The sequence below is a fragment of the Actinoplanes sp. NPDC049548 genome (genome assembly GCF_040676695.1).
Taxonomy (GTDB): domain Bacteria; phylum Actinomycetota; class Actinomycetes; order Mycobacteriales; family Micromonosporaceae; genus Actinoplanes.
Genome location: NZ_JBFAPM010000005.1, coordinates 229190 through 284371, shown reverse-complemented (window position 1 = coordinate 284371; position 55182 = coordinate 229190). Strand labels below are relative to the sequence as shown.

General features: G+C 70.1%; 66 protein-coding genes and 1 riboswitch (2 of these 67 only partly in view). Of the genes, 59 read left to right on the top strand and 7 right to left on the bottom strand.

Annotated elements, in window-relative coordinates:
* The 42 genes from AB0J80_RS13235 to truA form a co-directional block, all read left to right on the top strand.
* A protein-coding gene (locus AB0J80_RS13235) for a DNA-directed RNA polymerase subunit beta (RefSeq protein ID WP_364704307.1) crosses the window boundary here: on the top strand, positions 1 to 1057 show its end. It extends 2384 nt beyond the left edge of the window; 1057 of the gene's 3441 nt are visible here — the last part of the coding sequence; its start codon lies beyond the left edge, outside the window; its stop codon occupies positions 1055 to 1057.
* Between the two features lie 134 nt (positions 1058 to 1191).
* Positions 1192 to 5079 carry a DNA-directed RNA polymerase subunit beta' gene (locus tag AB0J80_RS13230; RefSeq protein ID WP_364704305.1) on the top strand — a complete coding sequence of 1296 codons (3888 nt, stop codon included), beginning with the start codon at positions 1192 to 1194 and terminating at the stop codon, positions 5077 to 5079.
* Between the two features lie 114 nt (positions 5080 to 5193).
* Positions 5194 to 5508: a hypothetical protein gene (locus AB0J80_RS13225; RefSeq protein ID WP_364704489.1), complete on the top strand. Its 315-nt coding sequence runs from the start codon at positions 5194 to 5196 to the stop codon at positions 5506 to 5508.
* 83 nt (positions 5509 to 5591) lie between these two features.
* Positions 5592 to 6065 (top strand): DUF4190 domain-containing protein, encoded by a 474-nt coding sequence (locus AB0J80_RS13220; RefSeq protein ID WP_364704303.1) that lies wholly within the window; start codon positions 5592 to 5594, stop codon positions 6063 to 6065.
* A gap of 397 nt (positions 6066 to 6462) precedes the next feature.
* A complete protein-coding gene (rpsL, locus tag AB0J80_RS13215; protein ID WP_014440718.1) occupies positions 6463 to 6837 on the top strand; it encodes a 30S ribosomal protein S12 in 375 nt (124 codons plus the stop codon).
* A gap of 1 nt (position 6838) precedes the next feature.
* Entirely contained in the window at positions 6839 to 7309 is a 471-nt protein-coding gene (gene rpsG / locus AB0J80_RS13210) for a 30S ribosomal protein S7 (RefSeq protein ID WP_133873229.1), read from the top strand.
* Positions 7310 to 7418: 109 nt separating this feature from the next.
* Positions 7419 to 9515 (top strand): elongation factor G, encoded by a 2097-nt coding sequence (fusA, locus tag AB0J80_RS13205; protein WP_364704301.1) that lies wholly within the window; start codon positions 7419 to 7421, stop codon positions 9513 to 9515.
* A 119-nt stretch (positions 9516 to 9634) separates the two neighbouring features.
* Positions 9635 to 10828, top strand: coding sequence for an elongation factor Tu (tuf, locus tag AB0J80_RS13200; protein WP_364704300.1), 1194 nt, complete (start codon positions 9635 to 9637; stop codon positions 10826 to 10828).
* Positions 10829 to 11190: 362 nt separating this feature from the next.
* On the top strand, positions 11191 to 11499 hold the full coding sequence (gene rpsJ, locus AB0J80_RS13195; protein ID WP_007073037.1) for a 30S ribosomal protein S10: 309 nt from the start codon (positions 11191 to 11193) through the stop codon (positions 11497 to 11499).
* A 10-nt stretch (positions 11500 to 11509) separates the two neighbouring features.
* Entirely contained in the window at positions 11510 to 12163 is a 654-nt protein-coding gene (rplC, locus tag AB0J80_RS13190) for a 50S ribosomal protein L3 (protein ID WP_364704298.1), read from the top strand.
* Positions 12160 to 12810 (top strand): 50S ribosomal protein L4, encoded by a 651-nt coding sequence (gene rplD, locus AB0J80_RS13185; RefSeq protein ID WP_364704297.1) that lies wholly within the window; start codon positions 12160 to 12162, stop codon positions 12808 to 12810. The genes rplC and rplD overlap by 4 nt, the downstream gene beginning before the upstream one ends.
* The gene (gene rplW / locus AB0J80_RS13180; RefSeq protein WP_106130640.1) at positions 12807 to 13109 is read left to right on the top strand and encodes a 50S ribosomal protein L23; all 303 of its coding nucleotides are present in this window, start codon (positions 12807 to 12809) and stop codon (positions 13107 to 13109) included. The genes rplD and rplW overlap by 4 nt, the downstream gene beginning before the upstream one ends.
* Positions 13110 to 13123: 14 nt before the next feature.
* Positions 13124 to 13963 (top strand): 50S ribosomal protein L2, encoded by an 840-nt coding sequence (gene rplB, locus AB0J80_RS13175; protein ID WP_364704294.1) that lies wholly within the window; start codon positions 13124 to 13126, stop codon positions 13961 to 13963.
* A gap of 13 nt (positions 13964 to 13976) precedes the next feature.
* Positions 13977 to 14258 carry a 30S ribosomal protein S19 gene (gene rpsS / locus AB0J80_RS13170; RefSeq protein WP_020513590.1) on the top strand — a complete coding sequence of 94 codons (282 nt, stop codon included), beginning with the start codon at positions 13977 to 13979 and terminating at the stop codon, positions 14256 to 14258.
* A 34-nt stretch (positions 14259 to 14292) separates the two neighbouring features.
* Entirely contained in the window at positions 14293 to 14772 is a 480-nt protein-coding gene (rplV, locus tag AB0J80_RS13165; RefSeq protein ID WP_364704292.1) for a 50S ribosomal protein L22, read from the top strand.
* The gene (gene rpsC, locus AB0J80_RS13160) at positions 14772 to 15632 is read left to right on the top strand and encodes a 30S ribosomal protein S3 (RefSeq protein WP_364704290.1); all 861 of its coding nucleotides are present in this window, start codon (positions 14772 to 14774) and stop codon (positions 15630 to 15632) included. The genes rplV and rpsC overlap by 1 nt, the downstream gene beginning before the upstream one ends.
* Positions 15633 to 15635: 3 nt before the next feature.
* Positions 15636 to 16061, top strand: a complete 426-nt coding sequence (gene rplP / locus AB0J80_RS13155) for a 50S ribosomal protein L16 (RefSeq protein WP_015618999.1) — start codon at positions 15636 to 15638, stop codon at positions 16059 to 16061.
* Positions 16061 to 16294, top strand: coding sequence for a 50S ribosomal protein L29 (gene rpmC, locus AB0J80_RS13150; protein ID WP_106130636.1), 234 nt, complete (start codon positions 16061 to 16063; stop codon positions 16292 to 16294). Before rplP ends, rpmC begins: the two co-directional genes overlap by 1 nt.
* Positions 16291 to 16566 (top strand): 30S ribosomal protein S17, encoded by a 276-nt coding sequence (rpsQ, locus tag AB0J80_RS13145; RefSeq protein ID WP_071803326.1) that lies wholly within the window; start codon positions 16291 to 16293, stop codon positions 16564 to 16566. The genes rpmC and rpsQ overlap by 4 nt, the downstream gene beginning before the upstream one ends.
* Positions 16567 to 16660: 94 nt before the next feature.
* Positions 16661 to 17029: a 50S ribosomal protein L14 gene (gene rplN / locus AB0J80_RS13140; protein ID WP_015619002.1), complete on the top strand. Its 369-nt coding sequence runs from the start codon at positions 16661 to 16663 to the stop codon at positions 17027 to 17029.
* Positions 17026 to 17346 carry a 50S ribosomal protein L24 gene (rplX, locus tag AB0J80_RS13135; RefSeq protein WP_364704487.1) on the top strand — a complete coding sequence of 107 codons (321 nt, stop codon included), beginning with the start codon at positions 17026 to 17028 and terminating at the stop codon, positions 17344 to 17346. Before rplN ends, rplX begins: the two co-directional genes overlap by 4 nt.
* Complete coding sequence (gene rplE, locus AB0J80_RS13130; protein WP_364704288.1) at positions 17346 to 17915, top strand: 50S ribosomal protein L5; 570 nt, start codon at positions 17346 to 17348, stop codon at positions 17913 to 17915. The genes rplX and rplE overlap by 1 nt, the downstream gene beginning before the upstream one ends.
* Before the next feature lie 2 nt (positions 17916 to 17917).
* A complete protein-coding gene (locus AB0J80_RS13125; RefSeq protein WP_106130632.1) occupies positions 17918 to 18103 on the top strand; it encodes a type Z 30S ribosomal protein S14 in 186 nt (61 codons plus the stop codon).
* Positions 18104 to 18182: 79 nt separating this feature from the next.
* On the top strand, positions 18183 to 18590 hold the full coding sequence (gene rpsH / locus AB0J80_RS13120) for a 30S ribosomal protein S8 (RefSeq protein WP_071803329.1): 408 nt from the start codon (positions 18183 to 18185) through the stop codon (positions 18588 to 18590).
* Positions 18591 to 18603: 13 nt separating this feature from the next.
* Complete coding sequence (rplF, locus tag AB0J80_RS13115) at positions 18604 to 19146, top strand: 50S ribosomal protein L6 (RefSeq protein ID WP_364704286.1); 543 nt, start codon at positions 18604 to 18606, stop codon at positions 19144 to 19146.
* 8 nt (positions 19147 to 19154) lie between these two features.
* Positions 19155 to 19538: a 50S ribosomal protein L18 gene (rplR, locus tag AB0J80_RS13110; protein WP_364704485.1), complete on the top strand. Its 384-nt coding sequence runs from the start codon at positions 19155 to 19157 to the stop codon at positions 19536 to 19538.
* 12 nt (positions 19539 to 19550) lie between these two features.
* On the top strand, positions 19551 to 20171 hold the full coding sequence (gene rpsE, locus AB0J80_RS13105; RefSeq protein ID WP_015619009.1) for a 30S ribosomal protein S5: 621 nt from the start codon (positions 19551 to 19553) through the stop codon (positions 20169 to 20171).
* Positions 20171 to 20353, top strand: coding sequence for a 50S ribosomal protein L30 (gene rpmD / locus AB0J80_RS13100; RefSeq protein ID WP_071803333.1), 183 nt, complete (start codon positions 20171 to 20173; stop codon positions 20351 to 20353). The genes rpsE and rpmD overlap by 1 nt, the downstream gene beginning before the upstream one ends.
* Positions 20353 to 20796, top strand: coding sequence for a 50S ribosomal protein L15 (rplO, locus tag AB0J80_RS13095; RefSeq protein WP_364704284.1), 444 nt, complete (start codon positions 20353 to 20355; stop codon positions 20794 to 20796). The genes rpmD and rplO overlap by 1 nt, the downstream gene beginning before the upstream one ends.
* 277 nt (positions 20797 to 21073) lie before the next feature.
* Positions 21074 to 22420, top strand: coding sequence for a preprotein translocase subunit SecY (gene secY, locus AB0J80_RS13090; RefSeq protein ID WP_364704281.1), 1347 nt, complete (start codon positions 21074 to 21076; stop codon positions 22418 to 22420).
* Between the two features lie 74 nt (positions 22421 to 22494).
* Positions 22495 to 23148 carry an adenylate kinase gene (locus tag AB0J80_RS13085; protein WP_071803336.1) on the top strand — a complete coding sequence of 218 codons (654 nt, stop codon included), beginning with the start codon at positions 22495 to 22497 and terminating at the stop codon, positions 23146 to 23148.
* Between the two features lies 1 nt (position 23149).
* Positions 23150 to 24004: a type I methionyl aminopeptidase gene (gene map, locus AB0J80_RS13080; protein WP_364704278.1), complete on the top strand. Its 855-nt coding sequence runs from the start codon at positions 23150 to 23152 to the stop codon at positions 24002 to 24004.
* Positions 24005 to 24114: 110 nt separating this feature from the next.
* Positions 24115 to 24549, top strand: a complete 435-nt coding sequence (locus tag AB0J80_RS13075) for a DUF1707 domain-containing protein (RefSeq protein ID WP_364704275.1) — start codon at positions 24115 to 24117, stop codon at positions 24547 to 24549.
* A 190-nt stretch (positions 24550 to 24739) separates the two neighbouring features.
* Complete coding sequence (locus AB0J80_RS13070; RefSeq protein ID WP_364704273.1) at positions 24740 to 25315, top strand: DUF1707 domain-containing protein; 576 nt, start codon at positions 24740 to 24742, stop codon at positions 25313 to 25315.
* Positions 25316 to 25554: 239 nt separating this feature from the next.
* Positions 25555 to 25776 (top strand): translation initiation factor IF-1, encoded by a 222-nt coding sequence (gene infA, locus AB0J80_RS13065; protein ID WP_007073013.1) that lies wholly within the window; start codon positions 25555 to 25557, stop codon positions 25774 to 25776.
* Positions 25777 to 25825: 49 nt separating this feature from the next.
* Entirely contained in the window at positions 25826 to 25942 is a 117-nt protein-coding gene (rpmJ, locus tag AB0J80_RS13060; RefSeq protein WP_015619018.1) for a 50S ribosomal protein L36, read from the top strand.
* A 174-nt stretch (positions 25943 to 26116) separates the two neighbouring features.
* Positions 26117 to 26497: a 30S ribosomal protein S13 gene (rpsM, locus tag AB0J80_RS13055; protein WP_071803339.1), complete on the top strand. Its 381-nt coding sequence runs from the start codon at positions 26117 to 26119 to the stop codon at positions 26495 to 26497.
* 17 nt (positions 26498 to 26514) lie between these two features.
* A complete protein-coding gene (rpsK, locus tag AB0J80_RS13050) occupies positions 26515 to 26922 on the top strand; it encodes a 30S ribosomal protein S11 (RefSeq protein ID WP_015619020.1) in 408 nt (135 codons plus the stop codon).
* Positions 26923 to 26938: 16 nt separating this feature from the next.
* Positions 26939 to 27565 (top strand): 30S ribosomal protein S4, encoded by a 627-nt coding sequence (rpsD, locus tag AB0J80_RS13045; protein WP_071803341.1) that lies wholly within the window; start codon positions 26939 to 26941, stop codon positions 27563 to 27565.
* A gap of 93 nt (positions 27566 to 27658) precedes the next feature.
* Positions 27659 to 28681 (top strand): DNA-directed RNA polymerase subunit alpha, encoded by a 1023-nt coding sequence (locus AB0J80_RS13040; RefSeq protein WP_071803342.1) that lies wholly within the window; start codon positions 27659 to 27661, stop codon positions 28679 to 28681.
* A gap of 32 nt (positions 28682 to 28713) precedes the next feature.
* Entirely contained in the window at positions 28714 to 29304 is a 591-nt protein-coding gene (gene rplQ / locus AB0J80_RS13035) for a 50S ribosomal protein L17 (protein WP_364704267.1), read from the top strand.
* Positions 29305 to 29379: 75 nt separating this feature from the next.
* Positions 29380 to 30186, top strand: a complete 807-nt coding sequence (gene truA / locus AB0J80_RS13030; protein ID WP_364704265.1) for a tRNA pseudouridine(38-40) synthase TruA — start codon at positions 29380 to 29382, stop codon at positions 30184 to 30186.
* A gap of 3 nt (positions 30187 to 30189) precedes the next feature.
* Here the strand turns inward: truA and AB0J80_RS13025 are convergent, their stop codons facing one another.
* Positions 30190 to 31125 carry a hypothetical protein gene (locus AB0J80_RS13025; RefSeq protein ID WP_364704262.1) on the bottom strand — a complete coding sequence of 312 codons (936 nt, stop codon included), beginning with the start codon at positions 31123 to 31125 and terminating at the stop codon, positions 30190 to 30192.
* Positions 31126 to 31220: 95 nt separating this feature from the next.
* Here AB0J80_RS13025 and AB0J80_RS13020 point away from each other — a divergent pair, with 95 nt between their 5' ends.
* From AB0J80_RS13020 to AB0J80_RS12970, 11 genes are all read left to right on the top strand, one after another.
* Positions 31221 to 31844, top strand: coding sequence for a methyltransferase (locus tag AB0J80_RS13020; RefSeq protein WP_364704260.1), 624 nt, complete (start codon positions 31221 to 31223; stop codon positions 31842 to 31844).
* 31 nt (positions 31845 to 31875) lie between these two features.
* Positions 31876 to 33531: an ATP-binding cassette domain-containing protein gene (locus tag AB0J80_RS13015; RefSeq protein ID WP_364704257.1), complete on the top strand. Its 1656-nt coding sequence runs from the start codon at positions 31876 to 31878 to the stop codon at positions 33529 to 33531.
* Positions 33532 to 33576: 45 nt separating this feature from the next.
* A riboswitch (TPP riboswitch) is annotated at positions 33577 to 33688 on the top strand.
* Positions 33682 to 34326: a thiamine phosphate synthase gene (thiE, locus tag AB0J80_RS13010; RefSeq protein WP_364704255.1), complete on the top strand. Its 645-nt coding sequence runs from the start codon at positions 33682 to 33684 to the stop codon at positions 34324 to 34326. (Overlaps the previous riboswitch by 7 nt.)
* Positions 34323 to 35351, top strand: a complete 1029-nt coding sequence (gene thiO / locus AB0J80_RS13005) for a glycine oxidase ThiO (RefSeq protein ID WP_364704252.1) — start codon at positions 34323 to 34325, stop codon at positions 35349 to 35351. The genes thiE and thiO overlap by 4 nt, the downstream gene beginning before the upstream one ends.
* Positions 35348 to 35548 carry a sulfur carrier protein ThiS gene (thiS, locus tag AB0J80_RS13000; RefSeq protein WP_364704249.1) on the top strand — a complete coding sequence of 67 codons (201 nt, stop codon included), beginning with the start codon at positions 35348 to 35350 and terminating at the stop codon, positions 35546 to 35548. Before thiO ends, thiS begins: the two co-directional genes overlap by 4 nt.
* 1 nt (position 35549) lies before the next feature.
* Complete coding sequence (locus AB0J80_RS12995; protein ID WP_364704247.1) at positions 35550 to 36299, top strand: thiazole synthase; 750 nt, start codon at positions 35550 to 35552, stop codon at positions 36297 to 36299.
* Positions 36293 to 36847, top strand: coding sequence for a thiamine phosphate synthase (locus tag AB0J80_RS12990; RefSeq protein WP_364704245.1), 555 nt, complete (start codon positions 36293 to 36295; stop codon positions 36845 to 36847). Before AB0J80_RS12995 ends, AB0J80_RS12990 begins: the two co-directional genes overlap by 7 nt.
* Positions 36844 to 37602 (top strand): bifunctional hydroxymethylpyrimidine kinase/phosphomethylpyrimidine kinase, encoded by a 759-nt coding sequence (gene thiD, locus AB0J80_RS12985; RefSeq protein WP_364704243.1) that lies wholly within the window; start codon positions 36844 to 36846, stop codon positions 37600 to 37602. Before AB0J80_RS12990 ends, thiD begins: the two co-directional genes overlap by 4 nt.
* A gap of 74 nt (positions 37603 to 37676) precedes the next feature.
* A complete protein-coding gene (thiC, locus tag AB0J80_RS12980) occupies positions 37677 to 39278 on the top strand; it encodes a phosphomethylpyrimidine synthase ThiC (protein ID WP_364704240.1) in 1602 nt (533 codons plus the stop codon).
* Between the two features lie 172 nt (positions 39279 to 39450).
* On the top strand, positions 39451 to 41367 hold the full coding sequence (locus AB0J80_RS12975) for a cellulase family glycosylhydrolase (RefSeq protein ID WP_364704483.1): 1917 nt from the start codon (positions 39451 to 39453) through the stop codon (positions 41365 to 41367).
* Positions 41368 to 41394: 27 nt separating this feature from the next.
* Positions 41395 to 41853, top strand: coding sequence for a DUF4259 domain-containing protein (locus AB0J80_RS12970; protein ID WP_364704238.1), 459 nt, complete (start codon positions 41395 to 41397; stop codon positions 41851 to 41853).
* Between the two features lie 4 nt (positions 41854 to 41857).
* Here the strand turns inward: AB0J80_RS12970 and AB0J80_RS12965 are convergent, their stop codons facing one another.
* The 4 genes from AB0J80_RS12965 to AB0J80_RS12950 form a co-directional block, all read right to left on the bottom strand.
* On the bottom strand, positions 41858 to 43600 hold the full coding sequence (locus AB0J80_RS12965) for a hypothetical protein (RefSeq protein ID WP_364704235.1): 1743 nt from the start codon (positions 43598 to 43600) through the stop codon (positions 41858 to 41860).
* A gap of 75 nt (positions 43601 to 43675) precedes the next feature.
* Positions 43676 to 43978 carry a cupin gene (locus tag AB0J80_RS12960; protein WP_364704232.1) on the bottom strand — a complete coding sequence of 101 codons (303 nt, stop codon included), beginning with the start codon at positions 43976 to 43978 and terminating at the stop codon, positions 43676 to 43678.
* Positions 43975 to 44916, bottom strand: coding sequence for an LLM class F420-dependent oxidoreductase (locus AB0J80_RS12955; RefSeq protein WP_364704230.1), 942 nt, complete (start codon positions 44914 to 44916; stop codon positions 43975 to 43977). The genes AB0J80_RS12960 and AB0J80_RS12955 overlap by 4 nt, the downstream gene beginning before the upstream one ends.
* An 8-nt stretch (positions 44917 to 44924) precedes the next feature.
* Positions 44925 to 45674: an ABC transporter ATP-binding protein gene (locus AB0J80_RS12950; RefSeq protein WP_364704227.1), complete on the bottom strand. Its 750-nt coding sequence runs from the start codon at positions 45672 to 45674 to the stop codon at positions 44925 to 44927.
* A gap of 218 nt (positions 45675 to 45892) precedes the next feature.
* Here AB0J80_RS12950 and AB0J80_RS12945 point away from each other — a divergent pair, with 218 nt between their 5' ends.
* Both AB0J80_RS12945 and AB0J80_RS12940 read left to right on the top strand, forming a co-directional pair.
* Positions 45893 to 46936, top strand: a complete 1044-nt coding sequence (locus tag AB0J80_RS12945) for an ABC transporter substrate-binding protein (RefSeq protein WP_364704224.1) — start codon at positions 45893 to 45895, stop codon at positions 46934 to 46936.
* 59 nt (positions 46937 to 46995) lie between these two features.
* A complete protein-coding gene (locus AB0J80_RS12940; RefSeq protein WP_364704221.1) occupies positions 46996 to 47820 on the top strand; it encodes an ABC transporter permease in 825 nt (274 codons plus the stop codon).
* Between the two features lie 41 nt (positions 47821 to 47861).
* Here the strand turns inward: AB0J80_RS12940 and AB0J80_RS12935 are convergent, their stop codons facing one another.
* A complete protein-coding gene (locus tag AB0J80_RS12935; protein WP_364704218.1) occupies positions 47862 to 48971 on the bottom strand; it encodes an ABC transporter substrate-binding protein in 1110 nt (369 codons plus the stop codon).
* 653 nt (positions 48972 to 49624) lie between these two features.
* Between AB0J80_RS12935 and AB0J80_RS12930 the strand changes: the two genes are divergently transcribed.
* Genes AB0J80_RS12930 through AB0J80_RS12915 form a run of 4 tightly spaced genes read left to right on the top strand, consistent with a single transcriptional unit; the run spans position 49625 to position 54056 of the window.
* Positions 49625 to 52633: a nitrate- and nitrite sensing domain-containing protein gene (locus tag AB0J80_RS12930; RefSeq protein ID WP_364704481.1), complete on the top strand. Its 3009-nt coding sequence runs from the start codon at positions 49625 to 49627 to the stop codon at positions 52631 to 52633.
* Complete coding sequence (locus tag AB0J80_RS12925; RefSeq protein WP_364704216.1) at positions 52630 to 53043, top strand: roadblock/LC7 domain-containing protein; 414 nt, start codon at positions 52630 to 52632, stop codon at positions 53041 to 53043. The genes AB0J80_RS12930 and AB0J80_RS12925 overlap by 4 nt, the downstream gene beginning before the upstream one ends.
* Positions 53044 to 53092: 49 nt before the next feature.
* Positions 53093 to 53455, top strand: coding sequence for a DUF742 domain-containing protein (locus tag AB0J80_RS12920; RefSeq protein WP_364704213.1), 363 nt, complete (start codon positions 53093 to 53095; stop codon positions 53453 to 53455).
* Entirely contained in the window at positions 53436 to 54056 is a 621-nt protein-coding gene (locus AB0J80_RS12915; RefSeq protein ID WP_364704210.1) for an ATP/GTP-binding protein, read from the top strand. The genes AB0J80_RS12920 and AB0J80_RS12915 overlap by 20 nt, the downstream gene beginning before the upstream one ends.
* A gap of 2 nt (positions 54057 to 54058) precedes the next feature.
* Here the strand turns inward: AB0J80_RS12915 and AB0J80_RS12910 are convergent, their stop codons facing one another.
* Positions 54059 to 55182, bottom strand: the 3' portion of a protein-coding gene (locus tag AB0J80_RS12910) for a uroporphyrinogen-III synthase (protein WP_364704207.1). Its footprint extends 13 nt past the window's final position; the window shows 1124 of its 1137 coding nt (coding positions 14-1137); its start codon lies off the right edge, out of view; its stop codon occupies positions 54059 to 54061.

Genomic DNA, 55182 nt, shown 5'->3' with positions numbered 1-55182 from the left:
GAAGGCGCGCGAGGTCCGCGACACCTCGCTGAAGGTGCCGCACGGCGAGACCGGCACGGTCATCGGCGTCCGCACCTTCTCGCGCGAGGACGGCGACGAGCTGCCCCCGGGCGTGAACGAGCTGGTCCGGGTGTACGTCGCCCAGAAGCGCAAGATCCAGGACGGCGACAAGCTCGCCGGCCGGCACGGCAACAAGGGCGTCATCTCGAAGATCCTGCCGGTCGAGGACATGCCGTTCCTGGAGGACGGCACCCCGGTCGACATCGTGCTGAACCCGCTCGGTGTGCCCTCGCGCATGAACATCGGCCAGGTCCTGGAGACCCACCTCGGGTGGATCGCCAAGACCGGCTGGGAGGTCGAGGGCGAGGACGCCGACTGGAAGCGGCAGCTGCGGGCCATCGAGGCGCACGAGTCCCCCGCGGACTCGAACGTCGCGACCCCGGTCTTCGACGGCGCGCAGGAGGAGGAGATCAAGGGCCTCCTCGAGTCGACGCTCGTCAACCGCGACGGCAAGCGACTGGTCAACGGTGACGGCAAGGCGCAGCTCTTCGACGGTCGCTCCGGCGAGCCGCTGCCCGACCCGATCTCCGTCGGCTACGTGTACATCCTCAAGCTGAACCACCTGGTCGACGACAAGATCCACGCTCGCTCGACCGGCCCGTACTCGATGATCACGCAGCAGCCGCTGGGTGGTAAGGCGCAGTTCGGTGGCCAGCGGTTCGGCGAGATGGAGTGCTGGGCGATGCAGGCCTACGGCGCGGCGTACGCGCTGCAGGAGCTGCTCACCATCAAGTCCGACGACGTCCTGGGCCGCGTGAAGGTCTACGAGGCCATCGTCAAGGGCGAGAACATCCCGGAGCCGGGAATCCCCGAGTCGTTCAAGGTGCTGCTCAAGGAGCTGCAGTCGCTGTGCCTCAACGTCGAGGTGCTGTCCAGCGACGGCGTGGCCCTGGAGATGCGCGAGACCGACGACGAGGTCTTCCGGGCCGCGGAAGAACTCGGCATCGACCTGTCCCGGCGCCCGAACGAGGGCGTTAGCAGCGTCGAAGAGATCTGACGGATGGTGTCCCCGGTGGCCCATCAACGGTTTTCGATCGCAGTACGGCGAAGCCGTTTGATGACACAGCTACCGGGGACACCCCCGCCGGCCTGGAAACCATCCGAGCAAGCGAAACACGAGGGATAGACCAAGTGCTCGACGTCAACTTCTTCGACGAGTTGCGCATCGGCCTGGCGACCGCGGACGACATCCGTCAGTGGTCGCACGGCGAGGTCAAGAAGCCCGAGACGATCAACTACCGCACCCTCAAGCCCGAGAAGGACGGACTCTTCTGCGAGAAGATCTTCGGTCCGCAGCGGGACTGGGAGTGCTACTGCGGTAAGTACAAGCGGGTCCGGTTCAAGGGCATCATCTGTGAGCGCTGCGGCGTCGAGGTGACCCGGTCCAAGGTGCGCCGTGAGCGCATGGGCCACATCGAGCTGGCCGCGTCGGTCACGCACATCTGGTACTTCAAGGGTGTGCCGAGCCGGCTGGGCTACCTGCTCGACCTGGCCCCCAAGGACCTCGAGAAGATCATCTACTTCGCCTCGTACGTGGTCACGAGCGTGGACGCCGAGGCGCGTCACCGCGACATGTCCACCATCGAGAACGAGATCTTCGCCGAGAAGCGGCAGTCCGAGAACGGCCGCGACTCCGAGATCGAGAAGCGGGCCGCCAAGCTGGAGCAGGACCTCGCCGAGCTCGAGGCCGAGGGCGCGAAGGCGGACGTGCGCCGCAAGGTCAAGGAGGCCGGCGAGCGCGAGATGCGCCAGATCCGCGACAAGGCGCAGCGTGAGATCGACCGGCTCGACGAGGTGCTCGACACCTTCCGCAAGCTCGACAGCAAGCAGCTGGTCACCGACGAGCTGCTCTACCGCGAGCTGCGCGACCGCTTCGGTGAGTACTTCACCGGCGGCATGGGGGCCGAGGCCATCAAGGCGCTGCTCGAGAACATGGACCTGGACGCCGAGGCCGAGAACCTGCGGGAGATCATCCGCACCGGTAAGGGCCAGCGGAAGATCCGTGCGCTCAAGCGGCTCAAGGTCGTCGCCGCGTTCCTGAACACCCGCAACTCGCCGCTGGGCATGGTGCTGGACTGCGTACCGGTCATTCCGCCGGACCTGCGCCCGATGGTGCAGCTCGACGGTGGCCGCTTCGCCACCAGCGACCTGAACGACCTGTACCGCCGGGTCATCAACCGCAACAACCGGCTCAAGCGCCTGATCGACCTGGGCGCGCCCGAGATCATCGTCAACAACGAGAAGCGGATGCTGCAGGAGGCCGTCGACGCGCTGTTCGACAACGGCCGCCGCGGCCGGCCGGTCACCGGCCCGGGTAACCGCCCGCTGAAGTCGCTGTCCGACATGCTCAAGGGCAAGCAGGGCCGCTTCCGGCAGAACCTGCTGGGTAAGCGCGTCGACTACTCCGGCCGTTCCGTCATCGTCGTCGGCCCCCGGCTCAAGCTGCACCAGTGCGGCCTGCCGAAGCAGATGGCGCTGGAGCTGTTCAAGCCGTTCGTGATGAAGCGCCTGGTGGACCTCAACCACGCGCAGAACATCAAGTCGGCCAAGCGCATGGTCGAGCGGCAGCGCCCGGTCGTGTGGGACGTCCTGGAAGAGGTCATCAGCGAGCACCCGGTGCTGCTGAACCGCGCGCCGACGCTGCACCGCCTCGGCATCCAGGCCTTCGAGCCGCAGCTGGTCGAGGGCAAGGCGATCCAGATCCACCCGCTCGTCTGCACGGCGTTCAACGCCGACTTCGACGGTGACCAGATGGCGGTGCACGTACCGCTGTCGGCCGAGGCGCAGGCCGAGGCCCGGATCCTGATGCTCTCGTCGAACAACATCCTCAAGCCGGCCGACGGCAAGCCGGTCACCATGCCCACCCAGGACATGGTCATCGGGCTGTACCACCTGACCCACCTGACGCCGGGCGCGAAGGGTGAGGGCCGGGTGTTCAGCTCCGACGCCGAGGCGCGGATGGCGTTCGACAACGGCGAGCTGCACCTGCAGGCGCCGGTCAAGATCCGGCTCCGCGAGGTCGTTGGTGTCGACAACGGCGCGAGCGCCCCGTGGGAGGCGCCGGAGGAGTGGCAGCAGGGTGAGCCGCTGCTCGTCGAGACCACCCTGGGCCGGGTGATCTTCAACGAGACGCTGCCGCCGGGCTACCGGTACGTCAACTACGAGATCCGCAAGGGTCAGCTCTCCGCGATCGTCAACGACCTCGCCGAGCGCTTCCCCAAGGTCGCGCTCGCCGCGACCCTGGACGCGCTCAAGGAGGCCGGCTTCCACTGGGCCACCTGGTCCGGCGTGACGATCGGCATGGGTGACGTCATCGGTCCTCCGCGCAAGCCGGAGATCATCGCCCGCTACCAGGGCGAGGCGGACCGCATCGACAAGCAGTACCAGCGGGGTCTGATGACCGCCGAGGAACGCCGCGGCGAGCTCATCGACATCTGGACCAACGCGACCAAGGACATCTCGAAGGAGATGGAGACGGCGCTGCCGCAGGAGAACCCGCTCTGGGTGATGATCAACTCCGGCGCCCGCGGTAACCTCCTCCAGCTCCGGCAGATCGCCGCGATCCGTGGTCTGGTGGCCAACCCCAAGGGCGAGATCATCCCGCGGCCGATCACGTCGTCGTACCGCGAGGGTCTGACCGTGCTGGAGTACTTCATCTCCACGCACGGTGCCCGTAAGGGTCTGGCCGACACCGCGCTGCGTACCGCCGACTCGGGTTACCTGACCCGGCGTCTGGTGGACGTCTCGCAGGACGTCATCATCCGCGAGGAGGACTGCGGCACCGATCGCGCGATCCCGATGCAGGTGGCGGACAAGCTGGAGGACGGCACCCTCGTCGTGCACACGCACGCCGAGACCGGCGTCCACGCCCGCACCCTGGCGGACGACATCACCGGCCCCGACGGCAACCTGGTCGTGGCGCGCGGCGAGGACCTCAACTCGATCCTGGTCGACAAGCTCGTCGCCGCCGGGGTGGAGAACGTCCGCGTCCGCAGCGTGCTGACCTGCGAGTCAAAGCTGGGCGTCTGCGCGGCCTGCTACGGCCGGTCGCTGCCGACCGGCAAGTCGGTCGACATCGGCGAGGCGGTCGGCATCATCGCCGCCCAGTCCATCGGTGAGCCGGGTACGCAGCTGACCATGCGTACCTTCCACACCGGTGGTGTCGCGGGTGAGGACATCACCCAGGGTCTGCCGCGTGTGCAGGAGATCTTCGAGGCGCGCGTACCCAAGGGCAAGGCGCCCATCGCCGACACCCCGGGACGTGTGCGGATCGAGGACGGCGAGCGCTCGCGGAAGATCATCGTGGTGCCGGACGACGGCAGCGACGAGATCGTGTACGACAAGATCTCGAAGCGCGTGAAGCTGCGGTTCCACGACGGCGACCACGTGGGCGTCGGCGAGAAGCTCACCGAGGGCACCATCGACCCGCACGAGCTGCTGCGGATCATGGGTCCGCGGGCGGTCCAGGTCCACCTGACCAGTGAGGTCCAGGAGGTCTACCGCTCGCAGGGTGTGCTCATCCACGACAAGCACATCGAGATCATCATCCGCCAGATGCTCAAGCGGGTGACGGTCATCGACTCGGGCGCCTCGGAGTTCCTGCCGGGCGTGCTGGTCGACCGCGCGCTGTTCGAGTCGGAGAACCGCCGGCTCGTCGGCGAGGGCGGCGAGCCCGCCGCCGGTCGTCCGGTGCTCATGGGTATCACCAAGGCGTCGCTGGCGACCGACTCCTGGCTCTCGGCGGCCTCCTTCCAGGAGACCACCCGGGTGCTCACCGACGCGGCGATCAACTCGCGCAGCGACTCGCTCGTCGGCCTCAAGGAGAACGTCATCATCGGTAAGCTCATCCCGGCCGGTACGGGCATCAGCAAGTACCGCAACATCCGGGTCGAGCCCACCGAGGAGGCGAAGGCCAAGGTGTACTCGATGACCGGCTACCCCGAGACGGACTACGGCTTCGGGCCGGCCAGCGGGCAGGCAGTGCCGCTGGACGACTTCGACTTCGGGTCGTACCGCTAAGGGTCTCCGCAGCAACGCACAGGGCGGTCGCGCAGCAGCGCGGCCGCCCTCGGCGTTTCTTCCTAAGATGGACGGGTGACGCTCCCCGCCCCCGCCGCACCCACCCGCCATCCGATGGATCCGGAACCGGCACCGTCGACGAAGGCGCGCGCGGTCTTCGCGCTGGGGCTGACGGCCTTCGTGACCGGGGCATTCGTCGGAGGCGTGATTCCCGCCACCCTCGCGCTCCTGCTCGCCCGTCAGGTCGCCCGGGAACAGTTCGCCGCGGGCGGCTACCTCACCGGCTCGAAGTGGGTGCGCCGCGGCCGTACGCTCGCCTGGGCGGGCATCGTGCTGGCCCTGACGGCGCTGGTGGTGGCCACGATCGCGGGGCTGCTGCATCTCGCGTCCGCGCCCGGCGGTCAGGACTTCGACTCCACCACCGACTGACCCGCACCGGGCCTCGGGCTGCGCGCGCTCACCTTCGGGTGACATGCTCGAGATCCAGCGGTACGCGGCGAGAGGGACGGTCCGTGACACAGCAGCCAGGTTCGTGGCCGGGACAGCCACGTCCGCCGGCCGTGATGCAGCCGAAGCCGGGGGAGGCGTGGACGCCCGAGCGGGTCGAGCCCGTGCCGGGCACCGAGTTCGGCCTGGTGCAGCTGCGCGTCGCGCCGATCACGTCCGGGCCGGCGGTCGGCTCGCTCATCGCCGGCATCGGGTCCATCCTGGTCGCCACGCTGGTGCTGTGCTTCGGCATCGCGGGCGCTGCGGACGGCTGGGGCGGTGTGGTGGCCGGCGCTTTCGCCCTGCTGGGAGCCCTGGTGGGCGGTGGCGCGGTCGCGCTGGGCCTGGTCGCCCGCCGGCAGATCAGGCGCTCCGGACAGGGCGGCCGGGTGCGCTTCACCGGCCGCGGTGTCGCCGTGGCGGGGATCTCCTGCGGCGGGGCCGGAGTGGGAATCGCGGCGCTCACTCTCTTGTTGGTGCTGGTGTTGCAGTCATCGTGAAGCCGCGTGGTGCGCCGAAACTGGCACCGCGGCATTGTCGCGGCGGAGCACCCGGTACACTTGGTATGCGGAGATGTCCATCGTCAGGCTGGCTGGTCAAGCGGGCTCGTTTTGACCTGCGTGCCTGCGGTGGGTACTCTTTCCCCTCGTGCCCGGGCTCGCCCGGGCAACTCGTGCGTGCGCCCGAGTCTGTAGTACCGACGGGGCGATGAGCACGACGGGCTGAGCCCGACAAAGACAAGACTCGCTGCGCGCGATGTGCGCGCGGCGGGACCGTGAGCCGGACGACACGCCCGACCGCGGGTGCGGGGCGTTCCTACCGGGGACGGTTCGTACACAAGGCAGAACGAAGACGGTGCGGCCGCTGAAGGGCGGCCGAAGGGAGCGGAGAAACCCGGTGCCCACGATCCAGCAGCTGGTCCGTAAGGGCCGCCAGGCGAAGACGAGCAAGACCAAGACGCCGGCGCTGAAGGGAAGTCCTCAGCGGCGCGGCGTGTGCACGCGCGTGTACACCACCACCCCCAAGAAGCCGAACTCTGCGCTGCGCAAGGTCGCTCGTGTGAAGCTCAGCAGCCAGATCGAGGTCACGGCGTACATCCCGGGCGTCGGCCACAACCTGCAGGAGCACTCGATCGTGCTCGTGCGTGGCGGCCGTGTGAAGGACCTCCCGGGCGTCCGCTACAAGATCGTCCGTGGTTCGCTGGACACCCAGGGTGTCCGCAACCGCAAGCAGGCGCGCAGCCGTTACGGCGCGAAGAAGGAGAAGAGCTGACATGCCTCGTAAGGGCCCCGCTCCGCGCCACCCTGTGGTCGCGGACCCGGTTTACAACTCGCCGCTCGTCACCCAGCTGGTGAACAAGATCCTGGTCGGTGGCAAGCGTCAGCTCGCCGAGCGGATCGTGTACGGCGCCCTCGAGGGCTGCCGCGAGAAGAACGGGACCGACCCCGTGGTGACGCTCAAGCGCGCCATGGACAACGTCAAGCCGACCCTCGAGGTCCGCAGCCGCCGTGTCGGTGGCGCGACCTACCAGGTGCCGGTCGAGGTCCGTACCCCGCGGCAGACCACCCTGGGTCTGCGCTGGCTGGTCCAGTACTCCAAGGCCCGCCGCGAGAAGACCATGATCGAGCGCCTGCAGAACGAGCTGCTCGACGCCAGCAACGGCCTCGGTGCCGCCGTCAAGCGGCGCGAGGACACCCACAAGATGGCGGAGTCCAACAAGGCCTTCGCGCACTACCGCTGGTAAGACCCCCGTTGCCGGCCCGGCACTTGCCGGGCCGGGACGCCGGTCCCACCGGCCCTCCGCGACATCCCGCGGAACACAGTCGACACGACGACGAAGAGTAGGGATTGCAGTGGCTGCCGCAGACGCGCTCGCCAAGGTACGCAACATCGGCATCATGGCGCACATCGACGCTGGTAAGACCACGACGACCGAGCGCATCCTGTTCTACACCGGCATCACGTACAAGATCGGTGAAGTCCACGAGGGCGCGGCCGTCATGGACTGGATGGAGCAGGAACAGGAACGCGGTATCACCATCACCTCCGCCGCCACGAAGTGCGAGTGGAAGGGCCACACGATCCAGATCATCGACACGCCCGGCCACGTCGACTTCACGGTCGAGGTCGAGCGGTCGCTGCGTGTGCTCGACGGTGCCGTCGCGGTCTACGACGGTGTCGCCGGCGTGGAGCCGCAGACGGAGAACGTCTGGCGGCAGGCGGACAAGTACCACGTCCCCCGGATGTGCTTCGTCAACAAGCTCGACCGGACCGGCGCGGACTTCTTCCGCTGCGTCCAGATGATGATCGACCGGCTCAACGCGACGCCGCTCGTGCTGCAGATCCCGATCGGCCTCGAGGGTGACCACATCGGCGTCGTCGACCTGATCGGCATGCGGGCGCTGACCTGGCGCGGCGAGACCCAGAAGGGCGAGGACTACGCGGTCGAGGAGATCCCGGCCGACCTCGCCGACCAGGCCGCCGAGTGGCGCGAGAAGCTCATCGAGACCCTCGCCGACGTCGACGACGCGGTCATGGAGAAGTACCTCGAGGGCGAGGAGCTCTCCGAGGCCGAGATCAAGGCCGCCATCCGGCGCGCCACGATCGCCAGCAAGGCGAACCCGGTGCTCTGCGGTTCGGCGTTCAAGAACAAGGGCGTGCAGCCCATGCTCGACGCCGTGGTGGACTTCCTGCCGTCGCCGCTGGACATCCCGGCCATCGAGGGCACCGCGACCGACGGCGAGACGCCGCTGCAGCGCAAGCCCTCGAACGACGAGCCCTTCTCGGCCCTGGCGTTCAAGATCCAGACCGACAAGCACCTCGGCAAGCTGACCTACGTCCGGGTCTACTCCGGCACGCTCGAGACCGGTTCCCAGGTGATCAACTCCACCAAGGACCGCAAGGAGCGCATCGGCAAGATCTACCAGATGCACGCGAACAAGCGTGAGGAGCGCACCACCGCGCAGGCCGGCGACATCATCGCCGTCCAGGGTCTGAAGCAGACCACCACCGGTGACACGCTCTGCGACCCGGCCAAGCCGGTCATCCTCGAGTCGATGACCTTCCCCGAGCCGGTCATCCAGGTGGCCATCGAGCCGAAGACCAAGTCCGACCAGGAGAAGCTGGGCACCGCGATCCAGCGTCTGGCCGAGGAGGACCCGACCTTCCGCGTCTTCAACGACGAGGAGACCGGGCAGACCATCATCGCCGGCATGGGCGAGCTGCACCTCGACATCCTCGTCGACCGCATGCGGCGCGAGTTCAACGTCGAGGCGAACATCGGTAAGCCGCAGGTGGCGTACCGCGAGACGATCCGCGGCACCGTGGAGAAGCTCGACTACGTCCACAAGAAGCAGACCGGTGGCTCCGGCCAGTACGCGAAGGTCGTCGTCAAGCTCGAGCCGCTGCCGCTCGCGGCCGACGGCCCCACGTACGAGTTCGTCAACGCCGTGACCGGTGGTCGCATCCCCAAGGAGTTCATCCCGTCGGTCGACGCCGGCGCGCAGGACTCGATGCAGTACGGCGTCCTGGCCGGCTACCCGCTGGTCGGCGTGAAGCTGACGCTGCTCGACGGCCAGTACCACGAGGTCGACTCGTCCGAGATGGCGTTCAAGATCGCCGGCTCAATGGTGATGAAGGAGGCGGCCCGCAAGGCCGACCCCGCGCTGCTCGAGCCGATGATGTCCGTCGAGGTGACCACGCCCGAGGACAACATGGGCGACGTCATCGGCGACCTCAACTCCCGCCGTGGCATCATCCAGTCGATGGAGGAGCGCTCCGGCGCCCGAGTCGTCAAGGCGCTGGTGCCGCTGTCGGAGATGTTCGGCTACGTCGGCGACCTGCGGTCGAAGACCGCCGGCCGGGCTAGCTACAGCATGCAGTTCGACTCCTACGCCGAGGTGCCGCAGGGCGTGGCGAAGGAGATCATCGCGAAGGCCACCGGCGCCTGATGCGTTGAGGCGCGTGCGGTCCGTCGAGGACCGCACGCGCACCAGCAGTCGACAGAGTCCTAATCGCCTTATCGGCGTGCCGGGCGAGAGAAGAAACCACAGTCCACAGGAGGACACCAGTGGCGAAGGCGAAGTTCGAGCGGACTAAGCCGCACGTCAACATCGGCACCATTGGTCACATCGACCACGGTAAGACGACGCTGACTGCGGCCATCACGAAGGTCCTGCACGACGAGTACCCGGACCTGAACCCGTACACCCCGTTCGACGAGATCGACAAGGCGCCGGAGGAGAAGGCCCGCGGCATCACGATCTCGATCGCGCACGTGGAGTACCAGACCGCGGCGCGGCACTACGCGCACGTGGACTGCCCCGGCCACGCCGACTACATCAAGAACATGATCACCGGTGCCGCGCAGATGGACGGCGCGATCCTGGTGGTCGCCGCGACCGACGGCCCGATGCCGCAGACCAAGGAGCACGTGCTCCTGGCCCGCCAGGTCGGCGTTCCGTACATCGTCGTCGCCCTGAACAAGAGCGACATGGTCGAGGACGAGGAGCTCCTGGAGCTCGTCGAGCTCGAGGTCCGCGAGCTGCTGAGCACCTACGAGTTCCCGGGCGACGACGTGCCGGTCGTGCGCGTCTCGGCGCTCAAGGCGCTCGAGGGTGACCCGGAGTGGACCACCAAGCTCATGGACCTGATGAACGCGGTCGACACCGCGATCCCGCAGCCCGAGCGTGAGACCGAGAAGCCGTTCCTCATGCCGATCGAGGACGTCTTCACGATCACCGGTCGTGGCACGGTCGTCACCGGTCGCGCCGAGCGTGGCATCCTCAAGCCGAACGAGGAGGTCGAGATCGTCGGCATCCGCGAGAAGTCGACGAAGACCGTCTGCACCGGCATCGAGATGTTCCGCAAGCTGCTCGACGAGGCCCGCGCGGGTGAGAACGTCGGTCTGCTGCTGCGCGGTATCAAGCGCGAGGACGTCGAGCGCGGCATGGTCGTCGTGAAGCCGGGCACCACGACTCCCCACACGGAGTTCGAGGGCCAGGTCTACATCCTCTCGAAGGAGGAGGGCGGCCGGCACACCCCGTTCTTCCAGAACTACCGCCCGCAGTTCTACTTCCGCACCACGGACGTCACCGGCGTCGTCACGCTGCCCGAGGGCACCGAGATGGTCATGCCCGGCGACTCCACCACCATGTCGGTCAAGCTGATCCAGCCGATCGCCATGGAGCAGGGCCTGAAGTTCGCGATCCGTGAGGGTGGCCGCACCGTCGGCGCCGGAACGGTCACGAAGATCAACAAGTGACGTTGAGGCGTAGCCCTCAACGGTGACCCCGATTAGCGTTGCCGCTTTCGATACGGCATACTAGTCAGGTTGCGTCCGCGCAGGGTGGTTGGCTGCCTTTGCAGTTCTGGCAGCCGACCACCCTCGCCCGGTGTCCGGCGTGTGTTAGAGCCGCCGGCCGCCCCGATCCCGACGGATGGGGAGCTCCCTGCGGAGCCTCTCCACGGGCTTGATCGCTCCAGTTGCCTGGGGCGGAGCCTGGTTCCACAGCGCGACACGCCCGACCGCGGGGGTCGGACAACGCAGGATCAACGGTCCTGCGGGCATGCGAGGGCCACCGCTTTCGCACGTAGCGGCATCGAGAGAAGGAAACAGAAGCCACCATGGCGGGACAGAAGATCCGCATCCGGCTCAAGGCCTATGACCACGAGGTCGTCGACTCCTCGGCGCGGAAGATCGTCGAGACGGTGACGCGGACCGGGGCGCAGGTCGCGGGCCCGGTGCCGCTGCCCACGGAGATCAACCGTTTCTGCGTGATCCGTTCGCCGCACAAGTACAAGGACTCGCGCGAGCACTTCGAGATGCGCACGCACAAGCGTCTGATCGACATCATCGACCCGACTCCGAAGACGGTCGACTCGCTCATGCGCCTCGACCTGCCGGCTGGCGTCGACATCGAGATCAAGCTGTAGGGACCGGACAATGGACAGGCAAGTGAAGGGCATCCTGGGCGCCAAGCTCGGCATGACCCAGGTCTGGGACAACAACAAGGTCGTCCCGGTAACCGTGGTGCAGGCCGGCCCGTGCGTCGTGACCCAGGTCCGCACCCCTGAGGCGGACGGCTACGCCGCGGTGCAGCTGGCTTACGGCCAGATCGACCCGCGCAAGGTGAACAAGCCGGAGAGCGGCCACTTCGCCAAGGCGAACGTGTCGCCGCGCCGCCACATCGTGGAGCTGCGCACCACCGACGCCGGCGAGTACGAGCTCGGCCAGGAGGTCACCGTCGAGGCGTTCGCGGCGGGCACGCCGATCGACGTCACCGGTAAGACCAAGGGCAAGGGCTACGCCGGTGTCATCAAGCGGCACGGCTTCCACGGTCTGCGCGCCAGCCACGGTGTCGAGCGCAAGCACCGCTCGCCGGGCTCGATCGGCGCCTGCGCCACCCCCGCGCGTGTCTTCAAGGGCACCCGGATGGCGGGCCGCATGGGAAGCAAGCGCTTCACCGTGCAGAACCTCACGGTGCAGGCCGTCGACACCGACAACAACCTGCTGCTCATCAAGGGCGCCGTTCCCGGCCCCAAGGGTGCGCTGATCCTGGTCCGTACGGCGGCGAAGAAGAAGGGTGGTGCCAAGTGAGCTCGGTTGACGTGATCAACGCCGAGGGCACGAAGGCCGGCTCCGTCGAGCTGCCCGACGACATCTTCGACGTGCAGGCGAACATCCCGCTGATGCACCAGGTCGTCGTCGCCCAGCTCGCGGCCGCCCGGCAGGGTACGCACAAGGCGAAGACCCGCGGCGAGGTCGCCGGTGGCGGCAAGAAGCCGTACAAGCAGAAGGGCACCGGCCGGGCCCGCCAGGGCTCGATCCGCGCCCCGCAGTTCACCGGTGGTGGCACCGTGCACGGTCCCGTGCCGCGTGACTACAGCCAGCGGACCCCCAAGAAGATGAAGGCCGCCGCCCTGCGTGGCGCTCTCTCCGACCGGGCCCGCGACGGCCGGGTGCACGTGGTCGAGGCGTTCGTCGCCGGCGAGACGCCGTCCACGAAGGCCGCGGTCGCGACGCTGCGCAAGGCGACCGAGTCCACCAAGGTCCTGGTCGTGCTGAGCAGCTACGACGAGCTGAACTGGCTGTCGCTGCGCAACGAGCCGACCGTGCACCTCATCGAGGCCGGCCAGCTGAACACGTACGACGTGCTGGTCGCGGACGAGGTCGTCTTCACCAAGGAGGCGCTCGAGGAGTTCCTCGGCGTTCCGGCCGAGACCTCCGAGGAGGGCAACAAGTGAGCACGATCGCCGACCCGCGCGACATCATCATCGCGCCCGTGGTCTCCGAGAAGAGCTACAGCGTTCTCGACCAGAACTGGTACACGTTCCTCGTCCACCCGGACGCGAACAAGACCCAGATCAAGATCGCGATCCAGCAGATCTTCGACGTCCGCGTGCTGACGGTGAACACCGCGAACCGCGAGGGCAAGCGCAAGCGCACCCGCACCGGCTTCGGTCAGCGCAAGGCCACCAAGCGCGCCATGGTGAAGCTGGCTGACGGTGACCGTATCGAGGCCTTCGGCGGCCCGGTCAGCTAAGGGGTTTGTGAATCATGGCTATCCGTAAGTACAAGCCGACGACGCCGGGCCGCCGCGGCTCGAGCGTCTCCGACTTCGCTGAGATCACCCGGTCGACGCCCGAGAAGTCGCTGCTGGCCCCGCTGCCCAAGAAGGGTGGACGCAACGTCCACGGCCGCATCACCACGCGGCACCAGGGCGGCGGCCACAAGCGGCAGTACCGGATCATCGACTTCAAGCGCAACGACAAGGACGGCGTGCCGGCCAAGGTCGCTCACATCGAGTACGACCCCAACCGCACCGCCCGCATCGCGCTGCTGCACTACGCCGACGGCGAGAAGCGCTACATCCTCGCGCCGAAGGACCTGAAGCAGGGCGACCGCGTCGAGTCGGGTCCGGGCGCGGACATCAAGCCGGGCAACAACCTGGCCCTGCGCAACATCCCGGTCGGTACGACGGTCCACAACGTGGAGCTTCGTCCCGGCGGTGGCGCCAAGCTGGCCCGTTCGGCCGGCGTCGGCATCCAGCTCCTGGGCCGGGAGGGTGTCTACGCCACGCTGCGTATGCCCTCGGGCGAGATCCGTCGCGTCGACGTGCGCTGCCGCGCCACCGTCGGCGAGATCGGCAACGCCGACCAGTCGAACATCAACTGGGGCAAGGCCGGCCGCATGCGGTGGAAGGGCAAGCGCCCGACCGTCCGTGGTGTCGCCATGAACCCGATCGACCACCCGCACGGTGGTGGTGAGGGTAAGACCTCGGGTGGTCGCCACCCGGTGAACCCGGCGGGTAAGCCTGAGGGCCGCACCCGTCGCAAGGGCCAGCCGAGCGACAAGCTGATCGTTCGCCGCCGCTACGCGACCCGCAAGCGCGGGTAACGGGAGTTAAAAGATGCCTCGCAGCCTGAAGAAGGGCCCGTTCGTCGACGACCACCTGCTCAAGAAGGTGGAAGTCCAGAACGAGAAGAACTCGAAGAACGTCATCAAGACCTGGTCGCGGCGCTCGACGATCATTCCCGACATGCTCGGGCACACGATCGCCGTGCACGACGGGCGCAAGCACGTCCCGGTGTTCATCACCGAGGCCATGGTCGGGCACAAGCTCGGCGAGTTCGCTCTGACCCGTACGTTCAAGGGTCACGAGAAGGACGACCGCAAGAGCCGTCGTCGCTAAAGCAGTCCACGGATAAGAACAAGGGGTTACAGCGATGCCAGTCAAGGGCGACGCTCCGGCGCTTCCGGGCGCGCGGGCGGTTGCGCGCCACGTGCGCATCTCGCCGAACAAGGCGCGCCGTGTGATCAACCTCGTCCGCGGTCTGCCCGCGAAGGAGGCTCTCACGGTCCTGCAGTTCGCGCCGCAGGCTGCGAGTGAGCAGGTCTACAAGGTGCTCGCCAGCGCGATCGCGAACGCCGAGAACAACGAGCGGCTCGACCCGGACGCGCTCCTGGTCAGCGAGGCGTTCGTCGACGAGGGCCCGACGCTGAAGCGGTTCCGGCCGCGGGCGCAGGGCCGGGCGTACCGGATCCGCAAGCGCACCTGTCACATCACCGTCGCGGTGGAGGCCGTCCAGGTCGCCACGCCGGCCCGCAAGGCCGCCGCGAAGAAGGCCGCGCCGGCCAAGAAGGCGGCTCCCGCCGCTGCCGAGGCCACGCCGGCCGAGTCCCAGAGCACGGAAGGTGCCGAGTAATGGGTCAGAAAGTTCACCCCACCGGGTTCCGGCTCGGCATCTCCACCGACTGGAAGAGCCGCTGGTTCGCGGACAAGCTCTACAAGGACTACATCGGCGAGGACGTCAAGATCCGCCGCATGATGTCCAAGGGCCTCGAGCGCGCCGGCATCTCCAAGGTGGACATCGAGCGCACCCGCGACCGGGTCCGCGTCGACATCCACACCGCCCGGCCGGGCATCGTCATCGGCCGTAAGGGCGCGGAGGCCGACCGCATCCGCGGCGAGCTCGAGAAGCTCACCGGCAAGCAGGTCCAGCTCAACATCCTCGAGGTGAAGAGCCCGGAGTCGGACGCGCAGCTCGTGGCGCAGGGCGTCGCCGAGCAGCTCTCCAGCCGGGTCAGCTTCCGCCGGGCGATGCGCAAGGCCATGCAGTCGGCGATGAAGAACCCGGTCTGCAAGGGCATCCGGGTGCAGGTCTCCGGCCGCCTCGGCGGCGCGGAGATGAGCCGCACGGAGTTCTACCGCGAGGGTCGTGTTCCGCTGCACACGCTGCGGGCCAACATCGAGTACGGCTTCTTCGAGGCCCGTACCACGTTCGGCCGCATCGGCGTGAAGGTCTGGATCTACAAGGGCGACGCCGTCCCCGGTCGTGAGGTCGCCCCCGAGGCGCCCGCGCGTCCGCGCCGCGAGCGTGGCGACCGTCCGGACCGTCCGCGCCGTGGCCGTAGCGGTTCGTCCGGTACCACCGCCGGTGGCACCGAGGCCGGCCGCGCTGCCGCTGCCGCCCAGGCCAAGGGCGACACCCCGACCGGTGAGTCGATCGACGACGCGGCTGTCGCCGCGGCGCCGGCCGCTGCCGACCCGCAGCAGGAGGGCTGACACATGCTGATGCCGCGTAAGCCCCCGAAGGGCTTCCGCAAGCCGCACCACCCGGACCGCCACGGCGCGTCCAAGGGCGGCAACCGGGTGGTCTTCGGCGAGTTCGGTATCCAGGCTCTGGAGCCGGCGTACGTGACCAACCGGCAGATCGAGTCGGCTCGTATCGCCATGACCCGTCACATCAAGCGTGGCGGCAAGGTGTGGATCTCGATCTTCCCGGACCAGGCTCTGACGAAGAAGCCCGCCGAGACCCGCATGGGTTCCGGTAAGGGCTCGCCGGAGTGGTGGGTGGCGAACGTCAAGCCGGGACGCATCCTCTTCGAGATGTCTTTCCCGAACGAGACGATCGCGCGCGAAGCGATGCGTCGCGCGATCCACAAGCTCCCGATGAAGTGCCGCATCGTGACACGCGAAGTGGGTGAAAGCTGATGGCAGCGGGCGTTAAGGCAGCCGAGCTGCGGGAGCTCTCCGAAGAGGAGCTGGTCTCGCGGCTGCGGGAGGCCAAGGCGGAGCTGTTCAATCTTCGCGTGCAGGGCGCGACCGGCCAGCTCGACAATCACCGTCGGCTGCAGGTGGTCCGCAAGGACATCGCGAAGATCTACACGATCATGCGTGAGCGTGAGCTGGGGCTCTCGGCCGCGCCGAGTGAGGTGACAGCATGAGTGAGAACGCTGCTGCTGCGCCGCGGGCTCAGCGCAAGGTGCGCGAGGGCCTCGTGGTCAGCGACAAGATGGACAAGACCGTCGTCGTCGAGGTCGAGGACCGCGTCAAGCACGCCCTCTACGGCAAGGTTCTCCGTCGTACCCGCAAGCTGAAGGTGCACGACGAGCAGAACGCGTGCGGCATCGGCGACCGGGTCCTGATGATGGAGACCCGTCCGCTGTCCGCCACCAAGCGGTGGCGTGTCGTGGAGATCCTCGAAAAGGCCAAGTGAGTGCGCTGGGCCGGCTTCGGCCGGCCCAGCCCACCATCGTTCCGCCAAGCTTCGGATGAACATCCCGGAGAACTGGCAGACATAGGAGACAGACGTGATCCAGCAGGAGTCGCGACTGCGCGTCGCCGACAACACGGGTGCCCGGGAGATCCTGTGCATCCGCGTACTGGGCGGCTCCGGCCGCCGCTACGCGAGCATCGGCGACGTCATCGTGGCCACGGTCAAGGACGCCATCCCGGGTGCCGGTGTGAAGAAGGGCGACGTCGTCAAGGCGGTCATCGTCCGCACCGCCAAGGAGAAGCGCCGTCCCGACGGCTCGTACATCCGTTTCGACGAGAACGCCGCCGTCATCATCAAGGACGGTGGGGACCCCCGCGGTACGCGTATCTTCGGCCCGGTCGGCCGCGAGCTGCGCGACAAGCGGTTCATGAAGATCATCAGCCTGGCGCCGGAGGTGCTCTGACCGTGAAGATCAAGAAGGGCGACACGGTCGTCGTCATCGCCGGCAAGGACAAGGGTGCCAAGGGCAAGGTCATCGCGGCCTTCCCGCGCCAGGACAAGGTCCTCGTCGAGGGCGTCAACCGCATCAAGAAGCACGAGCGCATCCGTACGACGCAGCGTGGTTCGAAGACCGGCGGCATCGTCACGCAGGAAGCCCCGATCCACATCTCCAACGTGCAGATCGTGGACGACCAGGGCAAGCCGACCCGCGTCGGCTACCGCGTCGACGACAACGGCCAGAAGGTCCGCATCGCGCGTACGACTGGTAAGGACCTGTGATGACTGCCGCTACCGAGACCAAGACTCTGCCCCGGCTGAAGCAGAAGTACCGCAGCGAGGTCGTCGCCGGGCTTCAGGAGCAGTTCAAGTACGGCAACCCCATGCAGGTTCCCGGCCTGGTGAAGGTCGTCGTGAACATGGGTGTGGGTGAGGCCGCCCGCGACGCCAAGCTGATCGACGGCGCCGTCCGGGACCTGACCACCATCACCGGTCAGAAGCCGCTGGTGCGGCGGGCGACCAAGTCCATCGCGCAGTTCAAGCTGCGTGAGGGCATGCCGATCGGCGCGAAGGTCACCCTCCGCAACGACCGGATGTGGGAGTTCCTGGACCGGCTGCTGTCGATCGCGCTGCCGCGTATCCGCGACTTCCGCGGCCTCGACGGGCGCAAGCTCGACGGGCACGGCAACTACACGTTCGGCCTGACCGAGCAGTCGGTGTTCCACGAGATCGACCAGGACCGGATCGATCGCACCCGGGGCATGGACATCACGGTGGTGACCACCGCCACGACCGACGAGGAGGGCCGGCAGCTGCTCAAGCTCCTGGGCTTCCCGTTCAAGGAGAACTGAGCATGGCGAAGAAGGCCCTGATCCTCAAGGCTGCCGCGAAGCCGAAGTTCGCTGTGCGTGCGTACACCCGCTGCCAGCGTTGCGGGCGCCCGCACTCGGTCTACCGCAAGTTCGGCCTGTGCCGGGTGTGCATCCGCGAGATGGCCCACCGCGGCGAGCTGCCGGGCGTGTCCAAGGCTTCCTGGTAACCCTGACTTTGTACTACCGCTTCGCCGTAGGCCCTGGCCCCGGCTGGGGAACCCCGGCGAGAAAGGTTGACGAATACCCATGACGATGACGGACCCGATCGCAGACATGCTCACGCGTCTGCGTAACGCCAACCAGGCGTACCACGACAAGGTGACCATGCCCTTCTCGAAGATCAAGGCGAACATCGCCGAGGTCCTCAAGGCCGAGGGTTACATCGCCTCCTGGTCGGCCGAGGAGCCCGAGGAAGGCGCTGTCGGCAGGCGTCTGGTCGTTGAGCTCAAGTACGGCCAGAACCGCGAGCGCAGCCTCGCCGGCATCAAGCGCGTGTCCAAGCCCGGTCTCCGGGTTTACGCCAAGTCCGACGAGCTCCCGCGCGTGCTCGGCGGCCTGGGCGTCGCGATCATCTCGACGTCCCAGGGCCTCCTGACCGACCGGCAGGCCCGCAAGCGGAGCGTTGGCGGGGAAGTCCTCGCCTTCGTCTGGTAACGGAGACTCTGACATGTCGCGAATCGGACGTAAGTCGATCCCGGTCCCGGCCGGCGTCGACGTCACCATCACGGGCCAGACCGTCAAGGTCAAGGGCCCCAAGGGCGAGCTCTCGCACACCGTCTCGGAGCCGATCACGGTCGAGAAGGCGGACAACGGCGAGCTGGTCGTCAACCGCCCCAACGACGACCGTAAGGCCAAGGAGCTGCACGGTCTCTCGCGTACCCTGGTCGCCAACATGATCGTCGGCGTCACCGAGGGCTACAAGAAGACCCTGGAGATCAACGGCACCGGTTACCGCGTGACCGCCAAGGGCAAGGACCTCGAGTTCGCCCTGGGCTTCTCGCACCCGGTCAACGTGCCCGCGCCGGACGGCATCACCTTCTCGGTGGAGCGGCCAACGCAGTTCACGGTCGCCGGCATCGACAAGCAGCTCGTCGGCGAGGTCGCCGCGAACATCCGGAAGATCCGCCCGCCGGAGCCCTACAAGGGCAAGGGCGTCAAGTACCAGGGCGAGGTCATCCGCCGCAAGGCTGGAAAGGCAGGTAAGAAGTGACCGCCACGCTGCTCAAGCGCCGCAATGGGGGCGGAGTCGCCTCCAAGCGCGCCGTCGGAAAGGCGCGTCGGCACTTCCGGGTCCGCAAGAACGTCCGCGGCACTGCCGAGCGTCCCCGTCTGGTCGTCACCCGGTCCACGCGGCACATCACCGCGCAGATCGTGGACGACCTCAAGGGCCACACGCTCGTCTCTGCCTCCACGCTCGACGCCTCCCTGCGGGGCTCCGAGGGTGACAAGAGCGCCCTGGCCGGCAAGGTCGGCGCTCTCCTCGCCGAGCGCGCGAAGGCCGCGGGCGTGTCCAAGGTCGTCTTCGACCGCGGTGGCAACAAGTACGCGGGGCGTATCGCCGCGCTTGCCGACGCCGCCCGCGAAGCCGGACTCGAGTTCTAGGAAGGAAGACCAATGCCTGGTCAGCAGCGCCGTGGCGGCGGGTCCGGCGGTAACAACGAGGGCGGCCGCCGCGACAACCGCCGTGAGGGCGGCCGCGGTAACGCGCCCGTCGAGAAGACCCCCCACCTGGAGCGGGTCGTAGCGATCAACCGTGTCGCGAAGGTCGTGAAGGGTGGTCGTCGCTTCAGCTTCACCGCCCTCGTGATCGTCGGCGACGGTGACGGCACCGTCGGCATCGGATACGGCAAGGCCAAGGAGGTGCCCGCGGCCATCGCCAAGGGCGTCGAGGAGGCCAAGAAGCACTTCTTCAAGGTGCCGCGGATCGGTGCGACGATCCCGCACCCGATCACCGGCGAGGCCGCCGCGGGTGTCGTGCTCCTCAAGCCGGCCTCCGCCGGTACCGGCGTCATCGCCGGTGGCCCGGTGCGTGCCGTGCTCGAGTGCGCGGGCATCCACGACGTGCTGAGCAAGAGCCTCGGCTCGTCCAACCCGATCAACATCGTGCACGCGACGGTGGCCGCTCTGAAGGGCCTCGAGTCGCCGGAGAAGGTCGCGGCGCGCCGTGGCCTGCCGGTCGAGGACGTGGCGCCCGCGGCCATGCTGGCGGCGCGTGCGGAAGCGGCGGTGCACTGATGGCACGCTTGAAGGTCACCCAGATCCGGTCCGAGATCGGCCGCAAGCAGAACCAGCGGGACTCCCTGCGGTCGCTCGGCCTGAAGCGGATCAACGATGTGGTGGTCAAGGAGGACCGCCCCGAGATTCGGGGCATGATCTTCGCCGTGAGCCACCTCGTGAGTGTTGAGGAGGTCGAGTAATGGCGATCAAGGTCCACCACCTCCGGCCGGCGCCCGGAGCCAAGACGCCGAAGACCCGCGTGGGTCGCGGTGAGGGCTCCAAGGGCAAGACCGCCGGTCGGGGCACCAAGGGTACGGGAGCTCGCAAGAACGTCTCGGCCGCGTTCGAGGGTGGGCAGATGCCCCTCCACATGCGTCTGCCGAAGCTGAAGGGCTTCAAGAACAAGAACAAGGTCGTCTTCCAGGTCGTGAACCTGGACCGGCTCGCCGAGCTGTTCCCGAACGGCGGCGAGGTCGGTCCGCTGGAGCTGGCCGACGCCGGCGCGGTCCGCCGTGGCCAGCCGGTGAAGGTCCTGGGCTCCGGCGAGCTGGGTGGCGTGTCGCTGCAGGTGTCGGCGCACGCGTTCAGCGAGTCGGCCAAGGAGAAGATCGCAGCCGCCGGTGGTTCCGCCACCGAGCTGTGAGGCTTGCCGGGGATGCCGGTCCGGGTTTCGCGCAGCGATGCTCGGCCGGCATCCCCGTTGTGGCGTCTGACCTGGCCTTTTGCCGGGCCGGGCGCCGTGGTTCCACCAGCCGCGGCGTAGCTCTTCGTCCCCGGGTGCTGCACAAGCGGCGACCGTGCCTCACGGCAGGCACGTCAGGCTGTTAAAGTCCGTTCCCAGCCAGGTATATCGGTCGTCCGGACCGATGCCTACCCCCATCCGCCGGTTTCAGGCGGCCACCTCGCGCAGGAGGAAGAAGTTGCTCTCCGCCTTTCTGAGTGCGTTCCGGACGCCTGACCTGCGCAAGAAACTGCTGTTCACAGTAGCGATCATCGCGGTCTACCGGCTCGGGGCAACACTGCCCAGCCCGGGCGTGTCCTACACCAACGTGAAGAACTGCCTGAAGGCCGTGAACGATCAGGACGCGGGCACCGGCGTCCTGAACCTGCTGAACCTGTTCTCCGGCGGCGCGCTGCTGCAGCTGTCGGTCTTCGCGCTCGGCATCATGCCGTACATCACAGCCTCGATCATCCTGCAGCTGCTGACGGTGGTGATCCCTCGCCTCGAGCAGCTCCGCAAGGAGGGCCAGTCCGGGCAGGCGAAGATCACGCAGTACACCCGGTACCTGACCCTGGGCCTCGCGATCCTGCAGTCCTCGGCGTTCGTGGCGCTGGCCCGCTCCGGCCAGCTCTTCGCCGGCGCCTGCCCGCAGGACCAGTCGAACTTCGCGATCATCCCCAAGGGCACCGGGATCCCCGACTGGCTGACGCTCTCGATGCTGGTCATCACGATGACCGCCGGTACGGGCGTCGTCATGTGGCTCGGCGAGCTCATCACCGACCGCGGCGTCGGCAACGGCATGTCCGTCCTGATCTTCACCTCGATCGCCGCCCGCCTTCCCGGCGAGGGCTGGACGATCAAGGAGAGCAGCGGCTGGGCCAAGTTCTGGCTCGTCGTCGCCCTGGTGCTGCTCGTCATCTGCGCGGTCGTCTTCATCGAGCAGGCCCAGCGCCGCATCCCGGTGCAGTACGCGAAGCGCATGATCGGCCGGCGCATGTACGGCGGCACGTCGACGTACATCCCGCTGAAGGTCAACCAGGCCGGCGTCGTGCCGGTGATCTTCGCGTCGTCGCTGCTCTACCTGCCGCAGCTGTACCTGCAGTTCTTCGACAAGAACAACCTCAAGGGCTACCAGCTGTGGATCCAGGACAACCTCGCTGACCCGAGGAGCCCGATCTACATCACGTCGTACTTCCTCATGATCATCTTCTTCACGTACTTCTACGTGTCGATCACGTTCAACCCGACCGAGGTCGCCGAGAACATGAAGAAGTACGGTGGCTTCGTACCGGGCATCCGGCCCGGTAAGCCGACCGCCGACTACCTGGACTTCATCCTGAGCCGGATCACGCTGCCGGGCGCGCTCTACCTCGGCCTGATCTCGGTCCTGCCGAACTTCTTCTTCATCTGGCTGAACAGCCAGCAGTACCAGAACTTCCCCTTCGGCGGCACCGCGGTGCTGATCATGGTGGGCGTGGGTCTGGAGACGGTGAAGCAGATCGAGAGCCAGCTCATGCAGCGCAACTATGAAGGGTTCCTCCGGTAGTGGGGGCGCGGAGCCGGGGGGCTCTTGCGTCTGTGGTTCGCGAGGCTCGTTCTCACCGAAGCGAGGCGATGTAGGTGCGGCTGGTACTGGTGGGCCCTCCGGGGGCCGGCAAGGGGACCCAGGCTGAGTTCATCGCCGCCCATCTCGCCGTACCGAAGATCTCGACCGGGGACATCTTCCGGGCCAACGTGTCGCAGGGCACGCCGCTGGGCCTCGAGGCCAAGCGCTACATGGACGCGGGCAACCTCGTGCCGGACGAGGTCACCATCAACATGGTGCGCGACCGGCTCGCCGAGCCCGACGCCGGCGACGGCTTCCTGCTGGACGGCTTCCCGAGAACCGTTCCGCAGGCGTCGGCGCTCGACAAGCTGCTCGCCGACCTGGGCACCGCGCTCGATCTGGTGATGGAGCTCGTGGTCGACGACGACGAGGTCATCCGGCGGCTCTCCGGCCGCCGGACCTGCCGCGGCTGCGGCAAGATCTGGCACGTCGAGTTCGACCCCACCAGCAAGGAGAACATCTGCGACCGGTGCGGTTCCGAGCTGTTCCAGCGTGACGACGACCGGGCGGAGACGATCGCCAACCGGCTCGTCGAGTACGCGGACAAGACCGCCCCGCTCGTCGACTTCTACGGCGCCCAGGGCAAGCTCGTCGGCATCGACGCCACCGGGCCGGTCGAGGACGTCACCGTGCGGGCCATCGACGCGCTGCGGTCGTACGGGGGCTGAGATGCGCCGTCAGCAGCTGGACATCCAGCTCAAGACGCCGGAACAGATCGAGCTCATGCGCGGCGCCGGCCTGGTCGTCGCCGCCGCGCTGGACGCCATGCGCGCGGCCGTGGCACCCGGGGTGTCGACGGCCGACCTCGACGCCATCGCGGAGAAGACCATCCGGGACGCCGGCGCGGTCCCCTCGTTCAAGGGGTACCACGGCTTCCCGGCGTCGATCTGCGCCTCGGTCAACGAGCAGGTCGTGCACGGCATCCCCTCGCCGTCCCAGGTGCTGCGCGAGGGGGATCTCATCTCCCTCGACTGCGGCGCCATCCTCAACGGCTGGCACGGCGACTCCGCCATCACCGTCGGCGTCGGCGAGACCGACCCCGAGCTGCTGCGCATGGCCGAGGTGGCCGAGGACGCGATGTGGGCGGGAATCGCCGCAGCCGCCCGAGGCGCCGCCAACGGCCGCGGCCGGCTCACCGACATCTCCTTCAACGTCGAGAAGGCCGTCCGCAAGGGGGGCCGCTACGGCATCGTCGACGGGTACGGCGGACACGGCATCGGCACCGAGATGCACCAGGACCCGCACGTGCTCAACCACGGCAAGCCGGGCAAGGGCCCACGACTGGTCCCAGGGCTGTGCCTGGCGATCGAGCCGATGATCACGATGGGCTCGCCCCGGACCCAGGAGCTCTCCGACGGCTGGACCGTCGTCACCCGGGACGGCTCGATGGCGGCGCACGTGGAGCACACGATGGCGCTGCTCGACGACGGCGTGTGGGTGACGACGGCGCGGGACGGCGGCCGGGCCCGCCTCGGCGACCTGGTGACGTCCCGCCAGCCGGCGGTCGGTTCGCTCGCCGAGTGACCGGCGGCCTGGTGCTGCCGGCATCGCGGTCGTCATGAACGCCGAGTATTGACTCGGCGGCGGAGCAAACAGGGGCCGCGATTCGAGGCCGGATTTGGCATGCTGACCGCATGGCTCAGGAAGACATGCGGGTGGGGGACGCCGAGCGGCAGGCTGCCGCCGACCGGCTGAAGGTGGCCCTGGAAGAGGGCCGGCTGGAGCTGAACGAGTACGACGAGCGGCTGCAGCGGGCGTACGCGGCGAAGACCTACGGCGAGCTGGACGGCCTCACCGCCGACCTGCCGGGAGTCATCCCCGCACAGCGGGCCCAGGTCGTGCCCCAGCCGGACCGGGAGGCGCCCCTGGGCACGTCGGGCATGGAGGAGATGCGCAAGCCCTCCGGGCCGCCGTGGCTGGCCTCCTATGCCGGTGTCGTGGTGGTCTGCGTCATCGTGTGGGCCCTGTCCTCGCTGGCATCGGGAGAGTTCATCTACTTCTGGCCGGGTTGGATGCTGATCCCGCTCGTGTTCGGCGTGATCGGTCGCCGGGCGAGCCGCAGGCGCTGACCGCGCCGGCGGAGGCCCGCGGGCCGGCTCGCCGGGACCGGCCACCCGGCCCGGCGGGATCACCGCGAAGAGGACGACAAGGAGGCCGGCGCCGAGCGAGGAGAGCCGGCGCCCGGCGACTGCTTGCGACGCTTGCCGCGCTCCTGGCGGGCTCTGCCGTTGTGAGCGTCGCGCTGGCATCCTGGAGGGCATGGGGCGGGACGAGATGAGGGCCGCCGACGCTGATCGGCAGGCCGTCGCCGACCAGTTGCGGGTCGCGCTCGAGGAGGGCCGGCTCGAGCTGCACGAGTACGACGAGCGGCTGCAGCGCGCCTACGCCGCCAAGACGTACGGGGATCTGGCCGGGCTGCTGACCGATCTGCCCGCCGCCACCGTCCCCGCGCCCCGGCCCGCGCCCGATGCGGCGCTGCTCGTCACCGCCTCGGACGGGGAGCTGACCCGGCGGTGGCTGGCGGAGGTCTGGGGGAGCTGGGTCTCCGTGGTGGGTATCACGGTGGCGATCTGGGCCGTGACCTGCCTGGCGACCGGTGGGCTCACCTACTTCTGGCCGGTGTGGGTCGCCGGGCCGTGGGGCCTGGTGCTGGTCTTCGCGACGGTCTCCGGGCTGGTCGGCGGGGAGCCGCGGAAGCGGGCCGTGCGGCGGGCGCGCAAGGAGCAGGCGAAACAGCTCAAGCGTGAGCGCCGGGCGCTGGAGGCGGAAGCGATCTCGCGCGGTGAGCTGCCGGCGGCTCCCAAAAAGGCGAAGGAGCCGAAGAAAACGCGCTGAAGCGACTGGTTTGTCCGGTTCCGGGAGTCGTCGACACACCCGACCCCGGGTTACGGGGACCTCGGTTTGGTGTCGATGCCCGGGCGCGCGTACACTGGCTTGCTGGCGCACAGCGTCCACTCCGGCATGTCCATCAAGCGCTTCTGATGGCGCCGGAGCCGCGGCTGGTCCGGCCCCGTCGGGGTCGGGATGAATGCTGTGAGCCTGCCCCAAGAACCCGATGTCAGGTAGCGGAGGACATGCCAAAGAAAGACGGAGCCATCGAGATCGAAGGCCGAGTGATCGAGCCCCTGCCGAACGCCATGTTCCGTGTGGAGCTCGCGAATGGTCACAAGGTGCTGGCTCACATCTCCGGCAAGATGCGGCAGCACTACATCCGCATTCTTCCTGAGGACCGGGTCGTCGTCGAGCTTTCGCCGTACGACCTGACCCGTGGGCGCATCGTCTACCGCTACAAGTAACAGGGTCGCGGGGATCCACATCCCGTCTGACTGAGAGTTAAGGCAAACCGTGAAGGTCAAGCCGAGCGTCAAGCGGATCTGCAACAACTGCCGGGTCATCCGGCGGCACGGGCGCGTCATGGTCATCTGCAAGACCGACGCGCGTCACAAGCAGCGCCAGGGCTGATTGTCAGCCTCTCGCTGCCAGATCCGCACCACTGAAGAAGCTCGTCCCAGCCGCGGTGTCATGCACGTTGATGGCGCGCGGTCTCACCCCCGGTCGGAGGCCGGGGCCCGCCCGGGCAGGCGGGGAGGGGACGGGCACAGACCTCCGTGAGACACCTGAGGAGTACGCCCACTTATGGCACGACTCGTCGGCGTCGATCTTCCCCGCGAGAAGCGGATGGAGATCGCGCTCACCTACATCTTCGGGGTCGGTCGGACCCGCGCCGTGGAGGCGCTCACCGCGACCGGCATTGACCTGAACAAGCGCGCCAAGGACCTCACGGACGAGGAGCTGGTCCAGCTCCGCGACTACATCGAGGCCAATTTCAAGGTTGAGGGTGACCTGCGCCGCGAGGTCGCCGCGGACATCCGCCGCAAGGTCGAGATCGGCTGCTACGCCGGCATCCGCCACCGTCGTGGGCTCCCCGTCCGGGGTCAGCGCACGCGGACCAACGCTCGTACCCGCAAGGGTCCGAAGCGCACGGTCGCCGGTAAGAAGAAGCCCGGTCGGAAGTAAGAGGAGCGCACTGACTTATGCCACCGAAGGCACGCGCTGGGGCCCCCGTCAAGAAGGTCCGGCGCAAGGAACGCAAGAACGTCGCCCACGGGCAGGCGCACATCAAGAGCACCTTCAACAACACCATCGTGTCGATCACCGACCCGACCGGTGCGGTCATCTCCTGGGCCTCGTCCGGCCAGGTGGGCTTCAAGGGCTCCCGCAAGTCGACTCCGTTCGCCGCGCAGCTGGCCGCCGAGGCCGCCGCGCGCCGGGCCATGGAGCACGGCATGCGCAAGGTCGACGTGTTCGTCAAGGGCCCCGGCTCCGGCCGGGAGACCGCCATCCGTTCGCTGCAGGCCGCCGGTCTCGAGGTCGGGCAGATCTCCGACGTCACGCCGCAGCCGCACAACGGGTGCCGTCCGCCGAAGCGTCGCCGGGTCTAAGGGAGAGATCGAAGCAATGGCTCGTTACACAGGTGCGGACTGCAAGCGCTGCCGCCGCGAGAAGATGAAGCTGTTCCTCAAGGGCAGCAAGTGCGATGGTCCGAAGTGCCCGTTCGAGTCCCGGCCGTTCCCGCCCGGGCAGCACGGCCGCGGCCGGACCAAGGAGACCGAGTACCTGCTCCAGCACCGCGAGAAGCAGAAGGCCCGTCGTACGTACGGCGTGCTCGAGAAGCAGTTCCGCGGTTACTACGAGGAGGCTGTCACCAAGCCCGGCAAGACCGGTGAGGTGCTCCTGCAGATCCTCGAGTCCCGTCTCGACAACGTCGTCTACCGGGCCGGCTACGCCGCCTCCCGGGACATGGCCCGGCAGCTGGTCAAGCACGGCCACTTCCTGGTCAACGGCGTGAAGGTCGACATCCCGTCGTACCGGGTCAAGGAGCACGACATCGTCACGCTCCGCGAGAAGTCGAAGGAGATGACCCCCTTCGTCGTCGCGCAGGCCCAGGCCGGTTCCCGTCCCGTCCCGGCGTGGCTGGAGCCGATCCCGAGCGAGATGAAGATCCTGATCCACTCGCTCCCGGCCCGCGCTGTCATCGACACGCAGGTCCAGGAGCAGCTGATCGTCGAGCTCTACTCCAAGTAGTGCTCCTACCGGGCGCCTCGGCACCGAGGCGCCCGGTGCATCACCTTCGGACGGCCATCAAATAGCGGGTGGCCCGACAGAAAGAAGAACAGCGTGCTCATCAGCCAGCGGCCGACCCTCTCGGAGGAGTCGCTCAGCGAGACCCGCTCCCGGTTCACCATCGAGCCCCTGGAGCCGGGCTTCGGCTACACCCTCGGCAACTCGCTGCGGCGGACCCTGCTGTCGTCCATCCCGGGCGCGGCGGTCACCAGCATCAAGATCGACGGCGTCCTGCACGAGTTCACCACCATCCCCGGTGTCAAGGAGGACGTGGTCGAGCTCGTCATGAACGTCAAGGAGCTCACCGTCAGCTCCGAGCACGACGAGCCGGTCAGCATGTACCTGCGCAAGCAGGGCCCGGGCGACGTCACCGCCGGTGACATCCAGCCCCCCGCCGGCGTGTCCGTGCACAACCCCGACCTGAAGCTGGCCACGCTCAACAGCAAGGGCCGGCTCGACATGGAGCTCACCGTCGAGCGGGGCCGTGGCTACGTCACGGCGGCGCAGAACAAGAGCGCCGGCGCCGAGATCGGCCGGATCCCGGTCGACTCGATCTACTCGCCGGTCATGAAGGTGACCTACCGCGTCGAGGCCACCCGTGTCGAGCAGCGCACCGACTTCGACCGCCTGATCATCGACGTCGAGTCGAAGGCGTCCATCTCGCCCCGTACCGCGCTGGCGTCCGCCGGCTCGACCCTCGTCGAGCTGTTCGGCCTCTGCCGCGAGCTGGACGAGACCGCCGAGGGCATCGACATCGGCCCGTCGCCGCAGGACGCCCAGCTGGCCGCCGACCTCGCCCTGCCGATCGAGGAGCTGGACCTCACGGTCCGGTCGTACAACTGCCTCAAGCGCGAGGGCATCAACACCGTCGGCGAGCTGATCGGGCGGACGGAGGCCGACCTTCTGGATATAAGGAATTTCGGTCAGAAGTCGATCGACGAGGTCAAGATGAAGCTCGCCGGAATGGGCCTGGGGCTGAAGGACAGCGCGCCGTCCTTCGACCCGGCGCACGTGGTCGATTCGTTCGGCGACGTGGACTACGACACGGACGACTACCGCGAGACCGAGCAGCTCTGATCTCGCTCGGCCCGAACTAGGAGCAACGGGAAATGCCTACGCCCACCAAGGGTCCCCGCCTCGGCGGCAGCCCGGCGCACGAGAAGCTGCTGCTGGCCAACCTGGCCACGGAGCTCTTCCGGCACGGGAAGATCAAGACGACCGAGACCAAGGCGCGGCGCCTGCGCCCCCTGGCGGAGCAGCTGATCACCAAGGCCAAGCGCGGTGACCTGCACGCCCGCCGCCGGGTGCTGACCGTCGTCAAGGACAAGGACGTCGTGTACGCCCTGTTCGAGCAGATCGCTCCGCGCTACGGCAACCGGCCGGGTGGCTACACCCGGATCACCAAGACCGGCCCGCGCAAGGGCGACGCCGCTCCCATGGCGGTCATCGAGCTGGTCGAGGAGCTGCAGGTCGCGGCCACCACGGCGCCGGCCAAGAAGGCGGCCCGCAAGGCTGCCGCGCAGCAGGACAAGGTCGAGGCGCTCGCCCGCGAGGACGAGACCCCCGCCAGCGCTCCCGCCGCGGACGACACCGCCGCCGACCAGGACGCCGAGCCGCCGGTGAACGCTTCCGGCGACAAGGGTGCCGAGGGCCCGGGCGACCAGGCCGAGGGTGAAGACACCGACGACACCAAGGCCTGAGCAGGCACGTGCGGCCCGGCACCCCTCGTGGGTGCCGGGCCGTTTCGCTTTTTCGGTACGGATGAAGGACCGGTTGTGACTCGTCTGCGGCTCGACGTCTCCTACGACGGCGGGGACTTCTCGGGATGGGCGGCCCAGCCGTCCCGGCGCACGGTGGCCGGGGTGCTGACCGAGGCGCTCGGCAAGCTCGTCGGGCCCGACGTCCCGCTGGGGCTCACCGTGGCCGGGCGTACGGACGCGGGGGTGCACGCCACCGGTCAGGTGTGCCACATCGACCTGCCGGCCGACACGTGGGAATCGTTGCGGGAGTCGCTGCTGCGCAGGCTCGCGGCCCTGATGCCACCGGACGCCCGGGTGAAGGGGGTGACGCCGGTGCCGGCCACGTTCGACGCGCGGTTCTCGGCCACGTTCCGCCGTTACGAGTACCGGGTCGCGGACACGGTGTTCGGTCCCGAGCCACTGCGCCGGCACGACACGATCGGCTGGGTGCGCCCGCTCGACGTGGACCGGCTGAACGAGGCCGCGGCGGGGCTGGTGGGGTTGCACGACTTCGCCGCGTACTGCAAGCGCAAGGAGCATGCGACCACCGTGCGGGCCATCACCCGGCTGGAGTGGCGCCGGGAGCCGGACGGGGTCGCGGTCGCGACCGTGCAGGCGGACGCGTTCTGCCAGGCGATGGTGCGCAGCCTGGTCGGGGCGATGCTGACCGTCGGCGACGGCCGTCGGGACCCGGCCTGGCCGGCGAAGCTGCTGACGATGCGCGAGCGGTCCAGCGAGGTGACGGTGGCGCCGGCGCACGGGCTGACGCTGGTGGCGGTCGGCTACCCGGACGAGGCCGAGTACGCCAGCCGCGCGGATGCGACCCGCCGCCTGCGCGCCTGACCGTTACGGCGTGACGCTGCGCTTGTCCAGGACGTCCTCGGCGAGATAGTGCTCGACCAGGTCCACTGTGATCTGTTCCGCGTACGGGTCGTCGTCGGTGACCAGGGTGCCGTCCGGCCGTGAGATGACGCAGTAGAGCAGGTAGTGGCCGACGTCGTGCCACCCGACCTGGGTCAGCGGCGTGCCGGTGGTGCCCATCGCCGCGAAGCTGCCCCGACCGGCCTCGACCAGGGCGCCCGTCTGGTCGCCGGCCGTCTTCGCCGTGGCCGCGTCGGGCAGGTTGAAGATGCCGGCGGTGACCCGGTAGTCGCCGTACGGCGCGACCATGCCGGCCCGGACCACCTGGCTGCACCCCTGCTCGTCGAGCAGGCCGCCGAGCTCGCCCGTGGTGGCGATCGCGCAGTCGGTGTCGGTGTGCGTCACGGTGACCCGGTAGGGCGCGGCGCCGGTCGCGAGCCGGATCTCCGGGCCACCGAACACCTCCTGGCGGGTGAGCGGCGCGGCGTCCATGTCACGGGAGGCCAGGGCCTCCGTCGCGGCGCCCTGCGGTGCGGACGAGCCGTCGAGCGGTCCCCGGCGTTCCTCCGCGATGACGAAGAACGCGGTGAGCACGACGATCGACGTGATGATGAGGGCGCCCAGGCCGCTCAGCAGCAGCTGCAGCGCCTGCTGGGGCTGGGCCAGGGGGTGCAGCGGGCCACCGGGGCGCCGGGGGACCGCGCGGACCACCGCCCGGGGCCACAGGCGCTGGGTCTTCTCGTCCTGCGGGCGGGGCATGGGCCGCGTCCGCATCCGCGGGATGACGACGGCGTGCCGCTGGGGGCGGCGGTGCTGGGCAGGCGGGGTGGTCACCCGGGCGAGGGCCTGCCGGGTGAGGATCGCGAGTCCGCTTCCCGGATTCGCACGATGGGCGGAGCGGGAGTGGGAGTCGCGGTGCATGATGCCAAGGTAGGAGCGCACTGTGATCGATGAACGCACAGATTGTGCGGCACCCCGGTGCGCCGGCGCTCGTTGCGCGGCGGGAGACTGACGGGGTGAGCGCCGACCATTACTTCACTGCCGAGCCGGCCGCGCCCGAGACGCGAGGGCGGATCGAGTTCACCGCGGCCGGGCGGGCGTACGACCTGGCGGTCGCGCGCGGGGTCTTCTCCGCGGGGCGGCTCGACCCCGGCACCGCCGTGCTGCTGCGCAAGGCGGACCTGCCGACCGTGGCGACCACCGGCACCCTGCTCGACCTGGGCTGCGGCTACGGCCCCATCACCTGCGTCCTGGCCAGCGAGGCCCCGGCCGCCACGGTGTACGCCATCGACGTCAACTCCCGCGCCCGCGACCTCACCGCCGAGAACGCCGCCGCCCTGGGCCTCGCCGACCGGGTCCGCGTCTGCGCTCCCGACGAGGTGCCCGACGGGGTGACGTTCGACGAGATCTGGAGCAACCCGCCGACCCACGTCGGCAAGGCGGAGCTGCACTCGCTCATGGACCGGTGGCTCGCGCGGCTCGCACCGGGCGGCGTGACCTGGCTGGTGATCAACCGCAACCTCGGCGGTGACTCGCTGCACGCCTGGCTGACCGACCGGGGCTGGGACGTGCACCGTACGGCCAGCCAGCGCGGCTTCCGCGTGCTGAAGGTGACCCGGGGGCCGGAGAAAACCGACTGACCTGCGCCGCTTCCTCGGGGAGGATGGCCGCGTGGGTTACGTGGATGTCGCCGGGGTCGGGTTCGTGCTGCCGGACGGGCGGGAGCTGTTCTCGGACGTCTCGTTCCGGGTCGGCGAGGGCGCGAAGGTGGCGCTCGTCGGGCCGAACGGTGCCGGCAAGACCACCCTGCTGCGGATGGTCGCCGGTGACCTCGCCGTGCCGGTCGGTACGGTGGCTCGCTCCGGCGGGCTCGGCGTCATGCGCCAGTTCATCGGGATGATCGGCGATGACCGTACCCTTGTCGATCTTGCCTTGTCCCTGGTCGCCCCGGAGTTGCGGGCGGCGGGCGAGGCCATGGCCGCCGCCGACGCCGCGCTGCGGTCCGCGCCCGACTCGGAGAAGGCACAGCTGCGGTTCGCCAACGCGCTGACCGGGTGGGGCGAGGCCGGCGGCTACGACGCCGAGGTGCTCTTCGACACGGTCGCCGTCGCCATCCTGGGCAAGTCCTGGGACGAGGTGCGGAGCCGGCCGGTGCGGACGCTCTCCGGCGGGCAGCAGAAGCGGTTCGCCCTCGACCTGCTGCTGCGCGGCGGCGACGAGGTGCTGCTCCTCGACGAGCCGGACAACTTCCTCGACGTTCCCGGCAAGCGGTGGCTGGAGGCGCGGCTGCGCGAGTCGCCGAAGTCGGTGCTCTACGTCTCGCACGACCGCGAGCTGCTGGCGCAGACGGCGACCCGGGTGGTGGCGGTCGAGGGCGGCAGCGCGTGGACCCATCCCGGCGGGTTCGCCTCCTGGCACGAGGCTCGCGCCAACCGGCACGAGCGGCTGCTGGAGCTGCGCCGGCGGTGGGACGAGGAGCACGAGAAGCTGCGCGAGCTGGTGTTCACCCTGAAGCAGAAGGCGACCTTCAACGACGGTATGGCGTCGCGGTACCAGGCCGCCCAGACGCGGCTGCGCAAGTTCGAGGAGGCCGGTCCGCCGCCGCTGCCACCCAAGGAACAGTCGCTGCGGATGAACCTGCGCGGTGGGCGTACCGGAAAACGGGCCGTGGTCTGCACCGACCTGGAGCTGGAGGATCTGACCTTTCCCTTCGACCTGGAGATCTGGTACGGCGACCGCGTCGCCGTCCTGGGCGCCAACGGCACCGGCAAGTCGCACTTCCTGCGGCTGCTCGCGGCCGGCGGCACGGATCCCGAGGCCGACAACAAGCCGGTCGACGGCGCGCCGCTGGCCCACGTCGCGCACAACGGCATCGCGCGGCTCGGCGCCCGGGTGCGGCCCGGCCACTTCTCGCAGACCCATGACCGGCCGGAGCTGCTCGACCGCACGCTCGTCGACATCCTCTGGCGCGGGGACGAGCACCGGTCCGGATTGGACCGCGCGGGCGCGATGAAGGCGCTCAACCGGTACGAGCTGGCGGCGCAGGGCGACCAGCGGTTCGGCACGCTCTCCGGTGGGCAGCAGGCGCGGTTCCTGGTGCTGCTGCTGGAGCTGTCGGGTGCCACGGTCCTGCTGCTGGACGAGCCGACGGACAACCTGGACCTGGCGTCGGCCGAGGCGCTGGAGGAGGGCCTGCAGGCGTTCGAGGGCACGGTGATCGCGGTCACGCACGACCGCTGGTTCACCCGCGGCTTCGACAGGTTCGTGCTCTTTCAGGGCGACGGTGAGGTCGTGGAGACCCCGGAGCCGGTCTGGGACGTCCGCTGACGGGTCTTTACGCGGACGGCGGCGCGGCGTTAGGGTCGGCGTCGGAACCAACCCCACGGGAGTCCGGTGCACCGGGCTGAGAGGGGGGCTGACGCGGCCCCCGACCGTCGAACCTGATCCGGGTCATGCCGGCGCAGGGAGGAGTGCGTTGTGGACCCTGTTTTCCCGTGTCTGCATGTCGTCACCGATGCCCGTCCCGGTCGTGATCCGCTCGCCGTGGTCGCCGCCGCGGTGGCCGCCGCCCAGCGGCTGGGGGCGGCTGACCGGCTCGCCGTTCAGGTCCGCGTCGAGGACGACGTCACCGACCGGGTCCTCTTCGAGCTGGCCTCCGAGGTGGTCGCGCGGTGCCGGCCGGCCGGCGTGCGGGTCCTGGTCAACGACCGGTTGCACGTCGCTCTGGCGGTGAACGCCGACGGCGGTCACGTCGGCGCCGACGATCTTCCTGTCGCGGCCGCGCGCAAGGTGCTGGGCGATCGCGGCGTGCTCGGCGCCACCTGCCGCGATCCCGCCGCGGCGCGGGCCGCGGTGGCCGCCGGCGCCACGTACCTGGGTGTCGGCCCGGCCTTCGCGACGGTCACGAAGAGCGGGCTGCCGGCGCCGCTCGGGCCTGCGCGGATCGGCGAGGTGGCAGGTGCCGTGCCCGGCGTTCCCATCGTGGCGATCGGTGGGGTCACTGTGGACAGTGCCGCCGATCTGGTACGGGCGGGAGCCACCGGCGTCGCCGTGGTGGGTGCCGTCGCGAACGCCGGGAACCCCGAGGAGGCCACCGAGCGGCTGCTGAAGGTGCTTACGTGAAGCAGGTCACCGTGGTGGGCGGCGGGATCATCGGCCTGGCCGTCGCCTGGCGCCTGCGGCAGCGCGGGGTGCCGGTGACCGTGTACGACGGCGGCACCGACGACGCCGCCTGGTACGCGGCCGCCGGCATGCTCGCCCCGGCCGGGGAGACGTCGTTCGGGCAGGAGGCGCTGACCGCCCTCATGGTGGAGTCGGCGTCCCGGTGGCCCGCCTTCGCCGCCGAGCTGCAGCAGGAGACGGGGCTCGACGTCGGCCTCGACGCGCGGGGCACGCTGGCCGTCGCGCTGACCGGCGACGATCTGGCCGAGGCGCGGCGGCTGTGGGCGTACAGGGAGGAGCACGATCTCAAGGTGCGCCGGCTGCTGCCCAGCGCCGTCCGCGACCTGGAGCCGGCCCTTTCTCCGCGGCTGCGGGGTGGGGCGTACATCCCCGACGACCTCCAGGTCGACCCCCGGCGGGTGGTCGCGGCGCTGCGTGCCGCGCTGGGGGAGGCCGTGGTGCCGGGGCGGCTCACCGAGCTGCCGCCCGGGCCGGTGGTGGTCGCCGCCGGCACCGGCACCGCCGCCCTGACCGGCCTGCCGGTGCGACCGGTGAAGGGCCTGGTGCTGCGCCTGCGCGGGGAGCCGGGGATCCTGCGCCACGTCATCGTCGGGTACGCGGACGGGCGGCACGTCTATCTCGTTCCCCGCGCGGACGGCGAGGTCGTCGTCGGCGCCACCCAGGAGGAGCGCGCCGACTTCGCCGTGAGCGCGGGTGCGGTCCTCGACCTTCTGCGTGCCGCCACGGATCTCGTGCCGGAACTGGCCGAGCTCGAGCTCGCCGAGACCGTGGTCCGCCACCGGCCGTCCACACCGGACAATGCGCCCCTGCTCGGGCGCCTGCGCGACGACGTAGTCGTGGCGGCCGGACACCACCGCAACGGGGTGCTGCTCGCGCCCGTCACCGCGGATCTCATCGCCGGCCTGGTCGTCACCGGCCGGCCCGATCCTTCGCTCGCCGCGTTCGCCCCCGGGAGGTTCGCATGAGGGTCACCGTCAACGGCACCGGCCGCACCGTCGACGCCGGCAGCACCGTCGAGCGGCTCGTCGCCGCCGTCACCGAGGCCCGCCGCGGCGTGGCGGTCGCGGTGAACGGCGAGGTCGTGCCCCGGTCCGCGTGGCCGGGAGCCCAGTTGTCCGAGGGTGACCGCGTCGAGGTCCTCACCGCCGCCCAGGGAGGCTGACGTGGGAGACCTCCTCGGGGAGTCGCGGCTCATCCTCGGCACCGGCGGCGCGGAGAGCCTGGCCGCGCTGGAGGCGGCGATCGTGGCCTCCGGCACGGAGATGGTCACCGTGGCCCTGCGCCGGGTGGACGCCGCCGGGCCCGGCCTGCTGCCGCTGCTGGACAGGCTCGGCATGCGGGTGCTGCCGAACACGGCGGGGTGCTACACCGCCACGGACGCCGTCAAGGCCGCTCATCTGGCCCGGGACGCCTTCGAGACGGACCTGGTCAAGCTCGAGGTCATCGGCGACGAGCGGACCCTGCTGCCGGATGGTGTGGAGCTGCTGAAGGCCGCGGAGACGCTGGTCGGTCACGGGTTCCGGGTGCTGCCGTACACCAGCGACGACCCGATCCTGGCCCGCCGCCTGGCCGACGCCGGCTGCGCGGCGGTCATGCCCGCGGGTGCGCCGATCGGATCGGGCCTGGGGATCTCCAATCCCCATCACATCCGGCTGATCCGGGACAGCGTCGACGTGCCGGTGATCCTCGACGCCGGCATCGGCACCGCGTCGGACGCGGCGCTGGCGATGGAGCTGGGCTGCGACGCGGTGCTGATCGCCTCGGCGGTGACCCGGGCGGCCGATCCGGCGCGGATGGCGGCGGCGATGCGGCATGCCGTCGAGGCCGGCCGGCTCGCGGCGGGTGCCGGCCGGATCCCCAAGCGATACCACGCGCTCGCCTCCACTTCGGACGAGGGGATGCCGGCATGGTGACCCCCTCCGGCGTCGTCGTGCTCACCGACCGCCGGCTCGCCGCCGGGCCGCTGGTCGAGGTGGTCCGGGCCGCGGTCCGTGGGGGCGCGGCGTGGGTCGTCCTGCGCGACAAGGATCTTCCGTACGGCGAGCGCTCGGCCCTTGCCGCCGAACTGAGAACAGTAGCGCCGGTGATCGTGGCGGGTCCGGATCCGTTGGGGGGTAACGCGGTTCACCTGTCCGCTGTGGATAACCGGCCGCCTGGCGTGGATCTTGTGGGACGCTCCTGGCATGGCTTCGAACAGCTGTCCGATGAGGACTACGTCACCGTGTCGCCGATCTTCCCATCCGCGTCGAAGCCCGGCTACGGACCTGCCCTCGGTGCGGCGCGCGCCGCCGAGCTGGCGGGGGAGCGGCCGTGGCTGGCGCTGGGCGGGGTGGACTCGGCCGAGCGGGCAGCGGAGTGTGTGCGGGCCGGGGCCGCCGGTGTCGCGGTGATGGGGGCGATCATGCGAGCCGAGGACCCGGAGCGGACCACGCGGATGCTGGTCGAGGCGGTGGCCCCATGACGCCGCCGGTCGTGCTGACCATCGCGGGGTCCGACTCCGGAGGCGGGGCCGGCATCCAGGCGGATCTCAAGACGTTCGCGGCGCTGGGGGCGTACGGGGTCTCGGTGGTCACGGCGATCACCGCGCAGAACACGCTCGGCGTCACCGCGATCCACTCGGTGCCGGCGGACATCGTCGCGGCCCAGCTGGACGCGGTGCTCGACGACTTCGAGGTGGCGGCGGTCAAGGTCGGCATGGTGGGGGATCCCGCCGTCGCCGCGGTGATCGCCGAGCGTGCGCCGCGGCTGCCGAACCTGGTGGTGGATCCGGTGCTCGTCGCCACCAGCGGCAGCCGGTTGTCCGGTGTTGCGGCGGTGGAGCCGCTGGTCGCGTACCCCCGGGTGCTCACGCCGAACCGGCACGAGGCCGGCGCCCTCCTCGAGGCCCGGGTCGAGACGGCGGAGGAGATGGCCCGGGCGGCGGCCGCGCTGGCTTCGCGCGGGCCGGAAGCCGTCGTGGTCACCGGCAGCGAGCTGGCCGTCGATGTGCTGCACACCAGCGGCCGCACCGAGACGTTGCGGGGCGAACCCGTGCCGACCGCCAACAACCACGGGTCCGGCTGCACGTTCTCCTCCGCGATCGCCGCGCGGCTGGCGCTCGGCGACGACGTCGCGGCGGCGGTCAGGAATGCGAAGTCCTATGTGGCGCGGGCGCTGGCGGGCGGCCGCGACTGGAAGCTCGGCGCGGGGCCGGGGCCACTGCACCACTTCGCCTGAGCGGTGGAGGAAAGCCACCGGCGCGGCCCCGTGCGGCCCTGTCGCGCCCGGTTCATCACGATTGGGGAGGAAACATGAGGCGCAAGGTGTACGTCGAGGGATCCCGTCCGGACCTGCGGGTGCCGTTCGCGGAGATCGAGCTGACCGGGGACAACCCGCCGGTCCGGCTCTACGACACGTCCGGACCGGGCAGCGACCCCGAGGCCGGCCTGCCGCCGCTGCGCGGTCCCTGGATCGCGGCCCGCGGCGACGTCGCCCCCGTCGCCGGCGGTGGCACGCCGCTGGCCGGCGAACGCCCGACCCAGCTCGCGTACGCCCGGGCGGGGATCGTGACCGACGAGATGGAGTTCGTCGCGATCCGCGAGGGCGTCGACCCCTCCGTCGTGCGCGAGGAGATCGCCGCGGGCCGGGCGGTGCTGCCGGCGAACGTCAACCACCCGGAGAGCGAGCCGATGATCATCGGTTCCCGGTTCCTGGTGAAGGTCAACGCCAACATCGGTACGTCCGCCGTCACGTCCTCGATCGCCGAGGAGGTCGACAAGCTCATCTGGGCCGCCCGCTGGGGCGCCGACACGGTGATGGACCTGTCCACCGGCAAGCGGATCCACGAGACCCGCGAGGCGATCATCCGCAACTCCCCGGTGCCCATCGGCACGGTGCCGATCTACCAGGCGCTCGAGAAGGTCGACGGCGACCCGGTCAAGCTCTCCTGGGAGATCTTCCGCGACACCGTCATCGAGCAGGCCGAGCAGGGCGTCGACTACATGACCGTCCACGCGGGAGTGCTCCTGCCGTACGTGCCGCTGGCCGTCAACCGGGTCACCGGGATCGTTTCCCGCGGCGGCTCGATCATGGCTGCCTGGTGCCTGGCGCACCACCGCGAGAACTTCCTCTACGAGAACTTCGCCGAGCTGTGCGAGATCCTGGCCCGCTACGACGTCACCTTCTCGCTCGGCGACGGGCTGCGTCCCGGCTCCATCGCCGACGCCAACGACGACGCGCAGTTCGCCGAGCTGCGCACGCTGGGCGAGCTCACGCACATCGCCTGGGAGCACGGCGTGCAGGTGATGATCGAGGGCCCGGGGCACGTGCCCATGCACAAGATCAAGGAGAACGTCGACCTGCAGCAGGAGCTGTGCTCGGGGGCGCCGTTCTACACCCTCGGGCCGCTGACCACGGACATCGCGCCCGCGTACGACCACATCACCTCGGCAATCGGGGCGGCGATGATCGGCATGTTCGGCACCGCGATGCTCTGCTACGTCACGCCGAAGGAGCACCTCGGGCTGCCGGACCGCGACGACGTGAAGGCCGGGATGATCGCGTACAAGATCGCCGCGCACGCCGCCGACCTGGCCAAGGGCCACCCCGGGGCGCAGGCCTGGGACGACGCGCTGTCCAAGGCCCGCTTCGAGTTCCGGTGGGAGGACCAGTTCAACCTGTCGCTGGACCCCGACACCGCGCGGGCGTACCACGACGCGACGCTGCCCGCGGCGCCCGCGAAGACCGCGCACTTCTGCTCGATGTGCGGGCCCAAGTTCTGTTCGATGAAGATTACGCAGGAACTGAAGGACTACGCCGCCAAGGGCATGCAGGACAAGAGCGAGGAGTTCCTGAACGCCGGCGGCCGGGTGTATCTCCCGGTCACGTCGGCGGCGTCGTCTCAGAGCTTGTAGAAGTTCGCGTAGTGGTCGGGGGTGAACCAGGTCTCCTTGGTGGCCCGGTTCACCACGATCCGGTGCAGCTGGAGTCGACGGCGATACCGCTCCGAGACCTGATTCCATCGGTGTTCGGCTATGCGTTAACGACCGTTGCGGTCTTGAATGGAGGCTGACGCCGAGGGGAATGGTGATCGCCTTGCTCATCGCTGCCGCGCTCGTCGCCGCTCTGATCCTGCCCGTGCCCGTGCCACACCCGGCGGATTCGGCGGACCCGGCGGACCCGGCCGAGGCCGGCTGGACCGCGCCGTTGAGCACCCGGGGGCGCTACATCGTGGACGCCCAGGGCCGGCGGTTCAAGCTGCGCTCCGGCAACTGGCACGGGGCCAGCGGCACGTGGACCGGGTCCGGCGACCCCGCCGACGACGCCAACCATCACGCGGGCGAGAACTCGGGGCGGATCCCGCTCGGGCTCGACCGGGCACCCCTGGACGATATCGTCGGCGGTTTCCGCTCGATCGGCCTGAACAGCGTGCGGCTGCCCTTCTCCGACGAGATGCTGACCGACGCCCGGCCCGTCACCGACGCGGCCGTGGCGGCCAACCCGCGGCTGCGGGGCATGACACCGCTGCAGGTCTACGACCAGGTGGTCGCCGCCCTGACGGGCGCCGGCCTGGCGGTGATCCTCAACAACCACACCACGACGACCCGCTGGTGCTGCGGCGTCGACGGCAACGAGCGGTGGAACACCTCGCAGAGCGCCCGTACGTGGGAGGAGAACTGGCTGTCGGTCGTCCGCCGTTACCGTGACAACCCCAGGGTGGTGGGAGCGGACCTCTACAACGAGGTACGCCGCTCGGTCTGGGACGACCCCAACTGGGGGCTGGGCGACGACCACGACTGGTTCGCCGCCTCCCAGCGACTCGGCGACCGCATCCTGCGCGAGGCCAACCCGGACCTGCTGATCATCGTCGAGGGAATCAACTGGACCGGCATCCCGGTGGACGGGTTCCCGCACGGGCGGCCGACGCTGCGGCCCGTACGCTCGCTCTCCCACACGCTGGTGAGATCCGGAAAGCTCGTCTACTCGGCGCATTTCTACGACTACACCGGCCCGAACCACAGCGGCGCGACCGGCATCGGCGAGACCAGCGACCCCCGCTATCGCGACCTGAGCGTTGCGCAGCTGGGCGACGTCCTCCAGCGGGACGCCTTCTTCGTAGGCGCCGAAACCGGCCGGCACTTCACCGCGCCGGTGTGGATCAGCGAGTTCGGGGTGGACGGCAACGCCGCGCCGGACACGAAACAGCGGACGTGGTTCGCGGCGTTCACCGACTACCTGATCGCGGCGGACGCCGACTTCGCCTACTGGCCGGTCGTGGGCTCGGCGGAGAACCGAGACGTCAACGGCTGGGCGCTGCTCTTCTGGGACCGAGCCGGCCGGCGCTCCGGGCCGTACGACGGCGCCGACTGGCGGGCCGAGGCCTGGACCAGGCTGGTCACCTCCACCGGGCGCAGCGGATACGTCGAACCCGCGCCGCGATGGTCCATGCTGAGCCCCGACCACGGTGACTTCGTCGCCTCCCTGCGGATGCGGGACCGGCCGGACTGGGACCCGGGCGCCCGCAAAGCCGCCTGCCCGGACGGGCAACGCCTCATCGGCCTGAGCCACACCGGCAACCGCGGCCTCTGCACGGACACGACAGCCGGTGACCTGTGGTCGGCCTCGGGGGACCACGTGGTCGTCACCGACGAGCGGTATGTCTCGACCGACTGGGCCCGGGGCTACACCAAGCTGCAATGCCCGCCGAGGTCCTTCCTCATCGGGTACGCCGTCCGCGGCGCTGCAGTGTCGAGCGGGCTGTGTGCGGTGTCCACCGCCGCACTGACCGGTGACGGCCGGACGGTGTGGTTCGACCGGAGCGACAACCGGCCGGCCGGCGAACCCGGGGGTGACTTCGCCGACGGCCACTACAAGGGGCAGTGCGGCGACGCCGAGTACGCGGCCGGCATCGCTTACACCGGCAGGCTCGGCTCGGCGCGGACTCCCGACGCTCTGTACTGCACGTACCTGCCCCGCGCTAACGTGCAACCCGCGACCCCTTGATCGGACCGAGGCGAGCGGAGAGCGAGCATGGGTACCTGGGACGTCGGGCCGTTCGACAATGACACCGCCGCCGACTGGTGCGGTGACCTCGACGACGCCGCCCCGGAGCAACGGGCGGCATCGATCCGCGATGCGCTGAGCCGGGTCGCGGAGCACGGCGCCGACTATCTCGACAGCGACGATGCGGTCGAGGCCATCGCGGCCGCGGCGATCGTCGCCTCACAGCTGCCGGGCGGGACGGCGATCGACAGCGCCTACGCGCCCCACTTCGTGCTGGAGGGCGGTCGAGTCGACGTTGCCGACGACGTTCCCGCAATCGCGGTTCGAGCCCTGGACCGCATCGTCGGGGACGACTCGGAGTGGCGAGCGCTGTGGCAGGAGGCCGGGGAGGCGTATCCACAGGCGCTCGCCTCGGTGCAATCCATCCGTGCCACGCTCGAGCGGGCGATCAGCCGGCGAGCTGCCGCCGGCCACGGCACAAGGTGACGTCCTATCTGCCGAGCTCGCTGACCCAGTCGACGTAGTCCTCGTCCTTGCGCCGCCGCAGACCGAACTTGTTGCGGCCGCGTCCACCGCCGGACGCCTGGTCCTTGGGGGTGGCCTGCGGCGGCGTCTCGGCGGGGCGCGGGGCCGGGGTGAGCGGCAGCGGGGGCGTGACGGGCTCCGGTTGCGGCAGCGGCGGGCTGACCGCGGTCGGCTCGGGGGTGAGGGGTCCGCTCGCGCGGCCACGGGTCGTGCGTTCCGGTGCTTTCGCGCGACCACGGCCCGTCGCTTCCGGGGTCGGCGTGCCGTTTGCGCGACCGACGGCGGTCGGTTTCGTGGCCGGCGTGCCGCTGACCCGACCCCGGGCGGTCGGGCGCAGGCTCCGGCCGAGCCGGCCGGCGACCGACCGGGGCGATTCCGCGGCCGGCGCCTGCGCTGCTTCCGGCGGCAGCGGGCGGCCGGCGGGCGGCTGGACCGCTTCCGGCGCCAGCGGGCGGGTGGCCGGCGGCTGGACCGCTTCCGGTGGCAGCGGGCGGGTGGCCGGCTCCGGAACGTACGGCTTCGGCGCCTGACCGGCTCCGCCGAACGCGTCGAACGGTGCCGGTTCGGGCTGGGCGTACTCGCCGAGCGCGACACCCTGCGGCGGCTCGGGGCGGCTCGTGGAGAACTCGCCGGTGCGGCCGGTGAACGCGTCCGCGGCGCTGGGCCGCCGGCCGCCGGGTGCCTCGAAGACCGCGGTGTCCGACGCGCGCAGCGGCGGATCCGTCGCGGTGGGGGCGGCGGGAGCGGCCGCCGCGACGGCCGACTCGGCGTGCTCGGTGCGCTTCGGCAGCGGCGGCCGGTTCTCGGTCGGTGTTTCGCGGTCGTCGCCGTCGCCGTCGCCGTCGTCGGCCGGTTCGGCTCCGCGCCGCAGCACCGCGGCCAGGACCGACCCCAGGACGCCGGCGCCGGTGGCCGTCATCGCCGCCCAGTACGGGACCACCTGGTAGCGGTCCGCGCCCGCGCCGGGGCCCGCGATCAGGTACGAGATCGTCAGGAGGGCCGGGCCGGGCAGGCCGGCCAGCGCGATCGTCAGCGTCGGCAGCTCGCGGCGCCGCGCCGCCCAGCCCAGGGCGGCGCCGGCCAGCAGCGCCAGCGCCGGCATCGTGGCCAGGGCCGTCCGCTGGGTCACCGCGGGCGACAGGAAGCCCGCGTCGAAGACCCCCAGCCGTACGGCGGGGAGCGGGTCGCCGGGGGCCAGGGACGGTGACACCGAGACGAGTGCCAGGGCCCAGATCGCCGCGCCCAGCGTCACCAGGCTCCAGCGGGCCACCGCCTGGGCGAGCGCGGCCCACGCGGCGAAGACGCCGACCAGCGCGCCCAGCCCGGAGCAGATCGCGATGACGACGACCGGGTTGACCCCGGCGATCTGCGCCGTCCGGGCCGGCTGCATGGTCAGCGGTACGACCACGGCCGCGCCGATCGCCGCCGCGAACGCCAGGGCGAGCTCGGTGCCGGTGCCGCCGCGGACCTCCGGGGCCCAGCGGCGCAGAAAGCCGGTGCTCGCGAGGGCGCCGACCACCGCGGCGGTCATCGGGAACCAGGCGACCCACGCCAGCTGCGCCGTCCATTGATCACGCGTGGTCACGTCGAGGACCCGGGTGAGGCGCACGATGCCCAGCCCGTACGCCAGGCCGAGCTGGCTCGCGCCCGCGAGGACACCCACGCCGAGGGTGGCGGACAACAGCTTCGCCCAGGTCCGAAATGCCATGGCGGGCACGTTACGGAAAGGTCCGGGCCGCCCGCCAGTCAGGAGGAGGCTTCTTAAGGTTGCCCAAAATCGCGCTTAGGCGACCTTGAGTTCGATGATCCGGCCGATATACACAGTGTCACCGTCGTTGGTCAGCATGTGAGTCTGGCCGGGCTCGCGGAAGACGATGCCGCCGGTCTCCTCCTCGACCTCGATCCGTTCCCCGGCGGCCGTGTGGATCACGTTCTTGGCGCCCTGCACGGCGACCACGACGTACGGCAGGTCGTGGTGGTGCAGCGGCTGCGTCTCGCCCGGTCGCAGAGAGATGTGCCAGATCCGGACCTTGTCGTTCTCGAGCAGGATCTCCTGCCCGACGGCGCCCAGCACCTGCTCGGTCACAGCGCTCCCAGTTGCGGCAGGACCCGATCGGCGATCAGGTCGACGTGGTCGAGGTCGGCCATGTCGATGACCCGCAGATGGACGCGGGTGGCGCCGATCTCCGCGAGCTCACCGATGCGCTGGACCAGCGCGTCCGGCGAGCCGACCACCGGGTCCTCCGGCGGCAGGGCGCTCGGCACGTGCAGCGGCGCGGCCCGGCGGTGCGCCTCCTCGTCCGTACGCCCCAGCGCCACCACGACACCCGCCGACAGCCTCAGGGGGCGGTCCGCGGGGCGGTCGTACGTGTCGCAGGCGCGGCGTACCCGATCGAAGGCCGCAGCCGTCTCCGCCACCGTCTTGAACGGCATGTTGAACTCGTCCGCGAAGCGGGCGGCGAGCTCCGGGGTGCGTCGCGGGCCCCGGCCGCCCACGATCACCGGGGGACCGGGCCGCTGCACCGGCTTGGGCAGGGCGGGCGCGTCGAGCAGCCGGTAGTGCTTGCCGTCGAAGGAGTAGCGCTCGCCGTCCGGGGTGGCCCACAGCCCGGTGATGATCGCCAGTTGCTCGGCCAGCCGGTCGAAGCGCTCGCCCAGTGGCGGGAAGGGGATGCCGTACGACGTGTGCTCGCGCTCGAGCCAGCCCGCACCCATGCCGAGCTCGATCCGCCCGCCGCTCATGGCGTCGGCCTGCGCCACCATGATCGCCAGCGGTCCGGGCAGCCGGAACGTGGCGGAGTTGACCAGCGTGCCGAGCCGCAGGCGGGAGGTCTCGCGGGCCAGCCCGGCCAGGGTCAGCCAGGCGTCGGTGGGGCCGGGCAGTCCCGGGTCCGCGCCCATCGACTGGTAGTGGTCGGCCCGGAAGAAGCCCTCGAACCCGGCTTCCTCGGCGTGCCGGGCGAGGGTGAGCTGGTCCTCGTAGGTGGCGCCGCGGTGCGGCTCGACGAAAAGGCAGACGCGCATCGGTTGTCCTAAGCCATCAGCAGTTCGTGCAGCTCGGCGCTGCACCGGGCCACTTCCTCGAGGTGGGCGCCGCGGCCCAGCGTGCGGGGCCGCGGGATCTTGATGTCGAGGATCTCGCGGATGCGGCCCGGGCGCGGGCTGAGCACGACGACGCGGTCGGCCAGCAGGACCGCCTCGTCGATCGAGTGGGTGACGAAGACGATGGTCGTGTTGAGCTCCATGTGCACGCGTTGCAGCTCGCCCGAGAGCTCCTCGCGGGTGAGCGCGTCGAGCGCGGAGAACGGCTCGTCCATGAGCATCACGCGCGGATTCGCGATCAGCGAACGGCAGAGTGCGACGCGCTGCTGCATGCCGCCGGAGAGCTCGTGGGGCAGTCGTTTCTCGAAGCCGGCGAGCCCGGTCATGGTCAGCAGCTCGTGGGCGCGCTCACGGTGGGCGGCCTTGCGCCAGCCGAAGATCTGCACCGGCAGGAGCACGTTGTCGAGCACCGAGCGCCACGGCAGCAGGGCCGGCTTCTGGAACATCATCGCGATGTCGCGGCGGGGCTTCGTCACCCGGTCGCCGGACACGCGCACGTCCCCTGCGGTGGCCGGCAGGAGGCCGGCGACCAGGCGCAGCAGAGTGGATTTCCCGCAGCCCGAGCGGCCGAGCACGGCGACGAACTCGCCCTCGGCCACGTCGAGATCGATGTCGCTCAGGGCCTCCACGGTGCCGGAACGCCCGGTGAACGTCCGGGAGACCCCGGTGAGATGGATCATCTGCCTGCGCTTCCGATGGAATGCGGTGAATGCGCAGACACTGTAGCGCCATCCGGGACAGTCATGAGCAGCTTGTCCACAAGGGCCTTCGAGACCGACCTGTCATCGATGATCGTTAGGACTTCCCATACCCTGATGCGGCGAGTTCACTACACCACCACTCGGCGTCACGGCACCCTCCGCCGTCCGCCGGTCCCCCCTCGGTTGGAAGGAACACCGTGCACAGAAGGACATTCACCCGCACGCTCGTGGCTGCCGCGCTGGCCACGACGCTCGCCGCCGCAGCCGGTTGCAGCGACGACGCGGACGACAAGGGCGCGCCCGGCGGCACGCAGACGCTGGAGAAGGTCACCTACCTGACGTCGTTCGGCAACTTCGGCCGTGACGGATACGCATACGTGGCCAAGGAGAAGGGCTACTTCAAGGACGCCGGCTTCGACGTCGACATCAAACCGGGCGCCGGCAGCGGTGAGAACGTCAAGTCCATCGTCGGCGGTCAGGCACAGTTCACCCCCATCGACCTCACCGGTGGCCTGCTGGCGGCGGGCGGTGCCGGCGGGGCGCCGAAGATCAGCGGATTCACCGCGGTGGCTGCGATCCAGCAGCGCACGATGGCGGCGATCATGTCGTTGGACGGCTACGGGATCAACTCGCCCAAGGACCTCGAGGGCAAGACCCTCGCGGACACCCCCGGCTCCGTCGTGCGCAACCTCTTCCCCACGTACGCGAAGCTGGCCAACGTGGACGCCACGAAGGTCAAGTTCGAGAACGGCAACCCGCAGACGCTGTTCGGCACCCTGGCGCAGCACAGAGTGGACGGCATCGGGCAGTTCGTGGTCGGCAAGCCCACGATCGAGGGCATCGCCAAGAAGTCCGCGGTCCTGCTGCCGTACAGCGACTACCTGCAGGACCTGTACGGCAACGTGCTGATCACCTCCAGCAAGTACGCCAAGGACAACCCGGAGAAGGTCAAGAAGTTCACGCAGGCGCTGCTCAAGGGCCTGCAGGACTCGATCACCAACCCGGACGAGGCCGGCACGATCATCAAGAAGTACGTGGCCACCGCCGATCCCAAGTCGGCCGCGGCCGAGCTGACCCTGATGGGCCCGTTCGTGCGCTCGGAGGCGTCCGGCGTTCCGGTCGGCGCCCTGGACAGCCAGCGCGTCGCGCGCAGCATCGCGATCCTGCAGGGGTCCGGGCAGATCCCCGCCGGGCTCACGCCCGAGCAGGTCATCACCTTCGACCTGGTGCCCAACGCCTGATCCGGCCCGTGTCGCGGGGTGCCTGCCGGGTGCCCCGCGACTGGCGGAGGGGATGAGAGATGACTGACCTGGCGACCGCCCCCGCCCCTGCGGCGCCGTCCGCTTCCGGGCCGGCTCCCCGCCGTACCGTTTCCGCCGTGGTCTGGCCGATCGTCGGCCTGGCCGTGGCCGTCGCGATCTGGTGGCTCGTCACCGTCGTCTTCACCATCAACACGGTGGTGCTGCCGGCGCCGCCGGAAGTCGTCGACGGGTTCCAGCGTTACCGCGACCTGCTGCTCGCCGAGACCTGGCACACCACCGTCTCGACGGTTCTGGGCTTCGCCCTGTCGCTGGCCGTCGGGGTGCTGATCGGTCTGGCGATCGCCGCCTGGCGGCCCGTCGAGCGGATGTTCTCGCCGCTGCTGGTCGCCTTCAACGCGGTGCCCAAGGTGGCGCTCGCGCCGCTGATGCTGATCTGGTTCGGCTACGGCCGCACGCCCATCCTGGCCATGGCGTTCATGGTCTGCTTCTTCCCGATCGTGCTCTCCACCGCGACCGGGCTCACCAGCACCCCGGCCGATCTGGCGGAGCTGGCGCGGTCCATGGACGCGTCGCGCGCGCAGACGTTCCTGCGGGTCCGGCTGCCCGCCGCGCTTCCGCAGATGTTCGTCGGTCTCAAGGTCGCGATGCCGCTCGCGGTGATCGGTGTGGTCGTCGGCGAGATGCAGTACGGCAACACGGGACTGGGCATGGTCATCGTGCAGACCAGTGGCCAGGGGGACACCCCGACGGCGTTCGCGGCCATCGCGCTGCTCGCGCTGGTCAGCATCGTGCTGTATTACCTGCTGGTGCTGGTCGAGCGGCTCGCCCTGCCGTGGGTGCGCGCGACGACTTCCGCACGCTGAAAGGGCGCCGGTCCGCGGACCGGCGCCCTTTTCAACGGCGGTCAGCTCAGCAGCCGCCAGCGGCCGCTGCGGGCGACCAGCAGGGTCAGCGCCTGCGGCATGAGCCCCGAGTGGTTGTCCGGGGTGAGGCGGATCGGCCCGGACAGGCCGTCGGTCTGCGAGGTCTCCAGGATGTCCCGGATCCTCCTGCGGTCGCCGCCCGCCTGGACCACGGCGTCGGCGACCAGGTTCACCGCGTCCCCGGCGAACGAGGCGACGCCGGAGTAGCTGCCGTACCGCGAGGTGTAGTCGCGGAACCACTGCTTCCGGGCCGCCTTGGCCGGGGTCGTCGCGATCACGTCGTCGATCGCGAGGATCTGGGTGAACACCATGGTCGTGTTGTTCGTGGCCGCGGCGGCCTCCTGGGGCAGGAAGAGGTCGCCCGCGGCGGCGGCGTCGAAGTACACCCGGCCCTTGTACTGCGCGACCTTGGCGCTGGTGGCCGCGAGCGTCGCCTGGTCGGGCCCGGTCCACACCACCAGGGCGTCCGGCTCGGTGTCGGTCAGCGTCCCGACGGTCTGGGTGACGTCGGTGGCGGTCGGCTTGACCGCCAGCTGGTTGGTGACCGTGATGCCGGCGGCGGCCAGCTGCTTGGCCATCTTGCTGCGGCCGCCCTTGCCGTACAGGTCGTCGGAGTAGAGCAGCGCCACCGTCTTGGTCTTCGTGCGCACGAGCTCGGCCACGAGGGCGGCCGCGCTGTCGTTCGCGTTCGGACCAAGCTTGAACAGGTAGCGGCGGCTCTCGACCGGGGTGCTGACCTCCTCGGCCGCTGCCAGGGCGATGGTCGGCACCCGCTTGTCGTTGATGGTCTTGGCGGCGCCGACCACGCACTCGTTGCAGCCGCCGGCGATGATCGCGGCGACGTGGGGGTCGTCGGCGAGCGTGCTGATGTTGCGCAGCGCCGACGTGGCGTCGGACCGGTTGTCCTGGATGCGCAGGACGAGTCTCTTGTCGCCGAGCCGGCCGGATGCGTTGACCTGTTCGACGCGGAGCTGCAGCGCGCGGGCGTACGCCGCGTCGATCGCCGAGCCCGAGGCGAGATCGGCGCCGATCACGATGTCGGTCTTGTCGCCGGGTTCTTGGTCCGAGTCGCAGCCCGCGAGAGCGGTCATGACGAGCGCCGATGCGGCGACGGACGCCGTCAGACGACGGGGGAGCCTCACTGGGGTGCCTCCTCGAGGGCGGAGACGGGACGTGCTGTGTCCCGCAGACGCAACGTTGTCCGGAGTAGACCGCACGAACACGGACAGCCCGTCCGTCCAAACGCGCCAAACCTTGCCAACGTGAAGGTTGCTGGTCAAGCCGTACGCGGCATGGCGAGCGGGACGTGTTTCCCACATAGTGGTTGGAATCTTGATGGACGAGCGTCACTGCGTCGACACAATGCGTTGCTACGGTTACATTCGCGCACGTCAACGCCTACTCACTGTTTACTGTCGACCCTCCTCAGTATTTGCCGGGCCGGCGTGAACGGTGTTTCCGGGAGGTTCCGCACTTCCCAAACGGTTGCCGACTCTGATGAAATCGCGGCCGTGCCGCGTGCGACACGAGTCCTGCCGCGGGTCCCGGCGGACCCGGGCAACAGCAACGCCGGCGGGCGAAGAGAAGCGGGGATGATCAGCGAGGAGATGTCGTGAGCACCGGATCTTCGACCCAGGCTACGACCTACCCCGCGCGCTCCGCCGTCGATCCTGCTGACGGCGGCGACAACGGCGTACGGGACGGCGGTGCCGGAACCCGCGAGCGGCGCGGGCGGTTCCCGCGTCTGCGCGACGCCCGCATCCGTTCCAAGCTCGCCCTGATCCTCTTCGTGCCACTGCTGGCGGTTCTCGCGCTGGCGACCGTACGCCTCGTCGACGTCGGCGGCCGGGCCCTCGACGCCGGCCAGGTGGAAGATCTGACGCGGCTCTCGACCGACGTCTCCGAGCTGACCCAGTGGCTCCACAAGGAACGCATCGCCGCGGCCGAGTATCTGGCGACGCAGGGCGCGAAGCCGGACGGTTACAACGCCGTCATCGCCGAGAGCGACCGTCGCATCCAGAAGTACAACGCCGACCGCCGCGCGCTCGACGAGCCGCCCGCCGCCGTGCAGGACCGGCTCAGCCGGATCGACGACCACCTGCGCACGATGGACGCGACCCGCAAGAAGATCACCGACCGCGACGAGATCGCCGTCTCCGAGGCGGTGCTGCGCTACGGCGTCGTCATCACCGACCTGGTGGGCTACGGCGAGGTCCTCAGCCAGTACGCGGGCGAGGGCAAGGTCGCCGACAGCCTCCGGGCCGTCTCGGCGTTCGCCCGCGCCAAGGCCGGCACCGGTGAGCAGGAGGCGGTCGCCTACGCGGCCCGCGTCGCCGGCGACGTCAGCGACGAGCAGCTCTCCGTCTTCACCGCCACGCAGACCAGCCAGCAGGAGGCGCTCGAGGGCTTCGCCCTGGTCGCCACCCCCGAGCAGCAGGCGCTGGTCGACCGTACGGTCACCGGCGACGCGGTGAACCTCGCCGACCAGACCGCCACGCAGCTCGTCCGCGGCGACGCTGTCGCGGCCCAGGCCATCACCCAGTCGATGGGGTCCGTCGTCGACCTCATGCGCTGGGCCGAGCAGCGGCTCGAGCAGCAGGCTCTGCAGCAGGCGGCCGACGAGAGCGACTCGGTGACCCGGCAGGCGGCGATGGAAGCCGGCCTGGTGCTGCTCACGCTGCTCCTCGCCGTCGCCCTGGCCGTCGTGCTGGCCCGCTCGCTCAACTCCTCCCTGCGCCGGCTGCGCGAGGGTGCCCTCGCCGTGGCCAACCGCGACCTGCCCGAGGCGGTCGCCCGGCTGCGCGACGCCCGCAACCTCGGCGACGGCGGCGCCGAGGACATCGTCCGGCAGGTGCGCGACCCCATCCGGCTGCACAACCGCGACGAGGTCGGCCAGGTGGCCCAGGCCTTCAACGTGGTCCACCGGGAAGCGGTGCGGATCGCGGCCGAGCAGGCCGCGCTGCGCACGAGCGTCTCGGCCATGTTCCTCAACCTCGCGCGCCGCTCGCAGAGCCTGGTCGACCGCATGATCGGCGAGCTGGACCAGATCGAGCGCGGCGAGGAGGACCCGAAGCGGCTCGCGCAGCTCTTCGAGCTGGACCACCTCGCGACCCGGATGCGCCGCAACGACGAGAACCTGCTGGTGCTGGCCGGCGCCGACTCCAGCGCCCCGCGCCGCGAGGACGCGCTGGTGGTCGACGCGTTGCGCGCCGCGCAGTCCGAGGTCGAGCTCTACAACCGCATCGAGTTCGGTACGGTGGACACCGACGTCTCCATCGCCGCGGTCGCCGTCAACGACGTGGTCCGGCTGGTCGCCGAGCTGCTGGACAACGCCACCCGGTTCTCGCCGCCCAACACCGTGGTGGTCGCCGACGGGCGGCGGATCCGCGACTACGTCGTGATCCAGGTCGAGGACCGCGGTCTCGGCATGTCCGAGGAACAGATGGACAGCCTGAACCGGCGCCTCGCCGAGACGCCCGACGTCGACGTGGCCGCCTTCCGGCTCATGGGCCTTGCCGTCGTCAGCCGCCTCGCCAACCGGTACGGCATCCGCGTCGAGCTGCGGGCCAACATGGAGGGCGGCACGGTCGCCCAGGTGATCCTGCCGAACACCATCGTGGTGCTGCCGAACAACCGGCCGCTGGACCCGCCGTCGCGCGGCAACCGCCAGCTCGACTCCGCCCCGGCCGGGTGGAACGACCCCATGCCGCTGGGACGTGGCAGCGCGGCGACGGCGACCCTGCCCGCGATCGCCCCGGAGCCGTGGCAGCCGCGGTCCGAGGAGGGCTACCCCCGGTCCGTCTCCGGCCTGCCGACGATCTCCGCACCGCCGGCGCCGCCGCCGGAGGCGCCGAGCCACCCCCAGTTGCCGCTGCAGCCCTCGCAGCGCCCCGGCGCCGGGGACGGCTTCCCGACGCCGAACCGGCCCACGCTGCCCAAGCGCGGGGCCGACGAGCGGCCGCCGCTGCCCACCCGGGTGGCCCAGCCCGTGGATCCCGAGCCGGTCACCGCCGCGTACCCGACCATGCAGCCGGTCTCGCCGGCCGCCCAGCCGCTGACGCCGACGTCCGGAGCCGCGCCCGGCGCGAACGGATGGGGTGCCGCGCTTGCGGCGATGCCACCCCCACCGCCTCCTCCGGCACCGGCGCGGCCGGAGGAACGGCCGGAGGCGGCGCCGATCTTCCTGCAGATGCAGCAGAGCTGGTTCAAGGGTCACGACGGGCCGATCGAGGAGTGGGGCATGCCGACCGCGGGCTACGCGCCACCGCCGAACCAGCCGGCCCCGGCCGCGCCGGTCTCACCCGCTGTGGCGGCATCCGCTCCGGTCTCACCCGCCGTGGTTCCCGCCGCGCCGGCTTCGGCCGCGGCGACTTCGTCCGCGCCCGCGTCGGCCGCGCCGGTCTCGGCCGCACCCGCGCCGGAGCCGGACGGCGGCAGCCAGTCCGTGCCGCGCCCCCGCAGGTCGGCCGAGGACGCCTGGCGTACCGCCGCCGACGAGGGATGGCAACGGGCCATGGCGGCGGCGGAACCCACCGTGACCGACACGACCCGCTCCGGGTTGCCGAAGCGCAAGCCCCAGGCGCAGCTGGTGCCCGGCGGCGTGCAGACAGCTCCTCGCAACCAGAAACGGCGCAGCCCCGACGAGGTCCGCGGGCTCCTCTCCGCGTACCACCGTGGCGTGCAACGAGGGCGTACGGCCGGCAGCGAGGAAGCTGCCGAGGACGCCCCTGCCCCGAAGGAGAACGGACAGTGACCAGGCCCCCCACCATGCAGGACATGGGCTGGCTGCTCAGCAACTTCGCCGACAGCGTGGCCGGCATCGCGCACGTCGTCGCGGTCTCCGCCGACGGCCTGCTGCTGGCCTCGTCGAGGGACCTGCCGGCGGACCGCGCCGACCAGCTCGCGGCGATCACCTCCGGCGTGGTCAGCCTGACCGACGGCGCGTCGCGGATGTTCAACGCCGGCCAGGTGCAGCAGACGATCATCGAGATGGACAGCGGCTACCTGTTTCTGATGTCCATCAGCGACGGATCGTCGATGGCCGTCCTGGCGGCCCGCAGCTGCGACGTCGGGCAGGTCGGCTACGAGATGGCGCTGCTCGTCGAGCGGGTCGGTGCCGCCCTGGTGCCGGCGCCGCGCGAGGCCGTCGCCGGCCAGGTCTAGCACCGTCCCCCAGCGCGTCCGACCACGACCGGAAGGAGGTGACCGCTCGATGGGACAGCCGCACGACCCCCGCGGCAATCTGGTCCGCCCGTATGCGGTCACCCGGGGCCGGACGGAGCCGCGCCGGGACATTCCCATCGAGGCGGTGCTGGTAGCCAGCCAGGCCGCCGTTCAGGAAGCCCGGTTCGCCGGGCACGACAAGTACCGCATAGCCGTGCTGTGTGAGCCCCGGGCGCAGTCGCTTGCCGAGATCGCGGCCTACAGCCGTCTCCCGTTGGGAGTCGCCCGGGTCCTCGTCGCCGACATGGTCGCCGACGGGATGTTGTCGCTGCACAGTGCCGCTCCCAAGACAGGGTTCACGGAGCGGATGGATCTGCTGGAAAGGGTGTTGAGTGGACTTCGCAAGCTCTGAGCGGGCGGGGGCGCAACCCAAGGAGATCACCTCCGCGAAGATCGTCATCGCCGGTGGCTTCGGCGTGGGCAAGACGACGCTGGTCGGCGCGGTCTCCGAGATCGAGCCGCTGACCACCGAGGCCGTCATGACCTCGGCGGGGCAGGGCATCGACGACGCGTCCAAGGTGCCCGGCAAGGAGACGACCACGGTGGCGATGGACTTCGGTCGCATCACCATGGCCGACGACCTCATCCTGTACCTGTTCGGCACACCGGGCCAGACGCGCTTCTGGTTCATGTGGGACGAGCTGATCAGGGGTGCCGTCGGGGCGGCGGTGCTGGTGGACACCCGCCGCATCTCCGACGCCTTCGCGCCGCTCGACTACTTCGAGAACCGTCATCTGCCGTACCTGGTGGCGCTGAACTGCTTCGACGGCGCACCCCGGTACGAGCCGGAGGAGGTCCGCGAGGCCCTGGCGATCTCGCCGGAGGTACCGCTGATCATGTGTGACGCCCGGCATCGGGACTCGGTGAAGCAGGTGCTGGTGGGCGTCGTGGAGCATGCGATGCGCACGCTGGTGGCCGAGCAGGAGCGGGGCTTCCCGACCCCTGTCGGCTGAGCTCAGGCGGGCAGTCGGTAGCCCCGCTTGACCACCGTCTGGATCACGCGGGAGGTGCCCAGGCCGGCGCGCAGCCGCGCGACGGCCATCTCCACCGCGTGCTCGTCGGCGCCGCGGGGCAGCGTGCGCAGCAGTGCCGCCCGGGAGAGCACCCGCCCGGGCGTCGCTGCCAGCGCGCGGAGCACGGCCATCGGAGCCGGCGCGAGCGGCTTCAGTTCGCCGTCGACGATCGCGGCGTGCCCACGCAGGGTCAGCGAATGCCCGGCGACCTCGATGGTCACCGCCCGTTTCGGCAGCTCGTCCACGATCGTACGGACCAGCGCGCTCAGCCTGGCCCGGGCCGGGGCGACCACGGGTACGCCGTGCCTGCGCAGCGGCGCCGCCGTGACGGGCCCCACGCAGGCAGCCAGCACGTCCTCGCGGAGTGCCTCCAGCAGCTGCTCGGTGCCGGACCCCGCTGCCCGTAGGAGAGCGCCGGCGGCGGGCGCGGCCGTGAACGTCACCGCGTCCACGAGCCGCCCGGTGATGAGGTCGACCAGGCGGTGCAGCGGCGCCGGGTCGACCGGCGGGGCCCAGCGGTAGACCGGCACCTCGACGACCCGCGCGCCGGCCGCCTCCAGCGCCTCCGCGTATTCCGGCTGGCTGTCGCCGTGCAGCTGCAACGCCACGGTCAGCCCGCCGACGCCCCGGGTGGTCAGGTGGTCGATCACTTCCTCGGAGCTCTCACCCTCCGGCGACCATTGATCCCGCAGCCCTGCGGAGCGGATGGCGGCTCGTGCCTTGGGCCCGCGCGCGACCAGATAGGCCCGCGACAGTACGGCGCGCAGCGGCTCGGCCAGGCCCCACCCGTCCGCCGCCTCGAGCCAGCCGCGCATGCCGATCCCTGTGTTGACCAGCACGATGTCGGGTGGAGTGGCCAGGCAGGCCCGGGTCGCCGCGCGCAGCTCGGCGTCGTCGGCGATCGGGACGATGCGCAGGGCGGGGGCGAGGACCACGCGTGCGCCCCTGCTCTCCAGGAGGGTCGCCAGCTCGTCGCGACGACGGTCCGAGGTGACGCCCACGGTGTAACCGGACAGCGAGGTGAGAGCGGACGGCGTGATCACCGCGCGACGCACACCCCCGCTCC

Bases quoted from the DNA above. Each gene is read 5' to 3' on its own strand.
- AB0J80_RS13225 (WP_364704489.1), top strand. From the start codon at position 5,194: ATGGATCCGGAACCGGCACCGTCGACGAAGGCGCGCGCGGTCTTCGCG.
- rpsG (WP_133873229.1), top strand. From the start codon at position 6,839: ATGCCTCGTAAGGGCCCCGCTCCGCGCCACCCTGTGGTCGCGGACCCG.
- rpsJ (WP_007073037.1), top strand. From the start codon at position 11,191: ATGGCGGGACAGAAGATCCGCATCCGGCTCAAGGCCTATGACCACGAG.
- rplC (WP_364704298.1), top strand. From the start codon at position 11,510: ATGGACAGGCAAGTGAAGGGCATCCTGGGCGCCAAGCTCGGCATGACC.
- rplB (WP_364704294.1), top strand. From the start codon at position 13,124: ATGGCTATCCGTAAGTACAAGCCGACGACGCCGGGCCGCCGCGGCTCG.
- rpsS (WP_020513590.1), top strand. From the start codon at position 13,977: ATGCCTCGCAGCCTGAAGAAGGGCCCGTTCGTCGACGACCACCTGCTC.
- rplV (WP_364704292.1), top strand. From the start codon at position 14,293: ATGCCAGTCAAGGGCGACGCTCCGGCGCTTCCGGGCGCGCGGGCGGTT.
- rpsC (WP_364704290.1), top strand. From the start codon at position 14,772: ATGGGTCAGAAAGTTCACCCCACCGGGTTCCGGCTCGGCATCTCCACC.
- rplP (WP_015618999.1), top strand. From the start codon at position 15,636: ATGCTGATGCCGCGTAAGCCCCCGAAGGGCTTCCGCAAGCCGCACCAC.
- rpmC (WP_106130636.1), top strand. From the start codon at position 16,061: ATGGCAGCGGGCGTTAAGGCAGCCGAGCTGCGGGAGCTCTCCGAAGAG.
- rpsQ (WP_071803326.1), top strand. From the start codon at position 16,291: ATGAGTGAGAACGCTGCTGCTGCGCCGCGGGCTCAGCGCAAGGTGCGC.
- rplE (WP_364704288.1), top strand. From the start codon at position 17,346: ATGACTGCCGCTACCGAGACCAAGACTCTGCCCCGGCTGAAGCAGAAG.
- AB0J80_RS13125 (WP_106130632.1), top strand. From the start codon at position 17,918: ATGGCGAAGAAGGCCCTGATCCTCAAGGCTGCCGCGAAGCCGAAGTTC.
- rpsH (WP_071803329.1), top strand. From the start codon at position 18,183: ATGACGATGACGGACCCGATCGCAGACATGCTCACGCGTCTGCGTAAC.
- rplF (WP_364704286.1), top strand. From the start codon at position 18,604: ATGTCGCGAATCGGACGTAAGTCGATCCCGGTCCCGGCCGGCGTCGAC.
- rpsE (WP_015619009.1), top strand. From the start codon at position 19,551: ATGCCTGGTCAGCAGCGCCGTGGCGGCGGGTCCGGCGGTAACAACGAG.
- rpmD (WP_071803333.1), top strand. From the start codon at position 20,171: ATGGCACGCTTGAAGGTCACCCAGATCCGGTCCGAGATCGGCCGCAAG.
- rplO (WP_364704284.1), top strand. From the start codon at position 20,353: ATGGCGATCAAGGTCCACCACCTCCGGCCGGCGCCCGGAGCCAAGACG.
- map (WP_364704278.1), top strand. From the start codon at position 23,150: ATGCGCCGTCAGCAGCTGGACATCCAGCTCAAGACGCCGGAACAGATC.
- AB0J80_RS13075 (WP_364704275.1), top strand. From the start codon at position 24,115: ATGGCTCAGGAAGACATGCGGGTGGGGGACGCCGAGCGGCAGGCTGCC.
- AB0J80_RS13070 (WP_364704273.1), top strand. From the start codon at position 24,740: ATGGGGCGGGACGAGATGAGGGCCGCCGACGCTGATCGGCAGGCCGTC.
- infA (WP_007073013.1), top strand. From the start codon at position 25,555: ATGCCAAAGAAAGACGGAGCCATCGAGATCGAAGGCCGAGTGATCGAG.
- rpsM (WP_071803339.1), top strand. From the start codon at position 26,117: ATGGCACGACTCGTCGGCGTCGATCTTCCCCGCGAGAAGCGGATGGAG.
- rpsK (WP_015619020.1), top strand. From the start codon at position 26,515: ATGCCACCGAAGGCACGCGCTGGGGCCCCCGTCAAGAAGGTCCGGCGC.
- rpsD (WP_071803341.1), top strand. From the start codon at position 26,939: ATGGCTCGTTACACAGGTGCGGACTGCAAGCGCTGCCGCCGCGAGAAG.
- rplQ (WP_364704267.1), top strand. From the start codon at position 28,714: ATGCCTACGCCCACCAAGGGTCCCCGCCTCGGCGGCAGCCCGGCGCAC.
- AB0J80_RS13025 (WP_364704262.1), bottom strand. From the start codon at position 31,125: ATGCACCGCGACTCCCACTCCCGCTCCGCCCATCGTGCGAATCCGGGA.
- thiS (WP_364704249.1), top strand. From the start codon at position 35,348: ATGAGGGTCACCGTCAACGGCACCGGCCGCACCGTCGACGCCGGCAGC.
- AB0J80_RS12990 (WP_364704245.1), top strand. From the start codon at position 36,293: ATGGTGACCCCCTCCGGCGTCGTCGTGCTCACCGACCGCCGGCTCGCC.
- thiD (WP_364704243.1), top strand. From the start codon at position 36,844: ATGACGCCGCCGGTCGTGCTGACCATCGCGGGGTCCGACTCCGGAGGC.
- thiC (WP_364704240.1), top strand. From the start codon at position 37,677: ATGAGGCGCAAGGTGTACGTCGAGGGATCCCGTCCGGACCTGCGGGTG.
- AB0J80_RS12970 (WP_364704238.1), top strand. From the start codon at position 41,395: ATGGGTACCTGGGACGTCGGGCCGTTCGACAATGACACCGCCGCCGAC.
- AB0J80_RS12965 (WP_364704235.1), bottom strand. From the start codon at position 43,600: ATGGCATTTCGGACCTGGGCGAAGCTGTTGTCCGCCACCCTCGGCGTG.
- AB0J80_RS12955 (WP_364704230.1), bottom strand. From the start codon at position 44,916: ATGCGCGTCTGCCTTTTCGTCGAGCCGCACCGCGGCGCCACCTACGAG.
- AB0J80_RS12950 (WP_364704227.1), bottom strand. From the start codon at position 45,674: ATGATCCATCTCACCGGGGTCTCCCGGACGTTCACCGGGCGTTCCGGC.
- AB0J80_RS12940 (WP_364704221.1), top strand. From the start codon at position 46,996: ATGACTGACCTGGCGACCGCCCCCGCCCCTGCGGCGCCGTCCGCTTCC.
- AB0J80_RS12935 (WP_364704218.1), bottom strand. From the start codon at position 48,971: ATGACCGCTCTCGCGGGCTGCGACTCGGACCAAGAACCCGGCGACAAG.
- AB0J80_RS12920 (WP_364704213.1), top strand. From the start codon at position 53,093: ATGGGACAGCCGCACGACCCCCGCGGCAATCTGGTCCGCCCGTATGCG.